The 57,671-nt window shown below is 55.0% G+C and carries 52 protein-coding genes, 1 tRNA gene, 1 other RNA gene and 1 riboswitch (2 of these 55 cut by a window edge); of the genes, 22 read left to right on the top strand and 32 right to left on the bottom strand.

Annotated features, from left to right (window positions below):
• Positions 1-709 carry the 3' portion of an isopenicillin N synthase family dioxygenase gene (locus CQ011_RS11295; protein WP_105677827.1) on the top strand. 332 nt of this gene lie to the left of the window's left edge, so 709 of the gene's 1,041 nt are visible here — the last part of the coding sequence; the start codon falls outside the window, past its left edge; it ends in the stop codon at positions 707-709.
• A 248-nt stretch (positions 710-957) separates the two neighbouring features.
• Here CQ011_RS11295 and CQ011_RS11290 read toward each other — a convergent pair whose 3' ends face one another.
• From CQ011_RS11290 to CQ011_RS11280, 3 genes are all read right to left on the bottom strand, one after another.
• On the bottom strand, positions 958-1,722 hold the full coding sequence (locus CQ011_RS11290; protein ID WP_105677826.1) for a response regulator transcription factor: 765 nt from the start codon (positions 1,720-1,722) through the stop codon (positions 958-960).
• An 83-nt stretch (positions 1,723-1,805) separates the two neighbouring features.
• Complete coding sequence (locus CQ011_RS11285) at positions 1,806-2,177, bottom strand: VOC family protein (RefSeq protein WP_105677825.1); 372 nt, start codon at positions 2,175-2,177, stop codon at positions 1,806-1,808.
• Between the two features lie 124 nt (positions 2,178-2,301).
• A tRNA-Ser gene (locus CQ011_RS11280) sits at positions 2,302-2,386 on the bottom strand.
• Positions 2,387-2,573: 187 nt separating this feature from the next.
• On the opposite strand from CQ011_RS11280, the gene CQ011_RS11275 reads away from it, so the two are divergent.
• The 9 genes from CQ011_RS11275 to CQ011_RS11235 all read left to right on the top strand — a co-directional run bounded on the left by CQ011_RS11275 (position 2,574) and on the right by CQ011_RS11235 (position 13,656).
• Positions 2,574-4,097 (top strand): HNH endonuclease signature motif containing protein, encoded by a 1,524-nt coding sequence (locus CQ011_RS11275; RefSeq protein WP_105677824.1) that lies wholly within the window; start codon positions 2,574-2,576, stop codon positions 4,095-4,097.
• A gap of 87 nt (positions 4,098-4,184) precedes the next feature.
• Positions 4,185-4,281: signal recognition particle sRNA small type (gene ffs, locus CQ011_RS11270), an RNA gene on the top strand.
• A gap of 27 nt (positions 4,282-4,308) precedes the next feature.
• Positions 4,309-5,229, top strand: coding sequence for a tRNA glutamyl-Q(34) synthetase GluQRS (gluQRS, locus tag CQ011_RS11265; RefSeq protein ID WP_105677823.1), 921 nt, complete (start codon positions 4,309-4,311; stop codon positions 5,227-5,229).
• Between the two features lie 9 nt (positions 5,230-5,238).
• Positions 5,239-8,643, top strand: coding sequence for a DNA polymerase III subunit gamma and tau (locus CQ011_RS11260; protein WP_105677822.1), 3,405 nt, complete (start codon positions 5,239-5,241; stop codon positions 8,641-8,643).
• An 81-nt stretch (positions 8,644-8,724) separates the two neighbouring features.
• Positions 8,725-9,342, top strand: a complete 618-nt coding sequence (gene recR, locus CQ011_RS11255; protein WP_105677821.1) for a recombination mediator RecR — start codon at positions 8,725-8,727, stop codon at positions 9,340-9,342.
• A gap of 162 nt (positions 9,343-9,504) precedes the next feature.
• The gene (locus CQ011_RS11250; protein ID WP_286161172.1) at positions 9,505-11,112 is read left to right on the top strand and encodes a DHA2 family efflux MFS transporter permease subunit; all 1,608 of its coding nucleotides are present in this window, start codon (positions 9,505-9,507) and stop codon (positions 11,110-11,112) included.
• A 14-nt stretch (positions 11,113-11,126) separates the two neighbouring features.
• Positions 11,127-11,588 (top strand): MarR family winged helix-turn-helix transcriptional regulator, encoded by a 462-nt coding sequence (locus CQ011_RS11245; protein WP_105677820.1) that lies wholly within the window; start codon positions 11,127-11,129, stop codon positions 11,586-11,588.
• Positions 11,589-11,644: 56 nt separating this feature from the next.
• Positions 11,645-12,196 (top strand): hypothetical protein, encoded by a 552-nt coding sequence (locus CQ011_RS11240; protein WP_105677819.1) that lies wholly within the window; start codon positions 11,645-11,647, stop codon positions 12,194-12,196.
• 173 nt (positions 12,197-12,369) lie between these two features.
• A complete protein-coding gene (locus CQ011_RS11235) occupies positions 12,370-13,656 on the top strand; it encodes an aspartate kinase (protein WP_105677818.1) in 1,287 nt (428 codons plus the stop codon).
• 78 nt (positions 13,657-13,734) lie between these two features.
• Here CQ011_RS11235 and CQ011_RS11230 read toward each other — a convergent pair whose 3' ends face one another.
• The 4 genes from CQ011_RS11230 to CQ011_RS11215 form a co-directional block, all read right to left on the bottom strand.
• A complete protein-coding gene (locus CQ011_RS11230) occupies positions 13,735-15,342 on the bottom strand; it encodes an alkaline phosphatase D family protein (protein ID WP_105677817.1) in 1,608 nt (535 codons plus the stop codon).
• 88 nt (positions 15,343-15,430) lie between these two features.
• Complete coding sequence (locus tag CQ011_RS11225) at positions 15,431-15,622, bottom strand: hypothetical protein (RefSeq protein ID WP_105677816.1); 192 nt, start codon at positions 15,620-15,622, stop codon at positions 15,431-15,433.
• A gap of 117 nt (positions 15,623-15,739) precedes the next feature.
• Positions 15,740-16,414 carry a response regulator gene (locus tag CQ011_RS11220; RefSeq protein ID WP_105677815.1) on the bottom strand — a complete coding sequence of 225 codons (675 nt, stop codon included), beginning with the start codon at positions 16,412-16,414 and terminating at the stop codon, positions 15,740-15,742.
• Positions 16,415-16,436: 22 nt separating this feature from the next.
• Positions 16,437-18,095 carry a sensor histidine kinase gene (locus tag CQ011_RS11215; protein ID WP_105677814.1) on the bottom strand — a complete coding sequence of 553 codons (1,659 nt, stop codon included), beginning with the start codon at positions 18,093-18,095 and terminating at the stop codon, positions 16,437-16,439.
• Positions 18,096-18,262: 167 nt separating this feature from the next.
• On the opposite strand from CQ011_RS11215, the gene CQ011_RS11210 reads away from it, so the two are divergent.
• Complete coding sequence (locus CQ011_RS11210) at positions 18,263-19,678, top strand: CitMHS family transporter (protein WP_105677813.1); 1,416 nt, start codon at positions 18,263-18,265, stop codon at positions 19,676-19,678.
• 97 nt (positions 19,679-19,775) lie between these two features.
• Here the strand turns inward: CQ011_RS11210 and CQ011_RS11205 are convergent, their stop codons facing one another.
• From CQ011_RS11205 to CQ011_RS11180, 6 genes are all read right to left on the bottom strand, one after another.
• The gene (locus CQ011_RS11205) at positions 19,776-21,125 is read right to left on the bottom strand and encodes a TIGR01777 family oxidoreductase (protein WP_105677812.1); all 1,350 of its coding nucleotides are present in this window, start codon (positions 21,123-21,125) and stop codon (positions 19,776-19,778) included.
• 361 nt (positions 21,126-21,486) lie between these two features.
• Complete coding sequence (locus CQ011_RS11200; protein ID WP_105677811.1) at positions 21,487-22,434, bottom strand: carbohydrate ABC transporter permease; 948 nt, start codon at positions 22,432-22,434, stop codon at positions 21,487-21,489.
• The gene (locus CQ011_RS11195) at positions 22,431-23,570 is read right to left on the bottom strand and encodes a carbohydrate ABC transporter permease (RefSeq protein ID WP_105677810.1); all 1,140 of its coding nucleotides are present in this window, start codon (positions 23,568-23,570) and stop codon (positions 22,431-22,433) included. The genes CQ011_RS11200 and CQ011_RS11195 overlap by 4 nt, the downstream gene beginning before the upstream one ends.
• A gap of 68 nt (positions 23,571-23,638) precedes the next feature.
• Positions 23,639-24,994: an ABC transporter substrate-binding protein gene (locus CQ011_RS11190; protein ID WP_105677809.1), complete on the bottom strand. Its 1,356-nt coding sequence runs from the start codon at positions 24,992-24,994 to the stop codon at positions 23,639-23,641.
• A gap of 133 nt (positions 24,995-25,127) precedes the next feature.
• Entirely contained in the window at positions 25,128-26,144 is a 1,017-nt protein-coding gene (locus CQ011_RS11185; RefSeq protein WP_105677808.1) for a LacI family DNA-binding transcriptional regulator, read from the bottom strand.
• Positions 26,145-26,857: 713 nt separating this feature from the next.
• Positions 26,858-27,412: a DinB family protein gene (locus CQ011_RS11180; protein WP_105677807.1), complete on the bottom strand. Its 555-nt coding sequence runs from the start codon at positions 27,410-27,412 to the stop codon at positions 26,858-26,860.
• A gap of 77 nt (positions 27,413-27,489) precedes the next feature.
• Between CQ011_RS11180 and CQ011_RS11175 the strand changes: the two genes are divergently transcribed.
• The 3 genes from CQ011_RS11175 to CQ011_RS11165 all read left to right on the top strand — a co-directional run bounded on the left by CQ011_RS11175 (position 27,490) and on the right by CQ011_RS11165 (position 30,523).
• Complete coding sequence (locus CQ011_RS11175) at positions 27,490-28,389, top strand: 3-methyladenine DNA glycosylase (RefSeq protein ID WP_105677806.1); 900 nt, start codon at positions 27,490-27,492, stop codon at positions 28,387-28,389.
• A gap of 33 nt (positions 28,390-28,422) precedes the next feature.
• Positions 28,423-28,878 (top strand): hypothetical protein, encoded by a 456-nt coding sequence (locus tag CQ011_RS11170; RefSeq protein WP_105677805.1) that lies wholly within the window; start codon positions 28,423-28,425, stop codon positions 28,876-28,878.
• Positions 28,879-28,939: 61 nt separating this feature from the next.
• The gene (locus CQ011_RS11165; RefSeq protein ID WP_105677804.1) at positions 28,940-30,523 is read left to right on the top strand and encodes a cation:proton antiporter; all 1,584 of its coding nucleotides are present in this window, start codon (positions 28,940-28,942) and stop codon (positions 30,521-30,523) included.
• Positions 30,524-30,531: 8 nt separating this feature from the next.
• On the opposite strand, the gene CQ011_RS11160 is transcribed toward CQ011_RS11165, so the two are convergent.
• The gene (locus tag CQ011_RS11160) at positions 30,532-31,662 is read right to left on the bottom strand and encodes a methyltransferase domain-containing protein (protein WP_105677803.1); all 1,131 of its coding nucleotides are present in this window, start codon (positions 31,660-31,662) and stop codon (positions 30,532-30,534) included.
• A gap of 472 nt (positions 31,663-32,134) precedes the next feature.
• Between CQ011_RS11160 and CQ011_RS11155 the strand changes: the two genes are divergently transcribed.
• Positions 32,135-32,809 (top strand): ankyrin repeat domain-containing protein, encoded by a 675-nt coding sequence (locus CQ011_RS11155; RefSeq protein WP_181148085.1) that lies wholly within the window; start codon positions 32,135-32,137, stop codon positions 32,807-32,809.
• A gap of 11 nt (positions 32,810-32,820) precedes the next feature.
• On the opposite strand, the gene CQ011_RS11150 is transcribed toward CQ011_RS11155, so the two are convergent.
• Positions 32,821-33,231 carry a YchJ family protein gene (locus tag CQ011_RS11150; RefSeq protein WP_105677801.1) on the bottom strand — a complete coding sequence of 137 codons (411 nt, stop codon included), beginning with the start codon at positions 33,229-33,231 and terminating at the stop codon, positions 32,821-32,823.
• 219 nt (positions 33,232-33,450) lie between these two features.
• Here CQ011_RS11150 and purS point away from each other — a divergent pair, with 219 nt between their 5' ends.
• The 3 genes from purS to purL are packed head-to-tail and all read left to right on the top strand — an operon-like array spanning position 33,451 to position 36,766.
• The gene (gene purS, locus CQ011_RS11145) at positions 33,451-33,702 is read left to right on the top strand and encodes a phosphoribosylformylglycinamidine synthase subunit PurS (protein WP_105677800.1); all 252 of its coding nucleotides are present in this window, start codon (positions 33,451-33,453) and stop codon (positions 33,700-33,702) included.
• A complete protein-coding gene (gene purQ / locus CQ011_RS11140; protein ID WP_105677799.1) occupies positions 33,702-34,454 on the top strand; it encodes a phosphoribosylformylglycinamidine synthase subunit PurQ in 753 nt (250 codons plus the stop codon). Before purS ends, purQ begins: the two co-directional genes overlap by 1 nt.
• The gene (gene purL / locus CQ011_RS11135; protein WP_105677798.1) at positions 34,451-36,766 is read left to right on the top strand and encodes a phosphoribosylformylglycinamidine synthase subunit PurL; all 2,316 of its coding nucleotides are present in this window, start codon (positions 34,451-34,453) and stop codon (positions 36,764-36,766) included. Before purQ ends, purL begins: the two co-directional genes overlap by 4 nt.
• A 69-nt stretch (positions 36,767-36,835) precedes the next feature.
• On the opposite strand, the gene CQ011_RS18065 is transcribed toward purL, so the two are convergent.
• Both CQ011_RS18065 and CQ011_RS11125 read right to left on the bottom strand, forming a co-directional pair.
• Positions 36,836-37,231, bottom strand: coding sequence for a GerMN domain-containing protein (locus tag CQ011_RS18065; RefSeq protein WP_286161171.1), 396 nt, complete (start codon positions 37,229-37,231; stop codon positions 36,836-36,838).
• 501 nt (positions 37,232-37,732) lie between these two features.
• Positions 37,733-38,506 carry a type 1 glutamine amidotransferase domain-containing protein gene (locus CQ011_RS11125; protein WP_105677796.1) on the bottom strand — a complete coding sequence of 258 codons (774 nt, stop codon included), beginning with the start codon at positions 38,504-38,506 and terminating at the stop codon, positions 37,733-37,735.
• 259 nt (positions 38,507-38,765) lie between these two features.
• On the opposite strand from CQ011_RS11125, the gene CQ011_RS11120 reads away from it, so the two are divergent.
• On the top strand, positions 38,766-39,890 hold the full coding sequence (locus CQ011_RS11120; RefSeq protein ID WP_105677795.1) for a siderophore-interacting protein: 1,125 nt from the start codon (positions 38,766-38,768) through the stop codon (positions 39,888-39,890).
• 35 nt (positions 39,891-39,925) lie between these two features.
• On the opposite strand, the gene CQ011_RS11115 is transcribed toward CQ011_RS11120, so the two are convergent.
• Positions 39,926-40,495, bottom strand: a complete 570-nt coding sequence (locus CQ011_RS11115) for a hypothetical protein (protein WP_146112605.1) — start codon at positions 40,493-40,495, stop codon at positions 39,926-39,928.
• 274 nt (positions 40,496-40,769) lie between these two features.
• On the opposite strand from CQ011_RS11115, the gene CQ011_RS11110 reads away from it, so the two are divergent.
• Entirely contained in the window at positions 40,770-41,480 is a 711-nt protein-coding gene (locus CQ011_RS11110) for an HNH endonuclease family protein (protein ID WP_105677793.1), read from the top strand.
• A 167-nt stretch (positions 41,481-41,647) separates the two neighbouring features.
• Positions 41,648-41,854: a hypothetical protein gene (locus CQ011_RS11105; RefSeq protein WP_105677792.1), complete on the top strand. Its 207-nt coding sequence runs from the start codon at positions 41,648-41,650 to the stop codon at positions 41,852-41,854.
• Between the two features lie 4 nt (positions 41,855-41,858).
• Here the strand turns inward: CQ011_RS11105 and CQ011_RS11100 are convergent, their stop codons facing one another.
• A complete protein-coding gene (locus CQ011_RS11100; RefSeq protein WP_105677791.1) occupies positions 41,859-42,215 on the bottom strand; it encodes a zinc ribbon domain-containing protein YjdM in 357 nt (118 codons plus the stop codon).
• A 169-nt stretch (positions 42,216-42,384) separates the two neighbouring features.
• Here CQ011_RS11100 and CQ011_RS11095 point away from each other — a divergent pair, with 169 nt between their 5' ends.
• A complete protein-coding gene (locus CQ011_RS11095) occupies positions 42,385-44,619 on the top strand; it encodes a bifunctional metallophosphatase/5'-nucleotidase (protein WP_105677790.1) in 2,235 nt (744 codons plus the stop codon).
• A gap of 67 nt (positions 44,620-44,686) precedes the next feature.
• Here CQ011_RS11095 and CQ011_RS11090 read toward each other — a convergent pair whose 3' ends face one another.
• The 13 genes from CQ011_RS11090 to CQ011_RS11030 all read right to left on the bottom strand — a co-directional run.
• Positions 44,687-46,054: an FAD-dependent oxidoreductase gene (locus CQ011_RS11090; protein ID WP_105678036.1), complete on the bottom strand. Its 1,368-nt coding sequence runs from the start codon at positions 46,052-46,054 to the stop codon at positions 44,687-44,689.
• Positions 46,055-46,210: 156 nt separating this feature from the next.
• Positions 46,211-46,534, bottom strand: coding sequence for a putative quinol monooxygenase (locus CQ011_RS11085; protein ID WP_181148084.1), 324 nt, complete (start codon positions 46,532-46,534; stop codon positions 46,211-46,213).
• Between the two features lie 5 nt (positions 46,535-46,539).
• Positions 46,540-46,956: an MmcQ/YjbR family DNA-binding protein gene (locus CQ011_RS11080; protein ID WP_105677788.1), complete on the bottom strand. Its 417-nt coding sequence runs from the start codon at positions 46,954-46,956 to the stop codon at positions 46,540-46,542.
• An 82-nt stretch (positions 46,957-47,038) separates the two neighbouring features.
• The gene (locus CQ011_RS11075) at positions 47,039-47,455 is read right to left on the bottom strand and encodes a CoA-binding protein (RefSeq protein WP_105678035.1); all 417 of its coding nucleotides are present in this window, start codon (positions 47,453-47,455) and stop codon (positions 47,039-47,041) included.
• 128 nt (positions 47,456-47,583) lie between these two features.
• Positions 47,584-49,002 carry an NtaA/DmoA family FMN-dependent monooxygenase gene (locus tag CQ011_RS11070; RefSeq protein WP_105677787.1) on the bottom strand — a complete coding sequence of 473 codons (1,419 nt, stop codon included), beginning with the start codon at positions 49,000-49,002 and terminating at the stop codon, positions 47,584-47,586.
• 1 nt (position 49,003) lies between these two features.
• Positions 49,004-50,227: an acyl-CoA dehydrogenase family protein gene (locus tag CQ011_RS11065; protein WP_105677786.1), complete on the bottom strand. Its 1,224-nt coding sequence runs from the start codon at positions 50,225-50,227 to the stop codon at positions 49,004-49,006.
• 48 nt (positions 50,228-50,275) lie between these two features.
• Positions 50,276-51,895: an ABC transporter ATP-binding protein gene (locus CQ011_RS11060; protein ID WP_105677785.1), complete on the bottom strand. Its 1,620-nt coding sequence runs from the start codon at positions 51,893-51,895 to the stop codon at positions 50,276-50,278.
• 39 nt (positions 51,896-51,934) lie between these two features.
• Positions 51,935-52,831 (bottom strand): ABC transporter permease, encoded by an 897-nt coding sequence (locus tag CQ011_RS11055; protein ID WP_105677784.1) that lies wholly within the window; start codon positions 52,829-52,831, stop codon positions 51,935-51,937.
• Between the two features lie 17 nt (positions 52,832-52,848).
• Positions 52,849-53,805: an ABC transporter permease gene (locus tag CQ011_RS11050; protein ID WP_105677783.1), complete on the bottom strand. Its 957-nt coding sequence runs from the start codon at positions 53,803-53,805 to the stop codon at positions 52,849-52,851.
• A gap of 10 nt (positions 53,806-53,815) precedes the next feature.
• Complete coding sequence (locus CQ011_RS11045) at positions 53,816-55,456, bottom strand: ABC transporter substrate-binding protein (RefSeq protein WP_105677782.1); 1,641 nt, start codon at positions 55,454-55,456, stop codon at positions 53,816-53,818.
• A 122-nt stretch (positions 55,457-55,578) separates the two neighbouring features.
• A riboswitch (SAM riboswitch) is annotated at positions 55,579-55,669 on the bottom strand.
• A gap of 293 nt (positions 55,670-55,962) precedes the next feature.
• On the bottom strand, positions 55,963-56,814 hold the full coding sequence (locus CQ011_RS11040) for a MetQ/NlpA family ABC transporter substrate-binding protein (RefSeq protein WP_286161170.1): 852 nt from the start codon (positions 56,812-56,814) through the stop codon (positions 55,963-55,965).
• 84 nt (positions 56,815-56,898) lie between these two features.
• Entirely contained in the window at positions 56,899-57,594 is a 696-nt protein-coding gene (locus CQ011_RS11035; protein ID WP_105677780.1) for a methionine ABC transporter permease, read from the bottom strand.
• Positions 57,591-57,671, bottom strand: partial view of a methionine ABC transporter ATP-binding protein gene (locus tag CQ011_RS11030; protein WP_105677779.1) — the 3' end only. The gene runs 954 nt beyond the window's last position; the window shows 81 of its 1,035 coding nt (coding positions 955-1,035); its start codon lies beyond the right edge, outside the window; the stop codon is at positions 57,591-57,593. The genes CQ011_RS11035 and CQ011_RS11030 overlap by 4 nt, the downstream gene beginning before the upstream one ends.

Raw genomic sequence — 57,671 nt, 5'->3', positions numbered from 1 at the left:
TCTCTCCGAGGTTCCGAGCGACAAACCATTCTTGAATCTTCAGGGGCCGAACCAGTTCCCAGAAGATTTCCCACAGCTCGAAGAACGGGCCATGCAGTGGGCGGAACTGATGAATCAGACCGGTCACGAACTACTCTCTGCGCTTGCAGTTGGTATGGGGCTACCCGAAGATCATTTTGATGAACCCTTCGCCAAGACTCCTTCTTGGATGGGCAAACTAGTACATTATGTCTCAGGTGACGTGGTTCCGGAGTCCGGCAACCAGGGCGTAGGTTTACACGCTGACTACGGTTTTGTAACCCTGCTATTACAAGACCAAGTTGGCGGCCTGCAGGTGCAGCCATACGGCCAGGAAGAGTGGATTGCGGTGCCGCCTACCCCCGGTGCGCTAGTGGTCAACCTTGGCGAAATGCTCGAAGTAGCTACCGACGGATATCTGATGGCAACCATTCACCGGGTGATCGCACCGCCAGCCGGCGTGGACCGTTACTCCGTGCCGTTCTTCTATTCCCCACGCCTAGACGCGGTGATTGATAAGGTGCAGCTACCGGCAGCTCTTGCAGCGCAAGCACGAGGAATCTCTGATGATCCACAGAACCCGATGCTCGCCTCGTATGGCGCCAATGTACTCAAGGGTTGGTTGCGTGCCCACCCACAAACCGCTGCTATTCATTACCCAGAATTGAGCAGCCCCACGGCATCTGTCTAGTCACCGATTTCCGCTGAAGTATGAAGGCTTCGAAATAGTATTGCGCTACTATTTCGAAGCCTTCACTCACTTAAACGGGTATCTGTATAGAAAACCGCCTGCTCGACAGTCGATTAGTCCCCCAAGTCCTAACCTGATTCAGCACTTCGCCCCGTCTGGCCCAAAGCCATGGACAACATTGTGCTCGATGAGTCTCAAGTTGACGCCATCGACAGCTCAAGATCAGCTCAAGAATTATCCAGCCGGTATTACTTGGTTTCGTGGGGCCCAATCATTCGGTATCCGACACCGCGTACCGTCTCGATCCACAGTTCTTCACGCGCCGAATCGCCTAGTTTGCGCCTTAGATTTGCAATATGCACTTCAATGCTTCGTACGGCTGCCGGTGACACATATAAGTCCACCGCTTCCAGCTCATCTTCATCGCTCAGAATGCGAGCAAGCTCTTTTTTGCTTCGCACATGCCCGGGATACACCAGCAGCGCGCGCAACAGCGAAAATTCAGTAGCAGTCAGCTCAACCGACACGTCATCAATCATCACTTGCCAGGTCACAACGTTCAGCGAGAGGTTTCGATGGCGAAGGATCTGATCCGCACGGCGCTCACGCAAGGCGAGCAAATTATTGATATTGTCTTGCCGCCGGACGAAGGAATCGACGCGCGCCCTGAATTCTCGCTCTTTTATCGGCTTCGCAACTACGCCGTCGGCACCGGAGTCATAGGCATGAACTACTTCAAACTCATCATTTGTTTCAAGCACTGCTAGTAGCAGCGCATTAACTCGCGCAGAAATCCGCCGTAGCGTTTCGTGCCCGTCAATATCTCGAAGGCCATACCCCACCACAATTACTTCTGGATTGCTCCGTGTGGCTAGATCGACGCCTTCTTCCCCAGTCGAGGCCTCTTGAACAACAAATCCCACGTGTTTGAGCAGTCGAGACAAGACTGCTCGGGTCTCAAATTCGTGCTCAATAACGACTGCCTTACGATTTTCCCCAGCCAAGCCAGCCACACCCCCATTTAGTGATCGCCCTCACTGTCCACCTGAGAAACCATGCTACCGGACGGCCTCGACAGGTTGACCGAGAGCGAGCACTACAGCTGCTGCGAACTGAGGACGCAAAATTCATTGCCTTCAGGGTCAAGAAGGATGACCCATGAAACATCACTCGCATCAACTTCAGGGTACGTAGCACCCAGCGATAGTAGCCGCTCAACTTCTTCATCTTGCGTGCAGTCAGTCGGGCGAACATCTATATGTAGCCGGTTCTTAGATGTCTTCTCTTCTGGAACCTGCGCGAAGGTCAACACCGGATGTGGACCTAACGATGATTTTTCCGCAGGCCCGATAGTCACTAAGCCGACTTCTTCAGAGAGCACCGAGTAGTTGAGCGCTTCAGCCCAAAACCGGGCAATGAGTACCGGATTTTTACAGTCAATCGCGAGTTCTTCGAACCTGCAGCTCATAAAATTCCTCCAAACTACGGCGAAACGACCCAGCGTCGCGCGCGAGCACAACGTACTTATGGATGCTACTCCTGGAAGCAAATTTAAACACGAAAACCCCCGATTTCTCGGGGGTTTTCATCGGCGGAGGATAGGGGATTTGAACCCCTGAGGGCGTTAACCCAACACGCGTTCCAGGCGTGCGCCATAGGCCGCTAGGCGAATCCTCCTCAGTTTGCTCCGTGGAGCAGGTACCAGCATATCTAAATATCGTCACAATCACGAATCGAGAACTTCAGCAATCATTATGCGGTTATCCAACACATAAAATTGCCTAACTTTAGGGGATTTTTACCTTTATCCACAACTGGTAAAAGCTCCCAACTGCTCTCCTAGCACCCATTAGACACTTAAAACATGAATAAACGAGAGGTATTTCATAACGACGATGATGCGCATCGTCTCCATATCAGTCCGCCGGGCACCAGAACAGATCCAGGTACCGACGGCATGTGGGCTGCCAATATTGAGCAGGATACGATCTTCGCCCAACTGGCAGCCATCACCAAGGAGCTCCATGAATCGGGCAGAGCCATCGAACCTGGCAGTGGTCTAAGCCAGTTAAAGCTTCTTAGCCAGGCCCGCAGCATGCTTGACGCTGCAGAGGCGGTGCTACTAGCCGACACCTACGAATTGGCAACCAAGCAGGCGGCGCAAACAGGTACTCAAGAATTTCTTATCGAGGACTCGCTTCAAATCCAAGCCGCAGAACGCTTTGGTGTAAACCCGCAGTCGGAACCATTGGTGCGAGCCTCATTTATTGCCGAAGCCTCCGGTGCCTTGCGCCAAAGCGATCGAATTACCCAGAGCAAACTTTTCACGGCTGAGGGATTGCGTTATCTCTGTAAAGAAACTCTCAGTGAATTGAGCCAAGGCACCATCACTACCAAAAGTGCCACCGAAATCGTCGCTCAGTCTCAGGATCTCGAACCCGATAATGTCCAGCAACTGCAACAGGTGCTTCTACCTATTGCTCGTACCGGTTCGGATCGTTCGGTGAAAGACCGTGCGCGTAAGATGCGCGAACGCTTCTTGCCAGAACCAGTGGAGGAACGTCATGACAGAGGCCGCGAGACCCGTTCGGTCATCTGGTGGCCTGAAGCCGATGGAATGGCGGTGCTCCAACTCCGCATTCCCGCAGAGGACGCACTGGCGATCCTCAACACGGTCAACTGGCATGCCCGTAACCACGACGATCCAGAAGATCTGCGTAACGAACAACAACGTCGCGCAGATATCCTCCGCGATGCCATCCTGGACGGCTGGCCAGCTAGCGAAGGCACACCGCTTAAAGCTCGCGTATCGTTGACCATTCCGGCCTTGCAGATGCTCGCAGATCCATCTAGGACGCTGGCGGATCTTGAAGGATACGGACCGATTGGCATCGGAGCTGCCTTGCGCGTAGCAAAAGATGCTCCTTCGCTGATGGCGGTACTCACCGATCCCTGGTCGGGTGCGGTAATCGACGTGGGTAGGCGTAGATATCGACCGTCCAAAGCCCTGAAAGATTTACTGCGAGAACGCGATAACCATTGCAGGTTCCCCGGATGCAACCGACTACCTGAATCCAGCGAAATCGATCATATTGATGACTGGGCCAAAGGCGGCCATACAAACCGAACTAATTCACAGTTATTGTGCAAACGTCATCAAATGTTTAAACACGCGCTCGGTTGGCAGTCCACGTATATGCCCGACGGATCGGTCAATTGGCGGTCGCCAAACGGAATCTTGCAGGTGGAGCTTCCTGGCAGCGTCACCAGTGTGCAGAACTTCGACTTTGAGCGGAACCAGACTCCGATGCTCCCAGCGTCTGAATTGCCTGCTCGAATACGAAGAGTACTTGGCTGGTATGACCCACCGGACGCGGAAGTTGGGTGAGTCAACCTATGCAATCTCTTCCCCGGGTTGAGAGCAAGCGCACGCCTGCCGATTTTTACCCATCCCCATCTCTCGGGTAGTATCTTCTATGACCCCTCGTGTGGTGTCATCCTGTTGAACTCCCCCAGGACCGGAAGGTAGCAAGGGTAGATGGGCTCTGGCAGGTGCATGAGGGGTCTTTTATTTTTCTAGCAAGCCGAATGGAGTTCGCGTGGGCGTTGGTCGTTTCGCCCCAAGCCCGACTGGGCAACTCCATTTGGGCAACTTACGCACGGCTATTCTTGCTTGGCTTTTTGCTAAGTCCACCGGGCGTCAATGCTTATTGCGCATTGAAGACCTAGACCGTGTGCGCTCCGGAGCCGAAGAACAACAGCTTTTCGAACTTGCCGCTATCGGCCTCGAATTCGATTCACCGTTGGTACGTCAAAGTGAGCGCCTACCCGTCTATCTCGATGCGATCCAATCACTTCGGGACAAAGACCTACTCTTCGAGTGCTTTTGCACGCGTAAAGATATTTCCGAAGCTGCCAGTGCACCACATGCCGCTCCGGGCGCCTATCCAGGCACTTGCCGAAATCTGAGTTCCGAAGAACGGGCCGAAAAATCCAAGGAACGCCCAGCAGCACTGCGACTGCGCGCGGGGGTTGCTCAGTTCACTGTTCACGATGTAATTTTTGGCCAGTACACCGGAATCGTTGACGACTTTGTGTTGCTACGCAATGACGGGTCCCCCGCGTATAACCTTGCCGTGGTAGTTGATGACGGCGCCTACGGCATTGACCAAGTCGTGCGCGGAGACGACCTTTTGTCCTCCGCCCCACGTCAGGCGTATCTGGCGCAGCTACTTGGAATGCCAATTCCGACCTACGCCCATGTTCCTTTAGCGTTGAATTCCAAAGGCCAAAGGCTCGCTAAACGCGACGGTGCAGTAACTCTCGAAGACCTCTCCGAAAAAGGGGTAAATGGTGCCCAGATCCGCGCCTACTTGTTAGAGTCATTGGGCTTGCCCGGAACGTCTTTGCAGGCCGCTTTGGACTCCTTCAACCCTGATGACTTGCCTCGCGAGCCTTGGGTTGTAGAACCAGAATTTATTGTCGACCAGTTGATGCCTCCGGCATCGCGCAACCGATAGGGTACCGGTGTGAGTACAGCGCTTTATCGCAGATACCGTCCAGACACTTTCGCCGAGGTTATCGGGCAGGAACATGTCACGGCCCCACTGATGACGGCTTTGGAAAAGAACCGCGTCAACCACGCCTACCTCTTTTCCGGACCGCGCGGTTGCGGCAAAACTACGAGCGCCCGAATTCTGGCGCGCTGCCTGAACTGCGAACAGGGCCCTACGCCAACCCCATGTGGCACGTGTCCAAGTTGTGTGGAGCTGGCTAATGGTGGCCCAGGTTCACTCGATGTGATCGAAATTGACGCGGCCAGCCACGGCGGTGTGGAAGACGCACGTGATCTGCGCGAACGCGCTACTTTCGCGCCAACCCGCGACCGCTACAAGATCTTCATTATTGACGAGGCTCATATGGTCACTTCGGCGGGCTTTAACGCCCTGCTGAAAATCGTTGAAGAGCCACCAGCACATATCAAGTTCATTTTTGCGACCACGGAACCTGAAAAGGTTATTGGCACTATCCGTTCACGCACCCATCATTACCCGTTCCGCTTAGTGCCTCCCGAGGCTCTCTTGGCCTATCTCAAGGTGCTCTGCGAGCGCGAAAATGTGGTGGTCGCCGACAGCGTTCTACCCCTAGTAATCCGTGCCGGCGGCGGTTCGGTACGCGACACCCTCTCGGTTCTCGACCAGCTAATGGCCGGTGCCCGCGAAGGTGGAGTGGACTACGAGACTGCGATTGCTTTACTCGGCTACACCCACTCGACCCTGCTCGACGAGGTGATCCTTTCCCTGCATGAAAGCAATGGCGCTTCTCTCTTTGGAGCCATTGACCGCATCATCCAGACCGGTTTGGATCCACGGCGCTTCGTTGAAGACCTGCTTGAACGCATGCGAGACCTAATCATTGCCAAGGCGATGCCCGAAGGTCTGGAAAAAATCTTACGTGGCACTCCTGCTGATCAGTTGGAGTCACTACATTTACAAGCCTCGCTTGTCGGTGCCGGTGAACTGAGCCGTTGGGCCGATGTAACGAATCAGGCCCTGAGCGAGATGAACGGGGCAACTTCGCCTCGATTGCACCTAGAGCTATTGGCAGCACGCTTGATGCTCCCGGGCGCCGAAAATTCGGCGAGCGCTTTTGCTGCCCGGCTCGACCGACTAGAACGCCACGCGATTTCCGGCGCGCTGCCTGAACTGCCTGAAGGCGAGATGCCAGCTCATTCTTCGTCAGCGACCCCGTCTCCGGCGGCCGCGCGTCAGGGTGCGGCTGCAGTTCGAGAAGCTCTCGCGGCAGCCAAGGGTCGTAACGGAGGGGTAGAAACACCCGCTGCTCCCGAGCAGTCCCCTGCCCCTGCGCAAGCGGCACCAGAACAACATCCTGCCAACACGCAGCAGCAAACACAGCAGGAAGTTCAGGTACAGCCCGAATCGCAGGCTCCGCAACCTGTTGCACCCCAAGAACAGCCACGGGAACAGGCCCCGACGACTCAACCGCAGGCTCCGGCCCCGCAGGGCGAGCCTGATATTAACGCTCCTTTAGATCCAGATGCGGCTCGCTCGCTGAATACTGGGGAAGCCGCCGATTGGGGTGCCACGTGGGGCCCTAAGGAAGATCTGCACCCGGTCACCACTCCGGTCCAGCCAGGTCCGAGTGTTCCAGAAGCACGCCCAGAAGGTGTGGCCCCGTTTAGTCTGATTCCAGACCCGGCAGCCGGCGAAGATCTCTCCTTCGGTACTGGGATTTCCATCGATGATGTGAAACAAAACCCAGCCATGGCCGAGTTTGCACGCCGGGCAGCTGAGAACCGTCAGCAGCCAACGCAGCAACAGTCGCCGCAGGTGCAGGCTCAGCCGCAGGTTCAGAGCGAACAACCGCGGCAACAACCAGAAGCAACACCTTCAGCCCCGAACCAGCAGCGTCCAGAGGATCTGCGACGGGCCGAGGAACAGGCTGCCCGCGAGCAGGCTGAACAGCGCGCAGCCGCCGAACAACGTGAAGCGCAGGAAAAAGCTGCCCGCGAACAAGCTGAAGCGCAGCAACGAGCGCAAGCTCAGCATCAGCAACCGCAACAGCAACAGGCCGCACCTCAGCAGCAGGCGCCAAACGCCGCAACCCCGGTGCAGAAGTTCCAACAGGCGTGGCCCGCCATTTTGGAGCAGTTGCAGTCAAGCTCACGAGTACTTCACTCGATGGTTGCTAATTATGGTTCGGTGGCAGGATTTGATGGTCGCACTTTGACCCTTGCATTCAGCAATACCGGCCCTATCGTCAATTTGCGCAATCGCCCAGACATGATGCAGATCTTGGTGGGCATCCTTTGCCAGGTGGCAGGTCAACAAATCGAGGTTGTACTAACCGAGGGTGGATCGGCAACCGCCGGTGGTGGTTCCCCAAAAGGTGAACGCCGGCCAACACCGGCGTCCGCCCCAGCAGTAGCCAACAACGTACAGGCTCCGAACGCTGGGGTTACGCCCAACGCTCCTGCGCGCCCACAAACGTCTCCTTCCGCAGCACAACCTGAGGCTTCCCGTCCGGAGTCAGCACGTTCAGCAGCACCTATGAACAAGCCGGCTCCAACTAAGGACAGTGGGTACGTCAGCAACTATGACGACGTCCCGCCACCGCTGGATGAACCGTACATGGATGAGCCGCCTTATCCCGATGACGGATATGCGACAAGCGGCCCTACATCGGCCCCCGTTTCCGTGGCCTCGCCACGCCCCGAGCCAACCACCGCGCCGCAGGTAAGTGCACCGTCTTCGCTATCGCCTGCCGTGGTGGAGCCGGTAATTCCTTCTCCGCGAGCTACCGAATCGCGTTCTTTTGACGGTCCCCCGGTGGCACCTCGCCCGCGGTTGACCGCCGGGTTAAGCGCACGTCAGTCCGAGGTAGCGAGCCCGGCGATTTCTCGTCCGGTCTCGCAAACCCCGTTGCATCCCGGTAGCACCACCGATACTTTCGAGTCCAAGGTGATCCGTGAGCCTGAGCCACAGCCGGTTGCCGCGACACCGGTGGCCCCTGCGGTAGTAACCCCAGCTGCGGAGCCACCTAATCCGGCGGTCCAACCGGCGACCGAGTCTGCACCAGCTTGGGGTACCCCCAGCGAATCGGATGATCGGCCCGTGGCCCAGACCCCGGTGGCTGGCGGACGGTTGAGCCGTTACCAGCAGCTCATGAGCCAGTCGAAGGACAACGCACCGAGCACTCACCAGAGCAGTTCGGATAACGGTTGGGGTGCCCCGGACCGGGTGACTCAGACAGCGCCTACGGAACCCGAAGATTTCTCGCCCAGCGAGGATGATATTGAGGTCGAGGATTCCGCACTGATCGGAGTGCCCGCGGTAGAACGTTTGCTTGGTGGTTTGGTCATTGAACAGCGTGATGTGAACGGCAATGTTGTCGAAATGAAGCGCGGGCTCTAACCGGCATCTTGTCGGAGTGAGACACTAGTGTGTAACACGGTCATTAATAAACGTTTGAACCCTCAGGAAAGTGGGCAATAGGTGTACGAAGGTGCTGTTCAGGAACTGATCGACGAGCTCGGTCGGCTACCCGGCATCGGTCCTAAATCGGCGCAGCGCATCGCTTTTCACATTCTTGATGCCGACGCCGAGGATATGACGCGCCTTGCCGCTTCCATCCAGCAGGCCAAGGAAAAGGTTCGCTTCTGCGAAATCTGTTTCAACATTTCCGAGCAGGACACCTGTGGGATCTGCCGCGACGAGCGCCGTGACACCAGCCAAATCTGCATCGTGGAGGAATCCAAGGATGTGCTGGCCATTGAACGTACTCGCGCTTTTAACGGCAAGTACCACGTGCTTGGCGGGTCAATTAACCCGATCGCGGGAATCGGCCCGGAACAATTACACATTCGTGAGCTAGTTGCGCGCCTGGGAGACAGTTCCATTACCGAACTGATCTTGGCTACTGACCCAAATCTAGAGGGTGAGGCAACCGCAATCTATCTGGTTCGCCAGCTGAGTCCTTTGGGCATCAAGATCACCCGCTTGGCCTCGGGGCTGCCGGTGGGTGGCGATCTGGAATACGCCGATGAGGTCACCTTGGCACGCGCCTTCGAAGGCCGCCGCAATACCATTGCCCCGAGTTCTTCACGCGGCTAAGACCAACAGCAAAAATTTTCTTCGCTACAGCCCGGCCAACCTTGTGTTGAGCCGGGCTGGCTTCTCTGATCAATGTGCACTCAAACACATTGGTTGATAATGGTCAACCATCGGCATATAGTTGATATCAATCAACCTTATTTTTAGACCTTTGGAGTCGCCATGACCGCAGTAGCGCCGGTCGCAAAACCCAAGATGAGCCACCGGCAGATTATTCAATCACTGACCGGTTTGCTCATGGGCATGTTCGTTTCAATTCTTGCAGGCACCGTGGTGTCCAGCTCCCTTCCGGTGATCGTCTCGGACCTGAACGGTAGCCAGACCGCGTACACCTGGGTGGTCACCGCAACCTTGCTCGCCACCACCATTTCAACCCCTATCTGGGGCAAGCTCGCCGACCTGGGCAACCGCAAACTGCTGTTGCAGATCTCCCTGGCACTGTTCGTACTCGCCTCGGCCGCAGCCGGCTTCGCGCAGAACACCGAATTCCTGATTGCCATGCGCGTAATTCAGGGCCTCGCAGGTGGCGGCATGGGCGCGCTGAGCCAGATTGTTATGGCCGACATCCTTTCACCACGTGAACGTGGCAAGTACATGGGCCTCTTTGGCGCAGTCATGGCCTTGGGTACCGTAGGTGGCCCACTCATCGGCGGTTTCGTCACCGATACCATCAACTGGCGTTGGAACTTCTTCGTAGCTCTTCCATTTGCCGTGGTCGCCATTATCTTGATCCAGCGCACCCTGAATCTCCCGGCCTTCGCTAAGCGCAAGGTACAAATCGACTACCTGGGCATCATGCTTCTTTCCTCCGGCGTGGCACTGTTGCTGATCTGGTTGTCAATGGGTGGCAGCGAGTTCGAATGGAACTCCAGCACCAGTTACCTCATGTTGGTTGGCTCGGTCATCTTGCTAGCAATCTTCGTGTTCGTTGAACTCAAGGTCGCAGAACCATTGATCTCGCTTAATCTCTTCAAGAACCGCACCTTCACCTTCGCAGTGATTGCCTCGCTTGCCGTGGGCATCTCGATGTTCGGTACGACGGTATTCCTCAGTCAGTACATGATCATGGCCCGTGGCGCTAGCGCCACCCAGGCAGGTCTCATGACATTCCCTATGATGGCCGGCTTGCTTGTCATCTCCACCGTGGCCGGCGCGCTCATCTCGCGCTACGGTAAGTGGAAAGCTTTTGTGGTCACCGGCGCTGCCTTGCAGGTAGTCGGACTGTACCTGCTCGGAACCATTCACTATGACACCCCCTTCTGGCAGGTGGGCTTGTTTATGTTCATTCTTGGCGCTGGCGTTGGTTTGGTTATGCAGAACATGGTGCTTGTCGTGCAGAACGCCGTGGAACCTCAGATTCTTGGCGTTGCATCTTCTTCGGTGAACTTCTTCCGTACCCTCGGTGGTACCGCAGGTACCGCAGGACTGGGCGCGCTGCTTGCGGCCACCATTCCAAATATGATTGCCGACCGCCAGAGCGATCTATCTGCTGCCATCGCCTCGCTGGGCGATAAGGCCGCCGCGGTTGGCGCATCGTTGAGCTCCGGTTCCTTGCCGACCATTTCCACCCTGCCAGAACCAGTGCGTTCGATTCTCGAATCAATCTATGGCGACGGTGTTGCCACCTTGTTCGCCTTCGCAGCACCACTCGCGCTGATCACCCTGGTCGCAGTGATCCTGTTGCCTAATCAGCACTTGAATGAGAAAACCAATACCGAGCGTTTAGCTGAAGAGTCAGAGGCTTCTTCCGTCACGGAAACTGACGCCTAGTCGCCGTGGATACCATGGAAGAAACTCAGTCTTGGGCTCATCGTAGCCAGCTATTCGATGCAGCAGAGCAGGAGCTTTTCACCCTACTTTCGGTGACCGCAAAGTCTCGCCGCACCATGGCTGCCAAGCTCGACGAAAAGCTGCCACCTGCGGCGGTCCCAGTGCTGGGGATGATCCTCAAATCGGGAAGCACCACCCAGTCAGAGATCTGCGAACATCTCATGACTGATAAGGCGACGCTTTCCCGGCTGGTGACCCGGCTCGAAGAGCTTAGTCTAGTCAAGCGGGAAGTTGACGAGACAGACCGAAGAGTATGCAACCTGTTGCCCACCGATCTGGCCAAGCAACGTTGGCATGGCTGGTTACAGACCTGGCGCGACGATTTACGCGAACGGATCAATAAGTGGTCCGATACAGATCTGTGCCACCTCACCGGTCTACTGGAACGACTTAACGCGGATCTACGGGAACTATAAAGAGTTCTTCGTTGTAGCCACACTCCTTTTCATTGGAGTGTGGCTACACTCGTTTAATGGCGATTAAGAGCAGCAATATCGAGGCAATCACCAAGGCCACCGGCACTCCGTGGGAGCAGTGGGTGGAGCAGTTAGAATCTGCTGGCGCCAAAGAACTGTCGCATAAACCGCTCGCTTCCATGATTTACCAGCTCATGCCCGCAGACCTTGAAAACCCGGGCTGGTGGGCGCAATCGGTAGCCATCGCTTATGAACAGCACATCGGCCGTCGAGTTCCCGGCCAGGCAAGCGATGGAAGTTTTAAAGGCTCGGTTTCCACTACGCTGAGCATGGATCTTGAGGGTGCTTTACAAAGCTGGGTCGGTACGGTCGCAGAGTTCAGCGTGTTTAACGGCGCCCAGCTTACGGCAGAACCAGCGGTCAGTGGTTCCGAAAAGTGGCGTTATTGGAAGGCGCAATTTAGCGATGGTAGCCGCGTGAGCGTGAACATCACCATGAAGGGTAGCAAGGCAAGCGTAAGCGCTGATCACGCAAAACTTGCCAACCCTCAGGATCTGGAGGGCTGGAAGTCATTTTGGCGACAAATATTAGCTACGATCAGCAGTTGACCGGCCTTTCTAGGCATTCAAAGTGGCAGATATTAGGCAATATGACCAATGGTTACCGTCACAACTAGGTGATGCACCCTTGGTACTGCCACAATTATTAGTGGTAGATATGTCGCATCTGTTCTCACAACACGATGCGCATCAACAACTTTCATCAGTTGGAGTGTGCGCCCATGGGCCTAATAGTTCAAAAATTTGGCGGTTCGTCCGTATCGGATGCCGAAGGCATCAAACGTGTCGCGCGCCGAATTATTGACACCAAGGCGCAGGGCCATGAGGTTGTCGTCGTCGTTTCGGCTATGGGAGATTCCACCGATGAACTCCTTGACCTCGCCGCGCAACTCACCGATGACGCCCCGGCCCGCGAGATGGATATGCTCCTCTCGGCAGGCGAGCGCATTTCCATGTCACTGCTCGCCATGGCCATCGACCAGTTCGGTGAAAGCGCAGTATCCTTCACCGGCTCACAGGCCGGCCTGATCACTGACTCGACCCACGGCATGGCGCGGATCATGGAAGTTTCGCCGCAGCGTATCCGCCGCGCCATCGACCGCGGCTTCATTGCCATCGTCGCCGGCTTCCAAGGCATGAGCAAGGAATCAAAGAACATCACCACCATGGGCCGCGGTGGTTCGGACACCACCGCGGTGGCACTTGCCGCTGCATTGGGTGCCGATGTCTGCGAAATCTACACCGACGTGGACGGCATCTACACCGCCGACCCACGCGTGGTTCACGCAGCAAAGAAGATCGACACGATTTCAAGCGAGGAAATGTTGGAGATGGCAGCCAGTGGCTCCAAGATCCTGCACCTACGCTGCGTGGAGTATGCTCGCCGCTTTGGCGTGCCACTGCATGTGCGTTCCTCATTCAGCACTAACGAGGGCACCTGGGTGCTCCCGGACCCCAACGACAAGATCAAGATTCAAGAGGGAGAACCCTTGGAACAGCCAATCATCTCCGGTGTTGCCCACGACCATTCCGAAGCAAAGGTCACCATCATCGGTGTACCGGATATTCCGGGTAAGGCAGCACAGATTTTCGGGGTAATCGCCGCCGCGCAAGCCAATATCGACATGATCGTACAGAACATCTCGACCAAGGGCTCGGGTGCCACCGATATCTCCTTCACCTTGCCAATGACTGAGACCAAGCGTGTTCTAGCCGCGCTGGAAACCGCTCGTGGTGAGATTGGTTTCGAAGACATCGAGCATAACGACGAGGTCGGCAAGCTTTCGCTGATCGGCGCCGGCATGCGCTCGAACCCGGGCGTCTCGTTCACCTTCTTCGAAGCGCTGCACCAGGCCGGAATCAACGTGGACATGATCTCCACCTCGGAGATTCGCATCTCTGTGGTCACCGACGCTGACAAGCTCAATGATGCGGTTCGCGCCATCCACACCGCATTCGATCTCGATACCGATGTGGAAGCCACCGTATACGGCGGCACCGGACGCTAAGTCTCTGAAGTAAAAGTAGCGGCGCAGATCTTTTGGATCTGCGCCGCTACTTTTATGTACTTTGCTCTAGCAGTGCGGTTAGCGCACCGACTCTAGGGTTTTACTGTAAACACTTTCGCCGAGGCCGTTACGCAGCGAAACCGTGAATCTTTGAGATTCGTCGAGGTCAACGTGTCCGAAGGACTGTCCTTTACCATCACGCGGCGACTGGTTGCTGGTCCCGGCAAGCGCGAATTCCACTTTGGGCCCGAAGGTGCCGTCCATCTTATTGGGGCCAAAGGATCCAGCGTTGACCGGACCTGCGACAAACTCCCAGAACTCATTAAAATCGCTGAAGGCGGCACGTTCCGGCGAGTAGTGGTGAGCGGCGCAGTAATGCACATCCGCGGTTAAGAAGACCACATTTTTCACGCCGCGATCCTTGATGGCTTTGAGCAATCGAGCCAGTTCCAGCTCACGTCCCAGCGGTGCGCCGTGGTCGGCGTTGGCAATGGATTCCTGTGCTTTGCCATCTGGAACGATAATTCCCAGCGGTAGATCGTTGAGAATGACCTTCCAGGTGGCATTCGACTTATCCAGCCCATCGAGCAACCACTGCAGCTGTTCTTCGCCGAGGATCGCCGTCTCCTGGCCTTCCAACCCGTCGGTGTTCTGCGATTTGTGGCTCCGCATATCCAACGCGAAGAGGTCTAATGCCGGACCACGGGAAATCTTGCGGTAAATTCGTGCGGCTTCAAAGCCGGTTCCACCTCGCATGGCACGAGGGTCGGCAATTGGCTGGTATTCCTGCCATGCCCGACGTCCTCTCATGGCCAAGGTATTGATGTCACGCACCGTATATCGTTCATCTTCGATAGTCTCCCCGGCCCACCAGTTGTTGTGGGTTTCGTGGTCATCCCACTGGGCAATCACCGGCACCTCGGAGTACATGGCACGCACGTTGGCGTCCATCAAGTTGTAGCGATGCCGTCCACGGAACTCCGCCAAGGTTTCGGCGACCTTGGGGACTTCCTCGGTGACCAGGTTGCGCCAAATTTGGCCGTCAGATTCCACTACCTCAGCGGAGATTGGACCATCGGCGTAAATGGTGTCACCGCTGTGTACGAAGAAGTCTGGTTTGGTGGCGTGCATGGCCGCGTAGGCGCGCATGCCACCGATTTCTTCGTTGATGCCCCAACCTTGTCCTGCGGTGTCGCCAGACCAGACGAAGCTCTGCGCCATGGAGGCTTCATGATTACGTCGGCCGGTGTGTGAAGGAGCGGTGATGAACGAGCCGGTGGTGGTCTCCCCCAATGTGCCGTTTTCGTCTTCGAAGCCGATGTTCACCGCAAAGCGGGTGCCTGCTGGCAGGTTCGATGCGGCGATTTTGGCGGTGAAGTCGGTGTTTGCGCTGGCTTGGGCTCCGCGTAAGGTTCGTTCAAAAGATCCGCGGCCTCGAATAATCTGACCGGCCTCATCGATGGCGCGTAGCTGTGCGCGTAATCGGCCTTCTCCTGTGGTGCGTGCCCAGAGCACCGCTTCGTGAGTGGAGACGTCTCCCATGGAAAATCCGCTGGTGAGCGTCAGCCTTGAACGCACCAGCCGGGGGCTGGTAGAGGCCAAGGCAGGGCCGGCTGGGATTATGAGTCCAAGCGCGCCAACGCCGAGAGCGCCAGTCAGCAAGTTTCGTCGCGATATTTGTGTCATGATCGCCAGTATTTCGCGTCAAGTTTTCCACTAGGTGGCAGGTTTATGAACTGCAAAACAAACTCTGCCGTAAAACCAAGATCTCTGCCTAGTTACTTGGGGATTCCTCGCGAGCTGTACGGATTGCGAGGCTCACCACGGAGATCATAAATCCAGCTACGCTCAGCACGATCAGATACAAACCCCACGGGTCTGCGATTCGCTGTTTCCATGCGAGGCTCATAGAAACAAGCACAGCGACGAATAATCCCTCCGAATATTTGGCATGCAGCTTTTTCATTTGCCCTCCTCAATTGAGTTTGAGCAAGACGCTACCAGAACAGCAGTCAGCGCAGGAAATCTAAGCACGCGTAGAAAGCGCACGAAAACAAGCCCGGACATAAAGTAATTTAGTCCATTACCTTGCAAAGTAACGGTGTTCCGGACGGCCCCTCGTGCCGTAGCCCAGTTGTAATTCAAGAGATTCATTGGCTACTAATGCGGCAAGGTAACGTTGGGCCGTCGCCCGTGCGACCCCTACAGCCTCGGCAACCTCTGCCACATTCATCGGTCCACGCGACTGACGGACACAGGCTAAGACTGCTTGTTCTGTGGGAGCTACGCTAGTGGCGGCCGAACTATCTTCGGCACCTTGCAGGGTGCGATACAGCCGGTCAACGCCTTGCTGGTCAAAATCTGTGGAGGCCGCAAGCTGCCGCCGGTACCGGGCCCACCCTTTGAGTTTTCCAGCGAGTGTCTTGGCACCAAAGGGCTTGATGATAAAAGCCAACGCGCCGGCTTGCAACGCCGCTGCCACGTTTTTTGACTCGGTTGCAGCCGAGACCATGATCGCGTCGATCTGCAACTCGCGCAGCAATTCCACGCCACTGACATGTGGCAGATACAAATCCAGAAGTACTAGATCTGGCTGCAAGGCGGCGACCAGCTGCGGAACAGTGCGTGGATCTTGCACCGGGTCTAGAGCCTGAAATCCAGGAATCTCATTGACCATGTCGGCATGCAGCTGACCGACCCGAAAGTCGTCATCTACGATAAGTACCCGGTAGTCTCCCGTGGCAACGCCCTGCGTCATTTGTGCTCTCCTGTCATGATCATTAGTTCTTCGGTTCAGCCAATACCGCTGGCAGTCTCGCGGCAATTACCGCTCCACCATGGTCTCCCCCGGCGTCGGCGATCCAGACGTCCCCACTGCGTGAACGAGCTAAGCGGCGGATCAAGGGCAATCCCACACCCGAGCCATGTCCCTCACCTAGCGAAGATCCGGTACTCACCCCCGGGGAAAAGATATCTTCATCGGTACTGATTCCGGCTCCCGAGTCAGCCACCGCAAGATGCAGGGTGCTCCCTTCAGAAAGCAGATCCACTTCTACCCACGGGTCGCTGTTTCCGCGCAAACTGGCGGTAAAGGCGTTATCCAAAAGATTTCCAAGTACCGCGGTGACATCTTGGGCATCTGACGCCGAGGCGACCTGTTCAAAGAGCATGGACTGGGCCGAGACGCGCAATTCGATACCCAACTCATGCGCGCGAACCCCCTTGGCCGAGAGGAATGCCGAGAGATACGCGTCCTGGACTAATTCCAGTCCTGCGACCGGTGCAATCACCGGCCCAGAATCCATGACCTCACGAAGGTATTCTTCAGCTTGGTCAGTTTTACCTAAAGTAATGAGTCCCAGTACCGCATGCATGCGGTTGGCAAATTCGTGGCGTTGAGCGCGTAGGGCATCGGCCATATCCTGCACCGCATCAAGCTTGGTACCTAGCGCCTCAACCGTACTCACATCGTGAAGCAAAATGACCTGACCTAGCTCCACCCCATCGCGCACCACGTCTGAGACACGGGCAACGATGGCATTTGAGTTGGCTTCCAACCTGACCGGGGCGCGATCATGTTCTTTGATGGCTTTCACTAGCCGCAGATCAAGTCCTGCAGATTCGTAGTGTCGGCCGATAATATCGGCGAGTTCGGTGCGGTGTGGCAGGCCCAGAAGTTGTCGGGCCGCCTTATTACGCACGGTGATGGTGCCATCAGGGCTCAAACCAATCACACCCTCGCTGACGCCGTAGAGTACCGCCTGCTGGTCACGTACTAACTGGGCAATCTCTGCAGGTTCCAGCCCTAGGGTTTGGCGTTTGAGCGTACGCACGGTGAAGCGTCCAGCCAACGTTGCTAATAAGGCTGCGAGTACTGCGAAAAGCACAATCCAACCGAAGGATGCAATCAATGCGCCGGTCAAGGACTGTGTTGCTACACCGACCGAAACCTCACCAATGACCGTGCCATTTTCGGCACGGATCGGCACCTTGGCGCGCACCGATTCACCAAGCGTTCCGTGTTCTCGGGCCACATTTTCCACACCGGTCAACGCCACCGGGTCGGTGGAGACCAGCTGGCCAATCTCTGCCGGATTTGGGTGGCTCAGCCGCAGCCCGCGATCCTCGGTAATTACTACGAAGGAGGCTTGTCCGCCGCTACGCACCGATTCGGCTAACTGTTGCAGTGGACCGTTGCGTAGTTTTTCTAACTCAAGTTTTTCCTGCGCGGCATAAATCGAGACTTCCTCGATGACTTGTGGCAAAGACGCGACCGAGCGTGCAATGCCCAGCGAAGCATCTTCGGCCCGTTCAAAGACCCGGTTATAGCTGTTCAGGAGCGTCGCCGCGGTGGCCAGCACGATGAGCACGCCAAGCACCACAAATTGCAAGCGCATGATGCGCGAGGCGAAGTGTCGGGTGGCTATTGTCTGGGGCATTTGTCCAGCATAAACCGCCAATGATTTTAATGAGCAAAAAGATCGCAAAAACCTAAAGAGATCAGAATACTTTCAACCCACCCAACGTGAGCGCCACCACGTACTTTGAATAAGTGCCCGCACCCCCGCTGGCATCATCACTTGCCACACTTTAGGAGGTCGGCGCAATGCTAGTTGCTCTCGGATTCCTCATGGTTCTCACCTTCATGGTGCTGATCATGACTAAAAAGATGACGCCGTTGCTGGCCCTCATCATCGTCCCCACCGTCTTTGGACTGTTCACCGGAGCAGGCTTTGGCCTCGGCGACATGATCATGGACGCCATCAAGTCCATGTCGGGTACCGCCGCCCTACTGATGTTCGCCATCATGTACTTCGGCATCATGATTGATGTGGGACTCTTTGACCGACTGGTCTCGGGTATTCAGAAGCTCGTGGGTAACGACCCAGCCAAGGTCGTCATGGGAACCGCTCTGCTCACCGCAGTGATCTCCTTGGATGGCGATGGCTCCACAACTTTCATCGTGGTCACCGCCGCGTTGCTACCGATTTATCAGCGTCTGGGCATGAGCCCTATCGTATTAACTTGTGTGGCTGGTTTGACCAACGGAACCTTGAATATCGTTCCTTGGGGTGGCCCAACCGCCCGCGCCGCGGCCGCTTTAGGCGTCGACGCAGCAGATATCTTTGTACCGATGTTGCCATCGTTGGGCATAGCCCTGATCGTGATTGGTATCTTCGCTTGGCAGCTGGGTCTGGGCGAACGTCGCCGTCTGCAGCGTGAGCGTCCCGAACTCTGGGGCACCGGCTTTGGTGGGGGCAATCTCACCGGCACCAAGAATGACAAGGGCACCTCTCCTTCGGGCGCCTCGGTAGCAGTACTTGAAGCCGTGGCACGTCGCGGCGATGGCAGCGAAGCGGCCACCATGGACGGCACCGTCCTGGACCCAAACCGCGAAACCCTGCGTCCAAAGATGTTCTACTTCAACTTAGTGCTCACCGTAGCAATCATGGTGTTGCTCATTGTTGACGTGTTGCCACTGTCTTACCTGTTCATGATCGGTACCGCGATCGCTTTGGTAGCGAACTTCCCGAAGGTCAATGACCAGGTGAAGATGATTGCCGCACACTCCAGCGAAATTATCGCCGTAGTATCCATGGTGCTCGGCGCCGCGGTGCTCACCGGCGTACTCTCCGGAACCGGCATGGTTGACGCGATGAGCCTATGGCTGGTCGATATTATCCCTGACTCACTGGGTCAATACATGGCGGTAATCACCGGCTTGATTTCAATCCCGGCAACGTTCTTGATGAGTAACGACGCCTTCTACTTCGGCATTCTTCCGGTCCTCACCGAGGCCGGCGCGCACTTCGGAGTTCCAGCGGTGGATATGGCTCGCGCCTCCATCACCGGACAGCCAGTGCACATGCAATCTCCGCTCGTCCCTGCAATTCTTCTGTTGGTTTCGCTCTCTCGTGTGGATTTGGGCGATCACCACAAGAAGGTACTGTGGCGTGCGGCAGTGGTAAGCCTGGTCATGCTCGCTTCGGGCGTGCTCTTCGGCGTCATCCACATGGGCTAAAACCCCAGGACCTTTTGGTCCGTCGTCAGCTAAGCTCCGCCTCTTTGGGTAGAAATACCCAAAGAGGCGGAGCTTAGTGTTTAAGCCGGGAACTAATTCAGTTCCCACCAAGGCAGTGTGCCAGTTCCAGTTCAATGCGTTCATTTCGAAACTCATGTCCAGCGTCCAGAAGTTTCTGCGGAACTACCCGCTGGTCCGCCATAGCCAACAACTGGGTACCTTCCGTACCGAGGAGCAACTTCGGCGCCGCCGCGGGCACCGGAACGATGGCTGGACGGCGCACTGCTTTGGCCAGAGCCTTAGTGAATTCGATATTGTTCACCGGGTAAGGTGCCACGGCGTTTACCGGACCGTCCAGCTGCATGTCCCACAAAGCCCGGTGGTAAATATCTACTAGATCATCAAGACCAATCCACGACAGGAATTGGGTGCCCGAACCTAGTCGGCCGCCGAGGCCGGCGGTGAAGATAGGCCGAAGCACCGCGAGCATGCCACCCCGGGGGCTGAGCACAATACCTGTACGGATTTGCACCCGGCGCATCGTGGCTGTTCCGGCACCGGCCGCTTGCTCCCAGCGCTGCACCACGTCGGCTAAGAAATCAGAGCTATGGGGTTGCGGGGTCGACTTTTCATCAACTGGGACGGGCCCACTCTTTGCACCATATATTCCCACGGCAGAAGCGCTGATGAACGTTGACACGTTTGCTCGGGCAGCAAGTTCGGCCAAGGCCCGAGTCGGCTCAATACGACTGGATTCAATCGCCTTCCGGTGATTGTCGCTAAACCTGCCAAAGATACTAGCTCCAGCCAGGTGCATTACCGCGTGACAGCCGTCAAGCAAGTCATCCGCCGGCGCCATCGGATCCCAACGTCGCTCATCGGCAGACTTTGGGGTGCCGCGCACTAACCTGATGACCCGATGCCCTCCGGTGGATAAGAACGCGCACAACGCTTCGCCGACCATTCCGCTTGAACCGGTCACCGCGATGGCCAATGGTTTCAGCCCTGCGGCGGTGGCTCGCTGGTGGGCAGCAAAGTCTGCGCCAAGCTGACGATGACGATAGGCAAGCATTCGCTCAGTCTGGTGGGCAGGAAGGTTCGAACTGATACGGTCGATCACCGTGGTCGCATCGCCAGCGGCAGGTTCGAAGAGATGCTCATGCTTCCAGTTCACCGCCCGGGTGGCGATGGCTCGCAAACCTCGCGGTTCTACTTCGTCGACAAATTTTCGTTCAGGAATATAACCATCTGACTGGTGTTGGGCGAACCAACGCAGGCCACCTGGCAACCCCAGCACCGCCGTTCCGTTACGTAAGGATTCGGCTTCGGCTATGACCTTCAGCGGAAGCCAAGGCGGCAGGAGTCTGCGAATTGCTCCGGGGCGAGAAAACCACGCAAAAACCTCGGCAGGGGGTGCTTGAATTTCGCTTGAACGCTGAAGTGTCATGGGGCAATACTACGTCGAACCTAGTGTCTGTACGGGCCCATAGCGCAGTACCTCACCGGAGGCGGCGTACGGGCAGGACAGATCCCGATAGACGGCCCGAGGACCCGGCGCACCAACCTCGATCTGGATGTAATCGTGGTCGAGTTCCTAGAGCAACATGAAGGCGCCGTGACCGACACCGAGATCATCATCAACCACGCACCGACTCTAGGCTCTCGCTTCCCGCGCGTAGTCAGCAAAAGGACCACTAACAGCTGAATAGTGGCAATTGCCATTGGCTAGAATTTAAACCACCTGCGCCTTTAGCGGGTTGTCTCTTCCTAGTAAATGTCCACGTTGGGCATATACAGTCAAACCAAGATCAGCCCTTGCTGGCTCCCGCGAGCAGGCCACGCACGAAGAACCGCTGAAGCACGAAGAAAACCGTCAGCGGAATTATCATCGAAATGAATGCACCTGCCGTAAGCAGCTCCCACGATTGACCGTAGGACCCCGAGAGGTCCTGAAGCGCTTTAGTAATCGGCAACTCTCCACCAGAGGTAAAAACGGTGGCTACCAGCAAGTCGTTCCAGACCCAGAGGAATTGAAAAATTCCAAATGATGCGATAGCCGGCGTCGCTAATGGCAGAACAATGCGAGCAAAAATCGTCCCGTGGCCGGCCCCGTCAACGCGAGCCGCCTCGATAACCTCGCCCGGAATCTCAGAAATGAAGTTATGCAACATGAAAATTGCCAATGGCATCGCAAAAATCGTGTGAGCGATCCACACCTTGGCGTAGGCACCATCGAGTCCGTTAACGCCCAAACCTGGCAGGATATACAACCCACCAATCTGGACACCATCCGAGAACAACTGCAGTAGTGGAACCAATGCCATCTGGATCGGAACGATCTGCAACGCAAATACGAGGACAAACAGTGTATTGCGCCCTTTAAAATCGATCCATGCGAAGGCATAGGCAGCGAGACTGGCAAGGATAATCGGAATGATCGCCGCCGGAATCGTAATAACTAATGAATTCAAAAATGCCTTGGACAGTGACAGACTATCCCCTGAGACAAAGGCTTGGGCATAGTTTTCCAGCGTGAACGATGGATTGGCTAGTGCCGTCCACCACCCCGAGGTCTTGATGTCACTTGCTTCTCGGAACGATGAGACGAACAATCCAAAGGTCGGTATGGTCCATATCGCAGCTATTATGAAAGCAGCAAGGGTGGCTCCTCGCGATGAGGTGGCCTTGCGCAATTTTCCGCCTGTTTTTTCTGTGGCTCTCAACAGGCGACGTGAGGACTCGCTGACTGCGCTCATCGGATTCCCTTTTGTTTTTTGTGCTGCCGTACGTTGTAAATGATGATTGGAAGCACCAAAATAAACAGGATGACTGCCAAAGCTGAGCTGTACCCAGTGCGTGCACCCAACTGGAACTGACGCACCATTTCGAAGGCCAGAACCGTGGTGTCGGAACGTCCTCCGGTCATCGACGAAACGATGTCGAAGACTTTCAGGGAAGCAATCGAGATGGTTGTAAGCACCACGATGACTGATGAACGGATCCCCGGCAACGTTACATTCATGAAGCTCTGCCATGGACTGGTCCCGTCTAGCGCCGCTGCTTCCAGCTGCTCCGCGGGCACGCCTTTAATGGCAGCCGACAAGATGACCATGGCAAATCCGGCCTGAGTCCAGATCAAAATGATCACGAGGAACAGAGTGTTCCATGGTTCTAGCCCTAGCCAGTCGACGGGATCCCCTCCAAAGGCAGTAATAATGGCGTTCAAAACACCGATCTGCTCGCCCTGACGGGCGTCATAGAAAAACTTGAAAATGATCGATGCACCGACGAATGAAATCGCCATCGGCATGAAGACCATAAGTTTGAAGAACTTCTCTCCGCGGCTTTTATCAATGAACACGGCATAAGCCAAACCGATGGCAGTTGAAACCACTGGTGCTACCAGCACCCACACGAGTGTATTGAGCAAGGCGGTCACACCGTCAGGGCTGCTAAATACCCAGAGAAAGTTTTCCAGTCCAGCAAAGCCTGAACCGTCATTGGCCGTGAAAGCGCTAAATAGCGTACGTAGGGTTGGGTAGATCAGACCAATCGCCAGCAAAAGCATGGCGGGGACCAGAAATCCAGAGAGCTGCAGTAAGGCACCTGCACCCTGGCGTGAACGGCGATCATAGAAGAACATCGCCCCGCCTAGCACAGCTGCAATGGCGGCCACCCAAATTACAGAGTTATATAGCCCCAGTATCAGCAGAATTGCCACTGGAAGAAGCACTGCAACTATGAATCTCAAGAGCGTAAATCCGCGCCCAGGCTTGGTAGCTACCTCAACGAAGACGAGGAGCGCACCGATTATTGCAGCGAAGGAAACTAAGATCACCGGTATTTGAAACAGGGGTGGCAAACCGGCAAGCCACTGGAAAAAATCAGACACGCGTCAGGCCTCCTACAAAGCCGTGAATGGCCGGATGACCCGGCCATTCACAACTTGCTAATCGGTGACTAGGAGTCATAACCGGATTGAATGTTTTCGAGTACTTCCTTGGTTGGTTTGCCGTCTATCCAGTCCACGATTCCTTTCCAGAAGGAATCCGACCCAACGCTCTTTGGCATCAAATCCGATCCGTCAAAGCGGAAGGTAGTGTTTGGGTCCTGCAACAGTTCAACAGCAGAGCGCAGTAGGTCGCTACTGGCGTTCTTGGGATCAAGCCCGGCGTTTGCCGAAATCACGCCACCGAGCCCAACACGGCTGTTAGCCCAATCTGCACTAGCAAGGTACTGCTGCACCTTGGCTGTGTCATCATCGTTGGAGAATGCTGCAACGAATTCACCGCCACCGACAACCGACACTGGTTCATCTTCGTTGAACTGTGGAGCGACAAAAGCCCAAACGTCTCCATCGGGAGCCACCGTGGCCTTCGCTCCGTCTGCGTTCTTTGAATCGATGATGAATCCCTCCAAGAAGGAAGCCTGGTGGGTTAAAGCGCAAGAACCGTTAGCCACTGCGGTCCCAATGTCGCCGAAGGCCGTCGCATTGATCGATTTAACGTCGCCGTACCCTGCGTTGACTTGTTTAGGGTCCAGCAAGATCTTTCCGACGGAGTCAAAGGCACTTGTAATTTCTGGCGAGGTGAACTCTAGCTCTCCCGATACCCACTTGTCATAGGCATCGGTTCCGGACTGGCGCAGAACTGCGTCTTCGATCCAGTCGGTTCCCGGCCAGCCTGAAGCCTCACCGGAAGCGAAACCGGCACACCATGCTGGCTCGTTAGTTTTTTTCGAAATTTCAGTTCCCAGCTCGGTCATTTCATCCCAAGTTTTCGGGACAGCGACACCCCACTCTTCGAATTGCTTCGGCGAGTACCAGATGTAGCCCTTGACGCTGGCCATCAGTGGAGCCCCATACTGGATACCATCGACTTTGCCGTACTCCTGCCAGTCCTGGGACCAGTTCTTTTCAAGTTCGGACTGAGCGTCAGCAGGAAGCTTTTGCATTTTGCCCATATCCACGGTTGCTTGTAGCAAACCAGGCTGAGGGAATACTGCCAAATCTGGTGTGTCTCCACCCTGAACTTTTATGCCCAGCTGAGATTCAAAATTCTTATCGCCGGTGTAGCGAATATTAATTCCGTTTTCCTCCGACCAGTCGGCCCAAGATTTTTCCAGTAGCTCGGCTTCTGTGCCGGTGATTGGACCGTAGATGTCTACCACTCCGTCGGATTGGCTGACCTCAGTTCCACCACCTGATGCGTTCGGGTCATTCGGGTCCGCGCCCCCGGAGCAACCGGCCACGAGCAGGCCAATGGAGGCTACGGAAAGGATGGATAAAAGTTTTCGCCCTCGTTTTACTGGCTTCATGATGCCTTCCACGTTGAGAAGTACCCCGCAGGATGTACCGGCTTGGCACGAGTGATCCCCTCAATAGTGACGTAGATCATCGACGCGCGTCAACAGTTACGTCAAAGAACATCAATATAGGACAGTGCGATAGTTATTCCGGCACCGGTCCGGAGCTTTCCCTTTCGATCATGACTGGGGTTATTAGCTCCTGAAGGACCTGTTGGGTTCGCCCCTCTATTAGCTGCACGAGCGCTTCCACCGCCGCGTGGGAAATATGCTCCCCTGACGGGGCTACAGTAGTTAGCGCCGGAGCCACCATCTCGGCAGATCGGTCACCGACGCCCAGCGCGATGACCGAAAGATCCTTGGGAATCTGCCAAGAAGCCATGCCTGCGGCATTCACGAATCCAGCAGTGGCAAACTCTTTGAGACCCAAGACAGCGGTAGGACGTGGACGGAGCTCAAGATAGGCTTCCCAAGCCGCACGGCCGCCCCGCGCATTGTTCTCAACCGGGACTTCTTGCAACAGCATGTCTCGGCCCTCAACGGCTTCTCTAATAGCCCGTATGGTGCGAATTCCGGGCCCGTTGCCAGCTTCCTGCTCTTCAACTGACACGTTGATATACATGATGGAACGATGCCCGAGACTTGCTAGGTGCTCCACAGCTATTCGACCCGCTTCAGCAAAGTCATTATCTACATAAGTCACGTCAGCATTGTCATCTGGACGTCCGATAGAAGCGAAGGGTATTTTCGCGCGCCTAAGGACATCAAAACGCGGATCCGAGATCGACACTTCCATCAGCAACACTCCGGCCACGAGCTTCTGAGCAACTAGGCTCTCTAGGCCCATTACGTCGGTCATCGGATTAGACCAAAGAAGCATGTGATAGCCAAACATCCGGGCCCGCTCCATCGCCGCAGTGACATATTCAAACTCGGTCGAGGAGTAACCGTCGACACTCGTCGGAAAATGCAGAGCTAAGATCCCGCGACGCGCACCAGCTAAACCTTGCGCAAAGGCGTTCGGGGTGTACCTCAGTTCACGCATAGCTGCCAGTACCCTGGCCTTCGTCGCATCGGAAATTTTGCGCCGTCCACTGATTACGTACGAAACTGTGCTGGGAGAAACGCCAGCTAGGCGCGCTACGTCATCCCTTGTAGCCATTTGTCCTCCGGATTCAGGTGCCGATACGTAGATTCTATTGAAACACGCCCCTGGGCGGGGTACTGGTCAATAACGGGCCGAGAATCCACTTCCGGCTAGGGATGAAAGCCTGTACGCAGGCCCGAATGTCCTCGACTGAGCACCGGCGAGAGATGGACGCGAAGTCGGGCAACTCTCTTAGGCACTGTCTGGAGACTGAATGCAGTGGTATAGACTCCATGCCCCCGTCTGAGCGATTACCTCGGCGACCCTGATCGCGTCATTGAAAATCACGGCGACACTGGCGTGCTCACTGTCCAGCAGCTCAAAGCCTTCCTCGCTCATACGACGACGGGTTATCACAACGATTTAGCCGTAGCCGGACGGGTCTCTTCCCGGGGCTCCACCTAAAGCCCATGACTGTTATTTATCTTTTGGCGGCTACAAGTCGGCGGATAAATAGCAGCGAGCTAGGCCCTAATATTAGAATTCCTCAGGCTCATTGAGAGTCGTGCAATTATCGTCCCGTATTTCTATTCCCCTAAATCACGGCTTTTCGGAAACTACTGCTGCTATTCGACAGATCAGTAAATTATCGTTTCCGTGCACAAACGCGCTGTAATTCTGGCACATGGGAATATTACGAACCCAACTCCATTTATTCCGCCTGCATACTGTTAGGTTTGTGGACCAGAACGATCTGCGCCGTGCCGCGCGGACTGCGCAGACTGGAATCAGCCGTACCAAACCGGAAGATAGTCGAAAGGTGCGTCCTCGCCGACCCTTCCATCGATGGCCTCACGCAGTAAATCTGCATGCCCAGTATGCCTGCCATATTCTTCGATGAGATCGCAGATAACCCGGCGAACGCTGGCATGGTTGCCCTCATACTCCAGAGCCGAAAGTGTATCCAGCCCTCCGGTGGCAACCACTTCGGCCTGAATCCTGCGACTTTTGGCGACCGAGGTGTCATACCGGCGATAAAGACCTGCGGGATCCTCTACGGGGTTGACCACAAACTGGTCGCGTCCATCAGCGGTGAGTTCAAGAAGAACCTCTGGACGTTCGCGAGCGATGAAGTAAGTGAACTTTTCATCCTCAACGGCTGCAAGATGCTGCAATAATCCGCCAAGGCTCAACTCACTGCTGGGCAGCCTGAACATCAACTGCTTAATGTCCAGTCCGTCGGCCTTATATCTGAAAGTGACTCGCAACCGGTCAAGCATGCCAAGCAGGTGCACTTGCTCGGTTCCACCCATTGGCGGTTCCCAGGGGGGAAGGTTTTCCATGTTGCACTCCTTTATCCGAGATGTGAGTTGACGTACCAAACTGGTTTCGTCAGCTAATGAACTGAATAATTAGAAGTATGCTCTCGACCGGAACCACATTGGAAGCCCCGCAGTGGCTAGCACGTGCCGCCGCGCATGAGGAACGTGCTAGGACCTTTGGCGAACCATTTGTGCAACGGCGAATGACCGGAGCCAAACATCCCATCGAAGATTTTCTCTTCACCTATTACACGCAGAAGCCTGGCCAGCTTTACCGTTGGCACCCGGGAATTGGTGTGGCTTTGCTCGGCGAAGAAGCTCAAGAGCGTGCCGATTGGAAGTTTTATCGTGCAGTACAAACGCCTGACGGACCTGGCGTAGAACTTGATATACAGAAGTTCTCAGAGTCTCGAACACGTGTTACCGAATTTGCTCGCATCTTGTTGCGCAATACCGCACAGCGCCCAGCGAACTTTTCCTGCTTTGGATTGCATGAGTGGGCAATGGCTTATAAATCTGAGCTCAACGGTATCCGTCATGAATATTTGCCATTACGTTTGGGAGCTAGCGGAACCGATCAGGTAGTAGAAAACCATAAGATCCGCTGCACCCACTTTGATGCGTTCAGGTTTTACACCCCACAAGCGGTGCCACTCAACGAATTGCAACCAACGCGGGACACGCAGGTGGACCTCGAACAGCCCGGATGCCTTCACGGAAATATGGATCTCTATAAATGGGCTTATAAGTTGAGCCCTGCGGTACCGACCGATCTGGTCATGGACTGCTTTGAACTTGCCTGGGACATTCGCACCATGGACATGCAAGCTTCACCTTATGATTTGGCCCAGTGGGGTCATGATCCCATCCGCATCGAAACTCCCGAGGGCAAGGCGCAGTATGTGCGGTTGCAAAAAGAGTTTGCACAGCGTGCGGATGTGCTTCGTGCCAAACTATTGCAGGTAGCACTTAGCCTGCCAATTACCCCAAAACACTAGCTAACTCCCATGTTGGCCGAGCACAATGAGCCTATGGGACGACTCAAAGATCAGCTCAGCACTTCTGCCTTAGCGTGGATAACACCGCTTCTGGCCGGGCTGTTGCTCGCCGGTTGTGCGACGTCAAATCCCCAAACGGCTTCCGCTCCCGCCAGCACCTCAGCGGATCTAAAGATCAGCATTAGTTTTGATGGTAAATCTGTGGACAACGAATATCATCTTCAGTGCCGTGGGGACCGAGCGACCGAATCCAGCACACTTCCCAACGCCAATGATGCCTGTGAGTTACTGGCAAAGAACCCCGAATTACTCGCCAACAAACCCTCTGCACAACAAACTTGCACCGAATTCTACGGTGGACCGGTCACCGCGAAAGTTAAAGGGAAAATTGGCGATCAGCCTGTCCAGGAAAACTTTGACCGACACAATGGTTGCGCCATCAACATCTGGGATTCACTAGCTCCGTTGCTAGGCGAAGGACTACGGTAACGAGTTATTTTTCCTCGTAAATACCTTGAGTTATAGATACCGCGATTAGAATAGGAAGACTATGGAGTTCTTCCTGCTGATCATTGCACTGTTATTCGCCACTATATTGATTGTCGGACTGGGTGAACGCATCAAGCTGCCCTATCCGATTTTGATGTTGATCGTGGCGACCTTGGCAGGGTTCTTGCCGTTCATTCCTGAGCTGCATATCGAACCGGAATTGATCCTCCCGATTTTCCTACCCCCATTGCTCTTTGCCACAGCACAACGAAGCTCTTGGTCGGTATTCCGGCTGCGTTGGAAAGCATTGATCCGACTGGCGGTGGTGTTGATCGTGGTGACGGCAGGCGCCGTCGCGGCAACCTCGCTTGTCTTCGCACCGTTCCTTTCCATTCCTTTAGCTATCGCTCTCGGAGCGATCGTGGCACCGCCTGACCCGGTCTCCGTTGATGCGATCGCAACCAAGGTGAAGATGCCGCGCCGGCTCACCTCATTATTGGAAACCGAGGGCCTCTTTAACGACGCGATGGCAATCGTGCTCTTCCAGCTTGCGGTCACCGCAATGCTAAACGGCACCGAGGTTGGATTTAATCTTGTCCCAAGCTTCTTGATCGGTGCGGCGCTTGCGATACTCGTAGGCTTCGTCATGGCCTGGATCGTCGGTGCGTTGAACCGCTTCGTGCCAAATCTTGCGGCACGTTGCGCTGCAACCTTAGTGGCGCCCTACGCGGTGTACATGTTGGCTGAAGAAGTCCATGCCTCGGGCGTGGTCGCCGTCGTGGTTTTGGCCCTAGAACTTGGACGGCGTGACCGCCCACAAGACTCCCAGGAGCGTCTGACTCGACGCGCGTTCTGGGAAGTACTCGAAATGTTAGCCACCGGTCTGGCCTTCGGCATGATGGGTTTGGAAATGAACTCGGTCATCCAAGAAGAAGGCAGCAACCTGATCCGTTTCATCCCCGGCGTCGCGGCGATCTGCGTGGTGGTGATTTTGGTGCGCGCGCTATGGATGTTCGGGACCTACCACTTACCAAATACCATGCGCGGAATGAACAAAGTCTCCGCGGCAAAGGACTCCCTGGTGCTCACCTGGTGTGGCATGCGCGGTTTGGCGACGCTGGCATTGGCCTTGGCGTTGCCGAAGGTCACCGCGGATGGTACACCTATCGAGGGACGAAACTTCGTAGTCGTCGCAGCATGCACGGTGTTGCTGGCGACCCTGGTGGTGCCCGGCTTAACGCTTCCGGTACTGATGCGCGTGCTCAAATTGCGTGGCAATGATCAAGCCACCAAGAAGGCACGCCGGGCGTTGGCCCGACGTGCCGAGGATGTTGCGGTGAAAACGTTGAAGACGAATATGGAATTGCATGAACTACCGGAAAACTACCGACACGTGGTCACCCGACGCATGCACGATCTACACAACATCTTGCTGTCAGATCCTGATACCCACGATGCGATCACCGATGAGAAGTACACACAGTTGCGCGCGGTAATCACCAAGGCAGACGCGATCCAGTCCACCGCACAGGCAGCAGCTCGCGATGAGCTGCTGCAGGCCAGGCGCGAACCTGGTGTCGACCCGCACATGGTTGACGAGATCATGCTGCGCCTAGACAGGCGCACCGCAACCTTGGATCGCTAAACCGATGCTTAGCTCGCGATACGTTCCAGACGCACAATGACCTCATAGTGATTTGTCTGTGGGAACATATCCATCACGCGTGCTTGTTTGGCGCTAAAGCCGTCAAGGCGCTCCAAGTCGCGAGCTAGGGAATTAGTGTTGCAGCTGGAATACACCAGATGTTGCACGCTGGACGCGTTCAGCCATTGGGCAAGCTCCGCAGAGATACCGCGGCGCGGAGGGTTAAGTACCACCGCGTCCGGCGCTTGCTCTGCAGTTAATGCGAACTCAGTAGCGTCCATCGCTGTAAAGGTCGTATTTTCTTGGCCCAATTCTTCGGCCGCAAGATTAGCCGCCGCAACCGACTCGGTACTGGTTTCAATTCCTTGAACCAGACGATCCCCTTCGGCACAGTGCAGTGCGAACCCGCCGACACCGGAGTATAGATCCCATACGCTGGCAGGGTTCGCGTCGTTAATCCACTGTCGCGCCTGACGGTACAACGCCGCGGCGATTTCGGTATTTGTTTGGAAGAAGCCCTGCGGGCGTAGGTGCATCGGCACCCCGTTGAGACCAAATTCCAGGGTAGTGCGACGAGTGAGGATAATTTCTTCCTCACCTTCCAACACAGCTTTGTGCTCGGGCAAGAAGTTCACCGAAACAACGCTATAGCGTGGCAGCAGCTCCAAAAACTGCGGCAATGAATCACGCAACGCCACAAAATGCTTTTTGGTGCGAAGTACCCAACGCACCATCACGGCACCGGTATCTGACAACGTGAGAATGACGTGTTTGAGTTCACCCTTACGTTTCGGCACGCTGTAAGGAATCATTTTCAGTTCCTTGATGTAGCGTTCAATCACTGGGAACAGCGCACGCAACTCGGGAGCACACACCCCACAGTTGCGTAGGTCAACGCCGTGGCCATCGGCGTCGAGAATACCGATGGTGGGATTGTCCGTAGTTCCGGAGATCACCATTTTCGCTTTATTGCGGAAACCCGATTCTGAGCTGGCCTGTGGCGGCAAAAATTGCAGATCGGGGAACTGCGCCAACGAGGTGGCGCAGTGATCGACTTTGGCTTGGAGCTGATCAGCGTATGGCACCGTCATTTGCGTGCAGGAGTGACAACGGTCGGCGGAGAAGTAAAGGCATTCCATGGTGTCTTAGATTTTACCGAAGTTCTCTGAGCATTCGGCACAAAGCAATTTCGACGGTTATTGACCGCAAATCTTCAGCTTTCCCCGATATGCTCACTAGCAGATTGATATTGGGTATGAACTAAGGTGACTACCCAGAAACTTCCGATTTTCGAAAGGAAAGATGGCACTTCGACACGGGCATTCTACTCAAATGCGTGGCTACGCATTACTAGCGCTCCCCTTGGCAGCCGTAATTGGAGCATGCACAAGTTGCTCCTCCCCGGTTCCACAAGCTGCGCCCGTCCCGTCGACCGCCTCTTCCAACGCTCCAACAAGCCTGCCGGTTCAAAGCCCAGCTGCAGCGCCCTCTGCCCCTCAACTTAAAAAGCCGAGCGCGCCAAGTGCTCCAGCCAGCGCGGCAACTAAAACTGTCACCAACACCCAAGCGAAGCCAACGTCATCACCGACAACCTCCGCTACGCAGGGAGATGTGACCCCGCTATCGAGCGCCGCGGCCTCCGGTTCTGGTTCGGCCAGCTTCAAGCAACTTCCCGGAAGCGCTCCAGTACTTTCGGCTTCCACCACTGCTCTTTATGCGGCGGTTGCCGACCGGGATCCGAAGGCCGCACGCAAAGCTTTAAAAGCCGGAGCTGAGCTGGAAGCACAGGATTCACGGGGCAATACTCCACTGATGCGCGCGGTACTCAACCGCGATCAGAAGCTCGCTAAGACCTTAATAAACGCAGGGGCTCAACCTGATGCAAAAAATTCTTCCCAAGATTCGCCCTTCTTAAAGGCCAGCGCTTTTGGTTTAGAAGAAGTTCTTCGTTCGGCGCTGGCCCACGGTGCGGATGTGAACAACGTGGACCGCCTCGGCAGTACCGCCCTCTTCTTAGCTAGTGAAGAAGGTCAGGTCGAGTCGGTACGAATCTTGTTGCAGCACGACGTTCCGTTGGACAAGGTCAATGACCTTGGCTGGAGCGCGTTGCATGTGGCTATCTCCTTGGGACAAGGCTCCAATAATTCACTGTCAATCGTCCGTCTGCTCTTAGCAGCCGGAGCCAACCCGCATCTAAGTGACCCCTCGGGGTCCAACGCATTTGATTTGGCAGAGAAACGTAATCTCACCCAGATGCTGTCAACTCTTCGCACTTCAAGCAAGTAGCTTCCAGCGCGCTACAGTGCATCGACGTAAAACCAGGCACCATTTTCGCGCACGAATGAGCTCACTTCGCGTTGGCTATCTTGTCCACGCCCCTGGGCGTAGTGCGCCTCAAAGTCCACGACACCTCTAGTAGCGTCAGGGCCTCCGGCTCGAGTTTGATGAATTTCCAAACCTAACCAGCGCATGTCAGCATCTAGCTCAAGGTTCTTAGGCCGTGTGGTCTCGTGCCAGGTATCAAGTAAATACTGCGTTTTTCCCAGCACAAAGGCGCTATAGCGCGAGCGCATTAATTCCTCAGCGGTCTGTGGCAGATGATCTGCGCTGGCACGCCCGTCATGAAAAGGTTGGCAGCAGTCTAAATAACTGCGCTTCTGCGCATCGAGCTCACGACAGGGACAGCGGGTTTCCTTGGAGTTTTGCACGTTTTTAGTTTACTTGGGAGGTACGGTCCCCCAGCTTACGAGCCGAAGATCACATGACTTATAACGAGCTAGCACTGTGCTTATACACACCTATGCGTTTTACCTCTCGCTTACCCGGTAGACTAATCAAGCAAGCTCGCGGAGCGCCAAATCCCCCTGGTGTGAGACGGCATCTCCGTGTGGCATTTAACTTAACCTCGCCAACAGGAGATATGCCGGATGCCCCGCATCGTTGTAGATGTCATGCTCAAGCCAGAAATCCTTGACCCTCAGGGCAAGGCCATCGCGGGAGCACTTCCCCGCTTAGGCTTCACCTCCTTCGAAGCTGTCCGTCAGGGCAAGCGTTTCGAACTCTTTGTCGATGGCGAGGTGACCGACGAAATTCTCGCCCAGGCGCGCGAAGCTGCAGAAACTCTGCTTTCTAACCCGGTCATCGAAGACGTTGTCAACGTCGAGGTCGTCGCAGACTAATGAGCACCGAACTTCCTTTAATTGGCGATTACTCAACGCCAACTACGCAACTTTCTGGTGCACGCATCGGTGTGGTGACCTTCCCGGGCACCCTCGATGACCGTGACGCCGCTCGTGCGGTTCGCGCTGCCGGTGCCGAAGCGGTGTCCTTGTGGCACGCCGACACCGATTTGCAGGATGTTGACGCCGTGGTGATCCCCGGCGGATTCTCCTATGGCGATTACCTGCGCGCCGGAGCGATCTCCCGCTTCGCACCCATGATGGACAAGATTGTTGATGCCGCAAATTCGGAGGCGAAGCTTCCGGTCTTGGGTATCTGCAATGGTTTCCAGATCCTCACCGAGTCGCATTTGCTGCCCGGTTCGATGATTAAAAATGATCACCTGAAGTTCCTCTGCCGTGACCAGCTGTTGCGCGTTGAGAACAATCAGACCGCCTGGACCAACGGCTACGAAGCCGGCCAGGAGATCACCATCGTGCTGAAGAACCAGGACGGTCAGTACGTGGCTGACGAGAAGACCCTGGACATGCTCGAAGCCGAAAACCGCGTGGCCTTTAGCTACGTGGGCTGGAATCCTAACGGCTCGCGCCGTTCGATCGCCGGCATCACCAACGAGGCGGGCAACGTGGTCGGCCTGATGCCGCACCCAGAGCACGCCATCGAAGCCGGTTTCGGTCCAGATCACCGTGGTACCGACGGGCTGACGTTCTTCACCAGTGTTTTGACCCACCTTGTTGGAGGCAAAAAATGAGCCTAGAAGCCACCAAAGAATTTAATATCGACACCGTCGAGAACGCCGCAGCCACCCCAAAGGTGGAACTTCCATGGGCCGAGCTAGGCCTGAAGGACAATGAGTTTGCCGAGATCGTGAAGATCTTGGGACGTCGTCCAACCGCGGCTGAGCTGGCCATGTACTCGGTGATGTGGTCCGAGCATTGCTCGTACAAGTCCACCAAGAACCACCTGCGCCAGTTTGGCCAGAAGGTCACCCCGGAGATGAAGAAGGACCTGATGGTCGGCATGGGCGAAAACGCCGGTGTCACCAACTTGGGCGACGGCTGGGCCGTCACCTTCAAGATCGAATCGCACAACTCCCCTTCGTTTGTTGAGCCGCACCAGGGTGCTGCTACCGGCATCGGCGGTATCGTGCGCGACATCATCTCCATGGGCGCACGCCCAATTGCAGTGATGGATCCCTTGCGTTTCGGCGCAATCGACCACCCGGATTCCCAGCGTGTGGTACACGGTGTGGTCTCCGGTATCGGTAGCTACGGCAACTCACTGGGTCTGCCAAACATTGGCGGCGAAACCGTCTTCGACCCGATTTACCAGGGCAACCCACTGGTGAACGCACTAGCCGTGGGCGCACTGCGCCACGAAGATCTCCGCCTGGCTAACGCCTCGGGCGTGGGCAACAAGGTCGTACTCTTCGGCGCACGCACCGGTGGCGACGGCATCGGCGGCGCCTCGGTGCTGGCTTCGGAATCATTTGATGACACCAAGCCATCCAAGCGCCCAGCGGTACAGGTTGGCGACCCGTTCGCCGAGAAGGTACTCATCGAGTGCTGTCTGGAACTGTTCAAGGCTTCACTTGTTGAAGGTATCCAGGATCTGGGCGCCGCGGGTATCTCCTGCGCCACCAGTGAATTGGCAGCCAACGGCGACGGTGGCATGAACGTCGAACTGACCAGCGTCCTACTGCGCGACCCAACCCTGACCCCAGGCGAGATCCTGATGTCAGAGTCTCAGGAACGCATGATGGCCGTGGTCACCCCGGATAACGTCAAGGCTTTTGAAGCCGTGATGGATAAGTACGCCGTGGAATACTCCTGGCTTGGCGAGGTCACCGACGATAACCGACTGACCATCACCTGGAACGGTGAGGTCATCGTAGACGTTGACCCAAGCACCGTGGCAGTAGACGGTCCGGAATATGACCGCCCCTACGCACGCCCACAGTGGCAGGACGCACTGCAGGCCGACACTTTCAAGGCTTCGGACGCCGGCAAGAACTTGCCAGCTACCGGAGATGAGATCAAGGCTGCGGTACTCGAACTCATCGCCAGCCCGAACATGTGCGACAAATCGTGGATCACCCGCCAGTATGACCGCTACGTTGGCGGTAACACCGCCTTGTCTTCCCCGGATGATGCTGGCGTTGTCCGTATCGATGAGGAAACCGGCCTAGGCGTAGCCATCGCTACCGATGCTAACGGCCGCTACACCTACCTGGACCCTTACCTAGGGGCCCAGCTGGCTTTGGCCGAGTCCTACCGTAACGTCGCTACCTCCGGCGCGATCCCGATTGCCGTTTCCGACTGCCTGAACTATGGATCCCCCGAGGATCCGGATGTGATGTGGCAGCTGGCAGAAGGTATCCGCGGACTATCTGACGCCTGCCAGGTGCTCGGCGTTCCGGTCACCGGCGGTAACGTGTCCTTGTACAACCAGACTGGCACCACCGCAATCCACCCAACTCCGGTGGTTGCGACCCTGGGCAAGCTTGATGATGTCGCACGTCGCACTCCTTCGGGCTGGCGCGAGGATGCAGACGGACAGGCAATCTACCTTATTGGTAAGACCTTCGACGAGCTAGACGGTTCGGAGTTCGCCAACCTGCGTGGACACCTCGGCGGCCTGCCTCCGAAGGTTGACCTAGACGTTGAGAAGGAACTCGGTGAGATCCTGATCAACGCCAGCCGCGACGGCATGATCGACGCAGCACACGACCTATCTGAAGGTGGCCTTGCAGCTGCCCTGTCAGAAATGGTTCTGCGCTACGGTGTTGGCGCACGCGTAGCTTTGGATGACATCAAGAAGCGTGATGGACTCGATTCCTTCACTACCTTGTTCTCCGAGTCGCAGTCGCGTGCTGTGGTTGCAGTTCCACGTAGCGAAGAAGTTCGCTTCAACGACATGACCAGCGCACGCGGCGTTACCGTGGCACGTTTGGGCATCGTCGATGCGCAGTCAAAGTCTCTTGAAGTACAAGGTGAATTCACCGTGTCTGTCGAGGACCTACGCGAAGCGCACGAAGGCACCATGATCAAGTACTTCGGCTAAGCCTTAGTTACTGCTCTGAAACGGTGGTCTTCCTCAATTTGAGGAAGACCACCGTTTTTTGCATCCCGGTCATTTGGAACTGAGCGTCTCTTCAATTTTCTCGCCCTCCACCAAGATCTCGGCTTGCCCGGTACCCGCTGCAGTCATTGCCGTGTACTTGAGCTGTTCGACAATACGCGGATCATCGCAAGTGCCACTCGAACTGACTGCACCGTTTAGCCGGACCGTCACCACATCACCGTCCACCATGGACGACACGTATTCGAGGTCCGAGGCTGCCAGCGCATTGCGTAACCCAGAACTTCCTAGCTCCTGGGCATCGTTCGCAAGCAGTGCCGTTATCGATGCCTCGACCTGGTTAGTGAATTCTTTTGGCCCGGTTTCGGTAGCAACTAGCGAGTCACCGCAGCCAATTTCGGGTCCTGCTTTACCCGCGTCGCCTACCGCTACGTAAAACAGTGTCAAACTGGCGCTGGTCGCCGACGTTGAGCTGCTCGCACTGGCGGTGGCGGAACTGGCGGGAGATGGCGATTCTTGTACTGGACTTGAGCTCTGACTAGTGGCCGGCGGCGCAGAACTTTCGGTCGCACCTTCACCATCGTTCGCGCTACACCCGACAACAAGGAAAAGTATTCCGAGCCCCAACGCTATGGGTAGTTGAGAAATCCGTTGAGGTCGCATGATTTCCTCCTCAGGAGCCTGAACGAACAGTCCTTCAACTGTAACGACAGGCGTTAGCGTCATACCAGCACGGCTGGATTGCAGTTTGGCCCCTTTGCGGCCACCACTGCACTAGGTCTGGCAAAACACGCCAACTGCGCGCACGCGTGTATCCATGGATTCCAACGACTGCTGATTAATGCAAAATGGGTCGGGGTGGCAGATAAATATCATCTGCCACCCCGACCCAAATTCTAGGTTTTTCGGAAGTGAGAAGCGCGAAGCTAGTTCTCACGGAACGGAACGTTAGTGTCCCTCGCGCTCCTTATGCGATGCCGATTTCTTGGAGTCATGCGCCGCTCGCAGATCCTCGGCATCGTTCTGCTCGGCTGCCTTCTCCTGATGGATCGCCTCCGCGAAGAGCTTCTCCATTTCCTTGGCGACACCTCCTGCTGATGCAGGATTCTGGCCTGTGACCAGACGTTCGTCGACAACAACCTTTTCTTCAAAGTTGTCGGCAGCCTCATGGGTCGCGCCCTGCTCGACGAGCTTGTCCTGCAGCAGGAATGGAACGACCTTCTCCTTGCCTACTGCTACTTCTTCATCGTTGGTGAATGCCGCGACGGTTCGACCTTCGACAAGTCGCAAACCGTTCTTCAGTTCGACATTGACTAGCCCGGCCGGACCATGACAAACGGCTCCGACTAATCCGCCTGAGTCGTAGATGCTACCCACGAGTTTTTGTAGGCCGTCGCTATCTGGGAAGTCCCACATGGTGCCGTGGCCACCGACAAGATATACGCCGTCATACTGCTCCGGATCAACAACTTCAACCCGTGCGGTGTTGTATAGACCTGCCCGTGTGGTCTCATCTTGAGTGAAGGCCACCTGGATTGGATCATCCTCATCCACGGTATCTTGTGGCGGTTGGCCTCCCTTAATGGAAGCAAAATCAACAAAATGCCCGGAATCCTTGAAGACCTTCCATGGGTGCGCAGCTTCAGCTACGTTGTACCCCGTCTTCTCTCCGGTCTCTTCAATTTCGGAAACGCTAGTTAGAACCATGAGAATTTTTTTCATGGGATGCTCCTTTCGCCCATTTTCCAGCCTAGGCACGTGATCTCATTCTGGCTAGCAATCTCAGTGAGCTTTCAGCCGGGACTCAGCGAAAACATCTTGGTTGTTCTGTCTTCCCTCAGGTGGTCAAAGTTCAATAGTTGACGCTGTCGGCTCGCCAAACCGGCGACTTCAAAAGCCGGGGGCTTGTCAGTTTCCGTGCCGTGACGGACACTCAAGGAAAGAGCATTGTCGGCAATTAAGAGCAGCGGGGATACCGGTTATGTCTAAGCACCATAAGCATAGTAAGTACGGACCTCAGCTAGTCGTCGAGGCGCCAGAACACTTCACCCTGCAGGTGCTGAACCACGCGGAAAAATCTGGTGCGAAAGTCGGGGCCAAAGTTGCCAAGCGAGCACTGAAAAATGCTCGCGGTAGCGGTACCGAGCTCAACGCAGTGCAAACCGATGAGCTACTCCTTGCCGCACAACAAGCCGGAGCCGCAGCTGCGATAGCCGCGGCACGACGCGTTTTGGGAAAGTCCTTGGGCTCAAAGGAACCGATGCGCCAAGGTATCGATGTCGACCACACGTCTCTTCAATCCGAACGCAATACAACATCTTCTACTAACCACGGATTCGGCCAGCATGTACTCACTGTCAAACGGGTTGAAAGGCTAAGCCCAGAAATGATTCGAGTTATTGCCAGCGCCAAACAACTTGCCGGATACCGACCGAATGGCAAAGCGGATCAGTACGTCAAGGTTTTCTTTGCTGATCCAGAACTTGGCCTCAAAGCACCGTACGACCTCAAAGCCTTGCGTCGCTCGCTGCCGCGCGAAAAGGTTCCTTGCACCCGTTCCTATACGATCCGGTGGATCGATCAAGAGGCTGAGGAGTTAGCCATCGATTTTGTATTGCACGGCGATGGTGGTCCTGGCAGCGCATGGGCCTCGTCTGCTAAGCCAGGAGATCCGTTGGTCATCTCTGCATCGCGCGGAAAATTTAGTCCAAGCAACAATGTTGATAACTATGTGTTCGCCGCAGACGAGGCCGGAATACCAGCCGTCTCCGTAGCCATGGGGATGCTCCGAAAAGATGCCAAGGGTGTTGCACTTCTTGAAGTTGATGGCCCCGAGAGTGAATTTGATATTGATCATCCGTCAGGAATTGAGCTGCGCTGGGTACATCGCAATGGGTTCCGTCCCGGAACCAGCGACGTGCTCTCTGAAGCCTTCTCCAGACTCGCGCCCCCTAGCACCAGTACTAGCGTGATGGTGCATGCCGAGCGCTCCATGGCAAAGGCAATTTCATATATGGCCAGTAGCTGGGAGCTAAATAAACGGGAAGTTCATGTCTCCTCCTACTGGACCTTGCGAATTAAGCGGCCAAGAACCCAACGACAGTAGTTCCATGTTCTCGGAGCACCCATGAACACCGCTGATTATCCGTAAAGATGGATTTCATACCGGCCTCGGACGCTTTCTTCTGGGTCGATATTTACACGTAGCGACTCTGCCGATGTTTTGAGTTCAAAGCTCTTCTTGACCTTGGATAGCGGTTGTTCGCAAACCAGCGATGTTGTCATGAGTCGTTTGTCGTCAGCGAAAGTCGAGATTTCGACTTGTCCTTCGCCCGAGCAAGCGAACAACACCCAATAGGTCCCTGGAGTATGTTCTCCCCAAAATTCGAGGGCATCACCCATGGCCCCACCTTCAGCATTGAAACTAAAGTATCCAGCGTTCGTGATGGCCGTCGTCACCCCATCGTTGTCCAACACTTCATCGCCCAGCAGATCCACCGCTCTGACAGCGTTAAACACCTCTTCTAGAAAAACAGCCGGTTCTTCATAGGTGCCTGATTCGATTGCGATCTGTTCGGCTTCCCAAGCGCTGAGTTGTTGCTCGTGTCGTATCTGGAGCTCTCCTAAGCCTGCCTGCTTCTCCAACACGGAAGCCGGAGTGCCGGTACAAGCGGTCAAGGCCATCATCGACGCAGCCAATACAGATAGCATTTTTCTCAACGGTATCGCTCCTCTAATGGCCTTCTATGACCTCGCTCTAGAAAAGATTATTTCATCGGATGAAGTTAAACAATAGGAGTCAGAATCTCTGGTTCACATAACAACTCCAAGCTAAGTGCAAAATTAAATTTACCCACGCACTAGTGGAGTCATCTCACAATGCCACACCCATTCGAATGCGTCTTTTCGTCGGTTGCTCAAAATATAGTGCAGAGAGTGGAGCGTATCTCCACGAATTTAATTTGAGCAGGAGAACCACCCGAGCATGCGCTTGTTGCGTCGTACTTTATCTATTGCATTACTTGCCAGCACCCTCGGATTGGGCGGTTGCGCTTCGCTGGCATCCATCGAATTTTCTGACTTTGAAGCCGAAAGTACTACGCCAGCTGCATCTCCCATGCTGGGCAGTCCAGAAGAATTCTCGAAGTCGCTCACGCAATTAGAGACCATTAGAGTTAAAGGTCGCGCCCCAAAAACAGGCTACACACGTGACCAGTTCGGCAAGGGATGGAAGGATCCAGACCGAAACGGTTGCGATGCACGTAATGACACCTTGGCCCGCGATCTGGAAAACGTAGTATTCAAACAAGCCCGAGTGAACTGCGTAGTTCTCAGCGGTGTTTTCCACGACCCTTATACTGGTGAAACCATCAATTTTCAGCGCGGTCAGACAACCAGCTCGAAGGTTCAAATTGATCACGTAGTCGCACTATCGGATGCCTGGCAGAAGGGTGCTCAAAAATGGGATCCGCAGATTCGACTCGAATTCGCGAATGACCCGCTGAACCTAATGGCTTCGGATGGTTCTGCCAATGCTTCCAAGGGTGACAAGGACGCGGCAACGTGGCTACCGCCGAACAAACAGTTCCGTTGTGCCTACGTTTCGCGGCAGACGCAGGTCAAAGCAAAGTACGATGCTTGGATGACTACCGCAGAGCATACGGCGATTAATACGATCCTAAAATCCTGCCTCTAATCCACGTCCAGAGGTAGGCATCCTACAAAAGGATGAGGGCAATAGGTCAAAGTTGCACCAAAAGTTTTATATTCAAAGTAGATAAACTGTGGCAGAATTCTATTAGTCCAGCGTTTTGCGTATGAACTTGAGCGCGACCGATGAATTTCTACAGAAACTGGTGCACCATGAAGACACGACTGCTCGGCTCATCAATCTTGGCCGTCAGCGTCTGCGTCTTCCTGCTCGCCTTGAATATTGGGCAACGTGAAATCGCGACTACCTGCTGGGTAACGTCCTCATTGATGTTCATCGTTGCAGCAATGATTCTGGTGACCAGTACGCTTGACCGCTCGCACGTCACCGCCGGCGATCCGCGTCGCCGAAAGATCTAACAGACTAGATTTTCTTCACAATCGACGACTTCAATTCCATTGGTCCAAAACCATCAACTTTGGCAAAAATATCATGGTCTCCACTACCAGGCGTGAGCCGGATATTACGGACCTTAGTTCCAGATTTTAGGGCACTCTGCGCGCCCTTGACCTTCATGGTCTTCACGATGGCGACTGAGTCGCCGTCCTGCAAAACATTGCCCACAGCATCTTTAATCTCAGCGCTTGCTTCATCGCTGGATTCATCGGCAGCTGCAGCCGCATTCCACTCATGGGCGCACTCGGGGCAAACCAACAAGGTGTCCATGGCATAGGTGTATTCGCTGGCGCATTCTGGGCACGGAGGCAAAGTTTCACTCATGAGCTGCAGTTTACCAAGGCCGCCGAATTAACAGCCAATGCAGTAGCAAGCACCTGTGTCTGCGAAAAAATTTACAGAACGATGGATAAATTTCATAAGAAAACATCGACAGGTTCACCTTCTTGCGATAGACATGATGCATGTCACTCGCACACTACTAGGAGGACCTATGTCTACAATCAGGCATCTAAGGAACACGGGGCTAGCATCACTAGCTACTTTGTCCCTACTCACCACGGGCGCATTGACCGCCCAAGCAACAACCACCGCAACACCAGCAGCGGACGAAAACATCACGCTTAATCTGCTGGGTATCAATGATTTTCATGGTCGTATCGCGGCCGACGGTGATTCGGTAGGTGCTGCGGTACTTGCTGGCGCCGTCGATGAACAACGAGCGGAAAACCCAAATACGCTATTTGTCTCCTCCGGCGATAATATCGGCGCCTCCACTTTCGCTTCCGCCTCGCAAGATGACAATCCGACCATTGATGCACTCGCAGCCGGTGGATTAGATGTTTCGGTCGTTGGTAACCATGAGTTTGACCGCGGTTTCGCAGATCTTAGTGGACGAGTTGTTGACCGCTTCGGTGAAGCAACCGGAGAAGAAGGCGCCGATTTTGCCCTCGGCGCCAACGTTTATAAGAAGGGCACCAAGGAACCTGCTCTGCGTGAATACGCAATTCGCGATATCGCTGGCTTTAAGGTCGGCTTCATCGGCACCGTCACCGCGGACGTTCCTTCGTTGGTGAGCCCAGAAGGCATTAAGAACCTTGATTTCGGAAGCGAACTTGAAGCCGCGAACCGTGTCGCCAAGCAACTTTCTGACGAGGATCCCGCAAACGGCGAAGCAGACGTGTTGATTTTGCTGACTCACAACGGTTCGGACAACACCGACTGCGCCACCATTGCCACCGAAGAAACCGACTATGGAACATTGATCCGCGATGTTAATGAGAATGTTGACGCAGTCTTCTCCGGGCACACCCACCAGGCATACGACTGCGACATCGATGGACGCCCGGTTATTCAGTCGCACCAGTACGGAACTACGCTTGGCCAGATTTCACTCGAAATCAACCCAACCACTTTTGAAGTTGTAGAAAGTGCACACGCATTGATTCCGTTGGCGAAAGAAGACGACAATGGAGACTGGTCCCCTTTGTTCGAGGCTAACCCCGAGGTTCGAACCATTGTAGATAAAGCAGTAGAAGATTCTGAGGTAGTCGGCAGTGAGCCAGTCGGCCAAATTTCCGAGGATATCCTGCGCGGTGGAGAGGAACCCGGATCTGACCGTGGCGTCGAGTCCACTCTTGGTAATACCGTGGCAGATATTCACTTGTGGGCCACTTCCAATGAAAACTTTGGTGGCGAACCAGCAGAAATTGCGTTCATGAACCCTGGCGGTTTGCGCGCTGACTTGCTCTACGGCGAAGACGGAACGGTAACGTACAAGGCCGCTGCGGATGTCCAGCCATTTGCAAACACACTGATCACCTTCGACATGACCGGTAAGCAGATCCGTGAAGCGCTAGAGCAGCAGTGGCAGCCAGAAGGCTCCGAGCGCGCCAAACTGCACTTGGGAATCTCCGACGGCTTGGAGTACACCTACGTAGAAGATGCGGCTTTTGGTAAGCACATCAAAGACATCACCTTCAACGCAGAGCCACTCGACGAAAGCGCCACCTTCAAGGTAGCTGCTAACGCATTCTTGGCTACCGGCGGCGACAACTTCTCAGCTTTTGCCTCCGGAACCGGTCACACCGATAGTGGTCAAATTGATCTGGATGCAACGGTCAACTACTTCAAATCACACGATCTAGTTTCGCCAGCACCATTAGGCCGCGCCTCACTGGCTGGCACCGATTGGGCCACCGTGGAAATTGACCCGACACAGGTAGTTGTCGGCGAAAGCGCTCAGGTTTCAGTTTCCGGTTTGGAACAGGGTGCAGAGCTCAGCGCAACGGCCTTCGATGGTGCTCTTGTCATTGAGGACATCCCAGCCGCAGACGCTGAAGGCAATACTTCCTTCGAACTTGCCGTTCCTTCCGATGCAACCCTGGGTGAAAATTCACTGGTGGTCTCGCAGATTCAGCGCGAAGACATCTCGGTGGACTTCACCGTGATCGAAGGGGCAGTCGCTCCGACTCCTAGCGATGAACCGACCGAAGAGCCATCGCAGAGCCCATCGGCATCGGCCGAGGCGACGCAAAGCCCTTCGCAGTCGCCAAGCGTTTCCCCATCAAATGACACCAACGAGTCTCCGAGCAAACAGCCTCGGGACAAGGATTCATTGGCTGACACCGGTTTCTCCGCAAGCTGGATTGGAATTGCCGCTGGCGTAGTAATCGTGGCCGGAATTATCTTGTTGCTGATTCGCAGTCGCAAGAAGAACTCCCACTAAATAACGCTAAGAATTATGGCACCTCGGAATTTTCCGGGGTGCCATAATCCTTTAAATCCTTTTGGAACTATTTAAAGCTACCCAAGACATCATTGAGTGCTTCAGTAGAAGAGGGATGAGTGAAGATCGAATCACGCAAAGTGCTCGCGTTGATCCCTGCACGCATGGCCATCGCAACTAGGTTGATGACCTCTTGCGAATCTACGTGCATTAACGCGGCGCCAAGAATTCGGTCGGTCTTGCGCTCCACGACAAATTTGATGATGCCCCGCGGATCACCCACAATTTTGGGACGCGGCATCGCCGCGATATCTGCAACCTTTTTCGTCGCGACCTTGATGTCTAGTCCTTGTGCACGAGCTTGATCTTCATTCAATCCCACGCGGGCCAAGGGTGGTGTGACAAACATGGTGCTCGGTACCGCAACACGATCTTCGAGGTTTCGTTTACCTTCGCCTAAAAATTTGTCTTTGAGTATCCGGTTGTCATCCAACGAAGTGTAGGTGAATTGGGCTCCACCAATGACGTCGCCAAGTGCGTAGATCCCTTCCGCATCCGTCGCCAGGTATTTATCCACCTTGATTTCACCCTTGTCACCGAGCTGCACGGCAGTGTTCTCAAGTTTTAGTGGCGCGGTGTTTGGGGTTCGGCCCAGAGCCAGCAACACTGCATCTGCGTGCAATTGGTGCTCTTCTCCATTTCGGTCATAGGTGACCGTGGCGCTGTGTGCATCTTGGCTCAGACTGGTGACGCTGGCCGAAGTAATGATGGTGACTCCGGCGTCGTTCAACGCCGAGACTACTTCAGCAGCGACATCTTCGTCCTCTTGTTTCAGCGCTCGCTCTCCACGGTCCAAGACACTGACTTCCGAACCGAACTGAGCGAACATCGAAGCGAATTCGAGGCCCACGTAACCACCGCCGACCACCACGAGTTTTTTCGGAAGTTCGGCATGTTGCAGGGTAGTTGAATCATGGATGCGCCCGCTAATTTCCGCACCCTTGATGGATGGAATTACTGGCACTGCACCGGTATTGATAATGATTTTTGGTGCGCTCAGCTCGAGAACGTCCTCGCCACTTTCCACCCTGATCTGGTGCGCCCCGAGGAAGCTGGCCTTCCCGGTGAGCACCAAGACCGAATCCAGGTCATCAAGCATGGAGAAATTCTTTTGACGCATCTTGCCGGTGAGCTCATCGCGACGTTCAACCGAGCTATTGAAGTAATCTGCATCTGCGCCATGGCCGCGGTGTTGTTCGGCTTCGTGAATCAAGATTTTCGTTGGCACGCAGGCAATGTTGATGCACGTTCCCCCATACATCTTTTCCGACTGTTCCACGATCGCTACGCGCCACCCTGCACGGGCCAGCGTTCCGGCCAAGGTTTTGCCGCCTTTGCCCCAGCCAATAATGATGACATCAAGTTCTCTAGCCACAATCGCTTCCTCACAGTTGTTGAGTTGCTTTCCTTGCCGAGTCTTCACCGCGTAGTGCACTAATGCAACCTACTTTTATCAGCGCAATAACAAAAACGCGGCTCGTGAGTGGAGTTTTCTCCATTCACGAGCCGCGTCGATATGTGGTTTTGGGGACTAGCCGATCTGCAACTCGCCCATTTCGTCCCAGCCTTCGCCATCGATCTTGCGCGAGATGATCTTCGGGGTCTGGACAAGCAACGGACGCATGGATTCAAGACCCGCAGCGAAGTGCTCAGAGTTAACGTGAGCCGAAGCAGCTTCGTCATCGCGGAACGCTTCGACGAGAACGTACTGATTCGCATCTTCAACACTGCGTGACCAGTCAAACCACATGTTGCCTGCTTCGGCGCGGGTGGCCTCAGTGAACTGTGCAACGTGGGACATGAAGCTCTCGGAAAATTCCGGCTTTACCTGATATTTAACGACAATGAAGTACATGTAAATCAGTCTAACGATTCACCCGAGACTTTGGTTTGAAACCGGATGAATTCTTGGTCACGCCTGGGCATGCCTTCGATCACCAGATCATATGAGTCTTCAATCAGTTCGCGCATATGCTCGGTTTCCAGCCCAGGGAGCAACGAATTCCAGTGCTTTTTGCTCATATGATATCCGGGGATAATCTGCTCATATTCGCTTCGCAATTGATCTGAAATCGCTGGCTCGCATTTCAAATTCAGTAACAGCTCACCGTCGCGTTCCATCAGCAATCCGAACATTTTTGCTTTTGCGCGATCACGACCGGCTATCTTAAAAACGCTGAAACCTTCACCGAAGGGAAAATCTTCAAACGCTCCGGGCATCTCCAGACAGAGGGCGCGCCAGCGCTCATGAAGTACTTCGAGCGAATCGTCTGGCATCAAATGTCCTTCAGAGGTAAGACCGGGGCTAGTGCTTTTACCGTATCAAGATGGTTAGTCTTGCATCCACTAGCTCAAGGGCTTAGAGCAGCGGATATTCAATCTTTGGGCAGGTGTCCATGACTACTTCGAGCCCTGCTTCTTTAGCACGCTCGGCGGCGCGCTCATCAATAACTCCCAGCTGCATCCAGATAGCTTTTGCCCCGACCGCGATTGCTTGGTCCACAATATCGCCGACCTTCTGCGAATTGACGAAACAGTTCACCACGTCGATTTGCCCGGGAATCTCATCGAGTCTCGCATAACCTTTTTCTCCAAGTGCATCTTCGGCACGTAGCGAGACAGGAATGATTTCCATGCCTAGGTCGTCGCGGAGGTACCTAGCAATTGATGGGGCCACCCGATGCGGGTTAGCGCTCAGTCCTACGACCGCCCATCGCGCAGGCGTCGTCAATAATCTGCGGACTATTGCCTGATCGTTGACATGTTGGTTGCTCATGATCGCCACCTTACCGTGATCCTTCAAACGGCCAAAGCAACGCAGCGAATTCTTATGAGTTCACCACCGGGCAGTGATTCGAGGTCCCCCATTGCCCGCGAATCACTGCTACAACCTGAGCAGTCGGCTCACGGTACCTGTTGAAGATCCTTTTCCAGATTGGTGGCAGACAGGTCACCAAAGGAACCACGGTACTTGGCTGCCGGATGGTTTTCTGGCAGTTTGTCTCCGCGACCGAAGACCTTCTCGCGCAGGCTCCCGGGAGCATACTCGGTCTGTGCCAGTCCACGACGTTGAAGTTCCGGAAGTAGCCCCTCGATGAAGTTGTCATAAGATCCAGGCAAGATGTGGTTCATGACATTCAGCCCGTCAATCCCCGCATCCTGCCATTCAAGTAACTTGTCAGTGATCTGTTCTGGCGTTCCCACAATCTGTTGCGCTTTCGCCCGGTAGTGCGCGAGGTCGCGCAGGGTCGGGTTACGCCCCGGAGTAGACGCTAAGACGGCTTCAAGTACTCCCTGAGCACCCTCCGTTTTGACCTCACCCAGTGGAGTGTCTAGCTCCAATCCACCAAGGTCTACACCGATTCCACCGCCGATATGGGCGATGATTGCATGCGGGTCAAGATATTGATCGTATTCAGCTTCCAAGGCCTTTGCCTCAGCTTCCGTGGAACCGACGACGAAGGAGAGACCTGCGAAAACTTTGATGTCCTCACGTGTGCGCCCCGCAGCCTGCAAATTTTGAGTTAAGCCGGTGACCTTCTTGGCCACATATTGTGGATGCGGTGCGAATAAGAATGTGGCTTCGGCATGGGTAGCTGCAAATTGGCTTCCCCGCGCAGAAGACCCTGCCTGGAAGAGAAACGGTGTGCGCTGTGCGCTAGGAAGCGCCTGGTGTGGACCGTCAATTGAGTAGATCTCACCGCGGTGGTTAATCTTGTTAATCCGCGCTGGGTCTGCATAAAGTCCGGATTCCTTGTCAGCTTTCAACGCATCGTCTTCCCAAGAACCTTCCCAGAGCTTGTACGCGGCATCTACATACTCTTCAGCCCAGCCGTACCGGTCGTCATGACCCATAAGGTTTTTCGCACCAAAATTGCGGTGCGTATTCTCGAGAACACTGGTCACAATATTCCAAGCCACACGCCCTTGGGAGAGGTGGTCCAACGTGGAAATTTGTCGGGCAAATTGGAACGGATGAGACTGCACTACGGAACTGGTCATAGCCAGTCCAATGTCTTTAGTCGTCGCAGATAGCGCCGAGAGCAACACCATTGGATCATGACTTGGAATCTGCATTCCTTTACGGGCCAAAGAAGCCCAGCCACCTTCGTGATCACCGTAAACGCCTGCTACGTCGGCGAAGAAAAGGTTGTCAAACTTGGCTTCTTCGAGTTTCTTCGCCAAATCCACCCAGAGCCCCAATTCATGAAAGCGGTCCTGCTGCGCATCTGGATGTCGCCACATTCCCCCGAGAATATGACTGGAGGTGTTCATCAGAAAAGCCGAAAGGATGAACCGGGGGCGAGAGTCGAAAGTACCCATGTTATTTTGCTCCCTTGGCGTCGCCAATTGAATTTAGGCCCGTTGGAATAGTGCCGTTAATAAAGTAATCGCCCACCGAGCGGGCCTTGAATGCGACAGGATTGTGGGTGGCCACCGTGCGTGCATTACGCCAGAAACGATCCAATGACTTGCTGGTGGAGACGGCCGAGGCCCCTGTCACGTCAAATAGCTCACTGGTCGCATCAAGTACAAGCTTGGGCGCAGCAACGTGTGCCTGTTGGACCGCTAGCTCGGCACGAAGATAAGCCGCTTCGCTATCCAGAGCCAGCGATGGATCATGGGCCGCATCTAGTTCTCGGGCGGCCGTGACCACAATAGATTCCGCTGCGTAGACGTTAGCAGCAAGGCGCCCTACCAGTTCTTGAATTTGCGGGTCGTTGCGGAACAGCTCTCCCGATCCGGTGTTGAACGTTCTGGTGCGTGTTGCCACGATATGCGCTGCCTCATTGCGGGCTGCCTTACCAATGCCTACTAGTACCGCGAGCAGGCAAAGCTGGAAGAACGCGGGCTCCAGCGTGGAGGCAACTTTCCGCTGCAGAATATTATTTTCTTCCACCGGGACGTCGGTGAAAATCCCCGTACCGGTCCCGGTTAGCGGCTGGCCGAATCCATCCCAATCATCAAGGATCTCCACCCCCTCGCCATGACGGTCAACTATCGCGTACTGGCGTCCTTCAATTCCATCGGTGGAGGCCATCACTACCACCCAGTCGGCAAAGATTGAACCAGTGGTGTAGTACTTTTCGCCGTTTAGCACCCACCCTTCTGCGGTTTTCTTCAAACGCGTATTGGTGGTGCCCAGCGCATTACCACCACGTTCGGTGGCGGCGTTTCCGAAGATCTGACCGGCAAGCACTCGTGGGAACCAGCGGTCCTGAAACTCGTCCGGCTGCAAGGCGATAGTTTCGACGAAGGAAAAGTGACTACGCAGTAGATGAGCAACGTTTGAATCAGCGGCAGCAAGCTCTATTAGCAACCGAAAGAGCTGTTCGTGGCTAATGGGATCACCCCCATGACTACGCGGCACACGCAAGCAGGTGAAGCCGGAATCCTTAAGCCACCCAACCTGCTCAAAGGGCAACACACGCTCTTGCTCTCGACGTGTTGCACCCTCGGCAATGCGTTCAAATACCGGGCTGAATCGCTCAATCAGTTGTTGGTAAGCGGCTTCGGAACTCAAGGACTCAGTGAGGTGATTGCTCATGGACTTCTCTTTCCTGTGATCTCTATCAGTGCAGGGATGAACTTTTTACTAAGCGCTACGCAGATGTTCAAGCTCGCGAAGCTTCTCTCCCGGATTCGCAGCGAGCAAGGTACGGGTGTAGTCATGTTTGGGATTAGAAAACACCTGATCAATGGTTCCGGTTTCTACCAGTTCGCCCTGACGCATTACCCCAACATGGTGGCTGATACGTTCAACCACATGAAGGTCATGGGAGATAAATAAATAAGTCAGTTGTTGCTCACGCTGGAGCCGATCAAGCAAAGTTAGGATCTGTTCTTGAGTCAGCACATCTAGCGCGCTGAGTGCTTCGTCAAGCACCAGAATCTTTGCTCCACTGGCCAAGGCCCGAGCAATTGCTACTCGCTGACGCTGCCCACCAGATAGTTCCGGCGAGCGCTTTCCAGAAAGTTCTGGACTGAGGTTTACCTGTTCCATCAGTTCGTTCACGCGGTTGTTGCGCCAGCGGGCATCGCCGAGCTTGTAGTTGCGCATCGGCTCGTCGATAATCTCTCGGACTGTTTGTCGCGGGTCCAAGGCCGAGTCGGGGTTTTGGTAGACAAGCTGGGCTTGACGCCAGAGATCGTAGCGTTGCCGGCCGCTGATTGAAGTGACGTCTACGCCGTTGATCTCTACACTGCCGTGGCTTGTTGGAAGGAGTCCCATAAGAATTTTTGCAGTCGTAGATTTGCCGGACCCTGATTCTCCAACGAGAGAGAACGTAGTTCCGCGAGCAACCTCGAAACTGACATGGTTCACTGCCTTATGAGTTTGTGGGCCTCGACCAAATTCTTTCCCAAGATCGTTAACCCGAATGACTACATCTTTGCTGTCGTTGGCTTCACGCCTCTGATTATGTGCGTACGCCTGGTCTAGCAATGCCTTAGTGTATTCGTCTGTACTGTCGGTAATGAGCTCGCGTACCGAACGGTCTTCGAGTACCTTGCCGCCGTTCATTACCAACACCCGGTCCGCGATGTCCGTCGCAACGGCGAGGTCGTGAGTGACGAATAGGACCGTAGTTCCCTTCTCTCTGGCTAGGGAGACGAACACTTCAAGAACCGTACGCTGTACGGTGACATCCAGCGCGCTGGTCGGCTCGTCCGCTATAAGTAGCTGCGGGTTTAGCGCGAAGGCAATGGCAATCAGCACCCGTTGTTTCAGCCCTCCAGAGAGCTCGTGAGGATACTGGCTTAGTCGTTGTTCGGCTCGATCAATGCCTACGCTGCTCAACAGTTCAATGGCTTTGCTACGCCACTGCTTTTTAGGTACAGAACGCTCTGGGTGTAGCCGGAAAACCTCGATCAGCTGTGAGCCGATGGTCTGGACCGGGTCCAACGAAGCGCCTGGATCTTGAGGAACTAAACCGATCCCCGCTCCTCGGATTTCACGCCATTGACGCAGATCCAACGTGGTGACCTCGGTGCCGCCGAACCGGATGCTTCCGGATGTGGTGGCGTCGATAGGAAGCAAGCCGATCAGCGCCTTTGTCAGGGTGGACTTTCCGGAACCTGATTCGCCAACAATTGCAACGATCTGCCCGGCCGGCACTTCTAGATCTACCCCTTGGACCGCGTGGGTTCCCTGTGCATAACGAACCGCTAAGTCTTCGATGCGCACTACTGGGTTATTGTGCTCTTTGGCAGTCAAGGTCTGCCTCCTCTACAAATTTCAGGTAACCGTTACCAGTTAGAAGCGGAAAGCTTTGTTGATGGTCCGACCAAGTGTTGCGGTAAGCACGACCGTGGTGATGATAACCAACCCCGGTAGGGTGGTTAGCCACCAGGCCACCGTGAGATATTGGCGCCCTTCGGAAATCAATAGGCCCCACTCAGGGGTTGGTGGTGGTGATCCGAAGCCTAGGAATCCCAGCCCGGAAATCGCCAGAATTGCTGCTCCGAGGTCTACCGCCAGCAGTGCGAGCACAGGGCCAATCACGTGCGGGATGATATGTCGGCGCAGCACAGTAAGGTAGCCACCGCCACTCATCAGCGCGGCCTGCACAAAATCACGCGAACGCACCCGTAGCACTTCGGTACGCACTAATCGCGCGAAGGCAGCGATGGAGGCGATGCCTACGCCGAGCCCCAGCGATAAAGGACCAGGTTCGGTTGCAGTGACAAGGATTAGCGCGATCAAGAAGGCAGGGACCGCCAACACCACATCGACAAAACGCATCGCCACCGAGTCCACGAAGCGTCCCGCGGTGGAGGCCAGTAAACCGAGGAGGCTACCGACCACGCTGCCGACCAAGCAGGCAAGCCCCGCGGTCAGCAGGGTTTGGCTCGTTCCCTGCACCACACGAGCGTAAACGTCACGACCTAGATGATCGGTGCCGAAAGGATGGGCCAGCGATGGTGCCGAGAGTTTTTCTTGAGGCACTCCGGTGATCGGATCCGCACCGGTAAATATTCCCGGTAGTAGCGCCCACGCAAGGAGTACTGCCAGAGGAATGAGTACCCACCAGTTACCCAGCCAGCTTCGTAGCTTGCTGCCGGTTACCGTCCTCGATGAGGTTAAGGTCCGATTATTCTCAACGACGGAACTCAGATCCGCGTCATTGCTGCGTTCGGTCAAAAGACTCATGATCTATTCCTCCTCTCTTAGGCGGCTAACGCACGAGGCGAGCCGGCATGGGCGGTAATGATGCGCGGATCAAGTTTCGGATGAATCAAATCAACGAACAGGTTGACCGCCGTGAATGTCGCGGCTGTGAGCAAGACCAACCCCTGAACTAGCGGAATATCTTGTACGGTAACCGCCTGCAATACCAACTGCCCTAAGCCCGCGCGTGCGAACACAGTCTCGGTGATCACCGAGCCGGCAAGCAACGTGCCGACAGTGATCCCCGCAATGGACAGTGCCGAAGGCACCGCATTTTTCAGCGTATGCCGGTAGAAAATCCAGCTTTCACTTGCACCCTTAGCCCGCAACACGTCAACGAATGGTTGGCGGTTCACCTCCTGCACACTTTTGATCAGTACTTGGGCTATCGGGGCACTGAGGTGAATAGCCAAAACGATGATCGGCACGGCTAAGGACAGCAACGAGCCATCTGGGAAGAGCGACATCACGCCGAGCTGAACTGCGAGGATCTGTAGAAGCACCAAGCCGAGCCAGAAGACGGGGACCGAAATCATCAACGGGGGAAGATTGAGCATGGCGTTGCGCACTCGGCTACTGCGCGACAGACTAGCGGCTGCGGTCAAAACCACAGCCATCAGGATGGCCAGAGCAAAGGCGCTACCTGCGAGGGTTAGGGTCGAACCGATGACCTCACCGATTCGTGTGGATACTGCGGAACCCGATGATAACGAATAGCCAAAATCTCCGGTCAGTAGCCCACCGAGTTGGTCCAGATACTGAACGATCTGTGGCTGGTCGTAGCCGTAGTATGCCTTCATCTGTGCGATAGTGGCCGGATCGGCGGAGGCATCTGCTGAAAGGAAGATCGTTACCGGGTCGTTCGGTAGCGCCTGCACCGCAAGAAATACTGCGGTATAGGCCAACAGGATCACCAGTAGTGCCTGCCCTACGCGTTTAGCGATGTATCCACCCATGATGTTTTCCTTAACCGTTGATCTTCCAGGCACCCTGGAAGATTGGTGCGGTCCCTGAGGTGAAGTCGACGTGAGCATCCTTATTAGCTCCGTATACTTGCACTTCGTCCCAGAGAACTAGGGTCAATGCTTTGTCGAGTACCAGCTCGCGTTGTTCCTTTTCGACGAGCTTGAGGTGTTCATCCTCGGACGTCGCCGCCTGTTCACGGGTGAACAGTGCGTTGAGTTCCTTGTCTGCATTTAAGGTCTGGTTATTGGTCGCAGGTGCATACACCGGACCCAGTCCTCCATAGGCAAACTGCCGGGTACCAAAAAATTCAATCTGGTCATCAACCATGGCGTTGGTGAGGAAGGAATTGTCCGCTGCACGGTTTACCAGTTGCACACCAATCTGACGCCACTGCTGCTCAATCAATTCAAAAGCCGGCTTGATAACCACAGAGTTGTTCGAGCTGGCTACCGTGACTTCGAGTTTCTTTCCATCTTTTTCACGGATCCCGTCCGCTCCCACGCTCCAGCCAGCTTCATCCAGCAGTGATTTGGATTTTTCAGGGTCATAGCCGAGCTCCGCGGAGAGATCCACAAATCCCGGTGCTTGATGATTGAGGATCGACCCCGCAATCACGTAACTGTCCGAAAGTACCGTGTCCTTCAGCGCTTGCCTGTCGATACCGACCTGTAATGCCTGGCGCACCTTCGGGTCATCTAACTTGCCCGAGCCGATGCGTATCGCAGCGTGATTAGTTGTTAGATCGACACCTTGCGCTGCCAATACCTGTCCGCCACCTGCGCTGAGCACACCTTCGTCTACCGGTTGCAGTCCGCGGACCAAATCAACTTGGCCTGATTGTGCGGCACCTGCGCGGTGAGCCACCTCAGGAAGGTACTTAATGACAAGTTTTTCCAGGTAGGCATCGCCTTGATTCGCTGCACTTTGTGGCGCCCACGCGTAGTCATCGCGGCTAGTGAAGATGACTTCCTCATCGGCCTTTTCGGATTCAAAAACGAACGGGCCGGATCCGACGATCTTTGAGATCGCTGTTTGTCCTGCGTTGTCCAGCTTCAATGTTCCCGGGGAGACCAGCCCGGCGGTCACCGACGAGGTGGCTCGGAGGAAATTTGCATCTGGACGTTCCAGGGTCACCTTGACCTTGTTCTTGCCCACAATTTCTGAGCTTTTGTAAGCGGCGAAATCAACATTGGGCTGAATCTGCGCCGACTTGATGCCTAAACCTAGGGCATCTAGGTTTTTCTGCACGGCCTCTGCATCTAGATCAGTTCCGTCAGAAAAAGTAACACCATCGCGGATGGTGAAGGTGAACTCTGTCTGTGACTTGTTGGCGGAGAAATCGGAGGCGATCCAGCCTACGAGCTTGCCGGACTCCACATCAAAGTAGGTCAACCTGTCCAGGACCGAGTTGAGCACGTTCGCTTTTTCGTAGAAGCGTGCAGCTTGGGTCTGCCAGTTGTTGATCGGGGTAACCTCGGCGTAGGTGAAAGTGCCACCTTCTACCGGCGTCTCGCTTTCAGCGGCCTTCGAGGGAGCTGAGCTTGCCCCAGTCGCTGAGCTACTTCCGCCGCAGGCGGTCAAAGTTAGTCCGGCTGCTGCCAGTAACGCTGCCGTCTTTATCACTAAGTGTTTAGTACGCATTTTCTGGTCTTCCTCTAGGTTAGCTCTCGAGGATTACGTCGAATTCATGGTCCTACCGCAGTATTGAGCGATGGGCAGAAGGCAGACTTCTCCCCTGTGTGGACCGTTGCGAAATCAAGCAATCTCCATCGGTCCTGGCCTTAGCACCGCTCCTTGAAAGGACGGTTGCTGCGACGTCAACGAGCCAGGTCTCTCAGTCGCTCTGGATGGTTAGCATTCGGCATGTTTTCCGAATAATTCAAGTTTGTGCCCAGCCTTGCGGTGTGACCAACCATGACGTTATAAACGCGTCACGAAACTTGCTTTAACCTCACCGGCATAAGAAAAGACGTCATATTCCGCAGAACATTTCGTCATAAGTCACTTCGTGACGCTAGTTCAAAAAAAACCTTGACGGCACTCCATAACTGCGAGTTAATGCCAGCTGAAAAAGCTTAAAAGTTAAGGTCAGTTCGAACCGAGATAGTTCGAACTGACCTTTCCAATCGGATTGTCTGCCGGATACCCTATTTAGCCGATACCGGAGTCAACACTCCCTGCACTAACGGATCTTCCGTGCTCTCCAGATAATCCTGCAACCGAGGGTCCGAGAAGACCTCTATCAGTTTTGCTGCGTCTGGAGACTTGGAGAATTCGGTACCAAAAATTAGCTTTGATGCGAAAGTTCTAGGCGGTTCCGGGAACAGCAGTCCTTTATCTCGGCCAACTTTTCCGGCATCAAACTGCGAGACATAACCAATCGCCACATCCACGTCATCGAGCATGCGTGGCATAGTCATTAGTTCCGCTTCTTTCAATTTGAATTCATGCGGATTGTCTACCACGTCAGCCATCTTGGCGGTACGCGGTTCGATATCAGGGTTCAAACCGAGTAGGCCTTCGCGTTCCAGTAGCCATAGCGCCTGTCCTTGGTTAGCGACGTCGTTGGGGAGCAGCAGTGTTGCTCCCTTGGGCAATTCCTCGACGGAACCATATCGGCTGGAGTACAACCCGAAGCCCCACTGATAAAGCTCTACGGTTGCGGTTAGATCTACACCAGCAGCCTCCGCAGACTGCTTCATGTACCACTCGTGTTCGAAAATGGTCGCATCGAATTGCCCCTCGGCAACGGCTCGGTTGGCCTGAATCGGATCTTGCAAGCCCACCGGTTCAATTTCGATTCCATAGTCCGGCGCAATATTCTCGGCCACGTATTTCAGTATCTGCTCTTCGCCAGCCATCGCTGGTTCGTAGTGGACCTTAAATTTTGTTTTAGTCGCCTGGTTAGCTGCGAGCGCGGGCGTAGAACGTTGCTGTATTAAGAGTGCGCCAAGTACTAGTGCCAAGATGGTCGCGCAAGCAGCGAGGGTCCATGGCAATTTGGCAGTATTTTTTCGAAGGGTGAAGCCATGGTCATGGCCAGTGGGTGAAGGTGTCATAATCTTCTCGTTTGTTCTAGGCGTTTAGGGGCGTGCCAGCGCACGGGCGATACGATCGCCGAGGAATTGAACTATTTGGACGGTCACTATCAGCGCGAGGATGGTGGCGATCATGACGTTCATATCAAAGCGTTGGTAACCATAAGTCACCGCAAGATATCCAATACCGCCAGCCCCAATAGTTCCCGCAATCGCCGAATACTCGACCATTGAGATGGTGTTCAGCGTGATTGCCGAGGCTAGGGCCGGTAGTGCCTCACGTATTTGAGTGGCGCCGATGATTTGTAGTGGCGATCCACCGGTCACCAAACCAACTGAGAGATTTTCCTTGGGCAGATCGTTCAGCGCGTTTTGCACTAAGCGGGCAAAGAATGGAATCCCTGCAATGGTCATAGGCACTACAGCAGCCCAAATACCGATGGTGGTTCCCGTAACCCACTTAGTGAAAGGAATAATGGCAGCCATCAAGACGAGAAAGGGCAACGAACGGCCCATATTCACGATCCAACTCAGCGTGGCATGGCTCTGCGCATGTGGGAAGATCCCACGCCTGTCGGTGTTGAACAAGGCTAAGCCCATAGTTCCGCCAAGAATGATCACTAGGACCATCACGATGCCGACCATTGCCCAGGTTTCGGCGTAGGCCGGAAGCATCAGGGAGCCTAGCTCGCTCCATGGGGTATCGGTCCCTACAGTGGAACTTTCGGTTGGCAAGCTCATACCTTCACCTCAATGCGTGTCTCATAGTTAATTGCAGCCGAGCCCAATGCGTGCGAGTGTGCAGTGGCATGCAGTCC

Source organism: Arthrobacter sp. MYb213 (assembly GCF_002979915.1).
GTDB lineage: Bacteria > Actinomycetota > Actinomycetes > Actinomycetales > Micrococcaceae > Glutamicibacter.
Note: the sequence above shows the minus strand (reverse complement) of the source record. Positions and strands in the feature narration are given on the sequence as shown.

What these genes read in the sequence shown, in the direction of transcription:
- CQ011_RS11230 (WP_105677817.1), bottom strand. Translation starts at nt 15,342, where the DNA reads ATGACACAAATATCGCGACGAAACTTGCTGACTGGCGCTCTCGGCGTT.
- CQ011_RS11095 (WP_105677790.1), top strand. Translation starts at nt 42,385, where the DNA reads ATGTCTACAATCAGGCATCTAAGGAACACGGGGCTAGCATCACTAGCT.
- CQ011_RS11070 (WP_105677787.1), bottom strand. Translation starts at nt 49,002, where the DNA reads ATGGGTACTTTCGACTCTCGCCCCCGGTTCATCCTTTCGGCTTTTCTG.
- CQ011_RS11240 (WP_105677819.1), top strand. Translation starts at nt 11,645, where the DNA reads ATGGCGATTAAGAGCAGCAATATCGAGGCAATCACCAAGGCCACCGGC.
- CQ011_RS11185 (WP_105677808.1), bottom strand. Translation starts at nt 26,144, where the DNA reads ATGGCTACAAGGGATGACGTAGCGCGCCTAGCTGGCGTTTCTCCCAGC.
- CQ011_RS11055 (WP_105677784.1), bottom strand. Translation starts at nt 52,831, where the DNA reads ATGAGTCTTTTGACCGAACGCAGCAATGACGCGGATCTGAGTTCCGTC.
- CQ011_RS11285 (WP_105677825.1), bottom strand. Translation starts at nt 2,177, where the DNA reads ATGAGCTGCAGGTTCGAAGAACTCGCGATTGACTGTAAAAATCCGGTA.
- CQ011_RS11065 (WP_105677786.1), bottom strand. Translation starts at nt 50,227, where the DNA reads ATGAGCAATCACCTCACTGAGTCCTTGAGTTCCGAAGCCGCTTACCAA.
- CQ011_RS11210 (WP_105677813.1), top strand. Translation starts at nt 18,263, where the DNA reads ATGCTAGTTGCTCTCGGATTCCTCATGGTTCTCACCTTCATGGTGCTG.
- CQ011_RS11115 (WP_146112605.1), bottom strand. Translation starts at nt 40,495, where the DNA reads ATGCTATCTGTATTGGCTGCGTCGATGATGGCCTTGACCGCTTGTACC.
- CQ011_RS11200 (WP_105677811.1), bottom strand. Translation starts at nt 22,434, where the DNA reads ATGAGCGCAGTCAGCGAGTCCTCACGTCGCCTGTTGAGAGCCACAGAA.
- CQ011_RS11080 (WP_105677788.1), bottom strand. Translation starts at nt 46,956, where the DNA reads ATGCCAGACGATTCGCTCGAAGTACTTCATGAGCGCTGGCGCGCCCTC.
- CQ011_RS11035 (WP_105677780.1), bottom strand. Translation starts at nt 57,594, where the DNA reads ATGAGCTTGCCAACCGAAAGTTCCACTGTAGGGACCGATACCCCATGG.
- CQ011_RS11250 (WP_286161172.1), top strand. Translation starts at nt 9,505, where the DNA reads ATGACCGCAGTAGCGCCGGTCGCAAAACCCAAGATGAGCCACCGGCAG.
- CQ011_RS11205 (WP_105677812.1), bottom strand. Translation starts at nt 21,125, where the DNA reads ATGACACTTCAGCGTTCAAGCGAAATTCAAGCACCCCCTGCCGAGGTT.
- CQ011_RS11165 (WP_105677804.1), top strand. Translation starts at nt 28,940, where the DNA reads ATGGAGTTCTTCCTGCTGATCATTGCACTGTTATTCGCCACTATATTG.
- purQ (WP_105677799.1), top strand. Translation starts at nt 33,702, where the DNA reads ATGAGCACCGAACTTCCTTTAATTGGCGATTACTCAACGCCAACTACG.
- CQ011_RS11075 (WP_105678035.1), bottom strand. Translation starts at nt 47,455, where the DNA reads ATGAGCAACCAACATGTCAACGATCAGGCAATAGTCCGCAGATTATTG.
- CQ011_RS11105 (WP_105677792.1), top strand. Translation starts at nt 41,648, where the DNA reads ATGAAGACACGACTGCTCGGCTCATCAATCTTGGCCGTCAGCGTCTGC.
- CQ011_RS11235 (WP_105677818.1), top strand. Translation starts at nt 12,370, where the DNA reads ATGGGCCTAATAGTTCAAAAATTTGGCGGTTCGTCCGTATCGGATGCC.
- CQ011_RS11100 (WP_105677791.1), bottom strand. Translation starts at nt 42,215, where the DNA reads ATGAGTGAAACTTTGCCTCCGTGCCCAGAATGCGCCAGCGAATACACC.
- CQ011_RS11245 (WP_105677820.1), top strand. Translation starts at nt 11,127, where the DNA reads ATGGAAGAAACTCAGTCTTGGGCTCATCGTAGCCAGCTATTCGATGCA.
- CQ011_RS11045 (WP_105677782.1), bottom strand. Translation starts at nt 55,456, where the DNA reads ATGCGTACTAAACACTTAGTGATAAAGACGGCAGCGTTACTGGCAGCA.
- CQ011_RS11275 (WP_105677824.1), top strand. Translation starts at nt 2,574, where the DNA reads ATGAATAAACGAGAGGTATTTCATAACGACGATGATGCGCATCGTCTC.
- purL (WP_105677798.1), top strand. Translation starts at nt 34,451, where the DNA reads ATGAGCCTAGAAGCCACCAAAGAATTTAATATCGACACCGTCGAGAAC.
- CQ011_RS11050 (WP_105677783.1), bottom strand. Translation starts at nt 53,805, where the DNA reads ATGGGTGGATACATCGCTAAACGCGTAGGGCAGGCACTACTGGTGATC.
- purS (WP_105677800.1), top strand. Translation starts at nt 33,451, where the DNA reads ATGCCCCGCATCGTTGTAGATGTCATGCTCAAGCCAGAAATCCTTGAC.
- CQ011_RS11125 (WP_105677796.1), bottom strand. Translation starts at nt 38,506, where the DNA reads ATGAAAAAAATTCTCATGGTTCTAACTAGCGTTTCCGAAATTGAAGAG.
- CQ011_RS11215 (WP_105677814.1), bottom strand. Translation starts at nt 18,095, where the DNA reads ATGCCCCAGACAATAGCCACCCGACACTTCGCCTCGCGCATCATGCGC.
- CQ011_RS11175 (WP_105677806.1), top strand. Translation starts at nt 27,490, where the DNA reads ATGCTCTCGACCGGAACCACATTGGAAGCCCCGCAGTGGCTAGCACGT.
- CQ011_RS11180 (WP_105677807.1), bottom strand. Translation starts at nt 27,412, where the DNA reads ATGGAAAACCTTCCCCCCTGGGAACCGCCAATGGGTGGAACCGAGCAA.
- CQ011_RS11220 (WP_105677815.1), bottom strand. Translation starts at nt 16,414, where the DNA reads ATGACGCAGGGCGTTGCCACGGGAGACTACCGGGTACTTATCGTAGAT.
- CQ011_RS11225 (WP_105677816.1), bottom strand. Translation starts at nt 15,622, where the DNA reads ATGAAAAAGCTGCATGCCAAATATTCGGAGGGATTATTCGTCGCTGTG.
- CQ011_RS11110 (WP_105677793.1), top strand. Translation starts at nt 40,770, where the DNA reads ATGCGCTTGTTGCGTCGTACTTTATCTATTGCATTACTTGCCAGCACC.
- CQ011_RS11190 (WP_105677809.1), bottom strand. Translation starts at nt 24,994, where the DNA reads ATGAAGCCAGTAAAACGAGGGCGAAAACTTTTATCCATCCTTTCCGTA.
- CQ011_RS11160 (WP_105677803.1), bottom strand. Translation starts at nt 31,662, where the DNA reads ATGGAATGCCTTTACTTCTCCGCCGACCGTTGTCACTCCTGCACGCAA.
- CQ011_RS11085 (WP_181148084.1), bottom strand. Translation starts at nt 46,534, where the DNA reads ATGTACTTCATTGTCGTTAAATATCAGGTAAAGCCGGAATTTTCCGAG.
- CQ011_RS11170 (WP_105677805.1), top strand. Translation starts at nt 28,423, where the DNA reads ATGGGACGACTCAAAGATCAGCTCAGCACTTCTGCCTTAGCGTGGATA.
- CQ011_RS11120 (WP_105677795.1), top strand. Translation starts at nt 38,766, where the DNA reads ATGTCTAAGCACCATAAGCATAGTAAGTACGGACCTCAGCTAGTCGTC.